Source organism: Winogradskyella sp. 266wxhm (assembly GCF_058964685.1).
Genome location: NZ_CM179559.1, coordinates 3915684 through 3957593 on the forward strand (window position 1 = coordinate 3915684; position 41910 = coordinate 3957593).

Below are 41910 nucleotides of genomic sequence, written 5' to 3' on the forward strand. Positions count from 1 at the left end.
ACGTAGATCAAAAGCAGTTTGTAAAAAAAGGTGAACAAATTGCAACTATAGGAAACTGTAATGGCGCATATTATGCACATCTTCATTTAGAAATTAGAGATGAGGTAGGTTTAGATATTGGTGGCGGTTATTCAACTAATACTGACGGTTATCTAGATCCTTCAGCTTTTATTGAAAAAAACAGATAGAAATTGGCAAAAATTATCCCATTCAAAGCAGTAAAACCTACAAGAGCCATGGTTGGTCTTGTGGCCTCACGTCCTTACCAAAGTTATACGCTGGAAGAACGTGAGTCTCGTATGGGCTATAATCCGTTTAGCTTTTTACATATTATAAACCCTGGTTATAAATACGATCAAGAAGTAACAGGAGAAGAACGTTACAAACTCGTCCGAAATAGATATCTGGAATTTAAGGAAGATGGTATTTTTGTTCAAGATGAAAAACCTTCGTTCTATGTGTATAAAATAGTTAATAGACATGGACAAGAATTCAATGGTATCATTGCTGCTACTAGTGCCGAAGATTATGAAAAAGACATTATAAAAAAACATGAAGATACCATTGCCAAACGGGAGCAAACTTTTAAAACCTATCTTCAAACCGTAGGTTTTAATGCTGAACCTGCTTTACTCACCTATCCAGATAATGCTGTAATTGCTTCAATTATTGAAGAAACTCAAAAAGGTTATGCTGAATTTGAGTTCACTATGACTTATAGAGATACCCATTACCTTTGGAAAGTTGATGATGAAGCTACCATAGCTATAATTCAAAAAGAATTTAAGGCTATGGAAACTATTTATATTGCGGACGGCCATCACAGGTCTTCATCGTCCTATTTACTTTATAAAGACGAAAAAGCGAAGAATCCAAACCATAATGGCAGTGAATCTTACAACTTCTTTATGTCTTATCTTATTCCTGAATCTGATTTAGTAATCTATGAATTTAATAGATTGGTTAAGGATTTAAATGGACTCACAAAAGAAGAATTCTTAATAAAGTTAGATGAATTCTACCGAATAGAGAACAGAGGAACGTTACCTTACCAACCATCAAAACCACATCATTTTAGTATGTATTTAGATGGTGAATTTTATTCCTTATATTTACGTAAAACACATTACAACTTTAAGACTGCGTTAGATCAATTAGATGCTCATCTGCTTTACAAAACCATTCTTCAACCTATTTTAGGTATTAACGATTTAAGAAACGATAGCAGAATTGAATACGTTAATGGTCGTCATGAAATGATTACCACAAAAAGTAGTGTTGATAGCGGAGCATTTTCCGTTGGATTCGGAATGTGTCCATCTAATGTAGAACAAATGAAACAAATCGCTGATGAAGGCTTAACAATGCCCCCAAAGAGCACTTACATTTTACCCAAATTACGAAGTGCCATCACGATTTACGAATATTGAAACTAATTTATTTCTGAAAAAGAAATAACAAAAGACCTAAGATTAATGAGTGTAAAAGATAATCTCAAACACATAAAATCTCAATTACCAGACCATGTTACTTTAGTTGCTGTTTCTAAAACCAAGCCTGTTTCTGAGCTTATGGAAGCCTATGATGCCGGACAACGTATTTTTGGTGAAAACAAAATCCAAGAAATGGCCGAAAAACATGAACAAATGCCTAAAGACATTCAATGGCACATGATTGGTCATGTACAAAGAAACAAGGTAAAATATATGGCTGAGTTTGTTAGCTTAATTCATGGTGTAGATAGTTTTAAGCTTTTAAAAGAAATTAACAAACAAGCCGAAAAGTACGATAGAGTTATCAATTGCTTGCTTCAAATAAAAATTGCTGAAGAGGATAGTAAATTTGGTATGTCTAAAAATGATGCCGCTTCTCTACTCCAATCTGATGAATTTGCAGCTTTAAAACACATAAAGATTGTTGGAGTTATGGGCATGGCAACATTTACTGATGATATGATGCAAATTATTAAAGAGTTTAATAATTTAAAATCTGCATTCGATAGCTTAAAAAGCTGGCAAACCGAAAACTGTCACTTAGAAACCGTTTCTATGGGAATGAGTGGTGACTACCAATGGGCTATTGAAAGCGGAAGTACCATGGTTAGAATAGGAAGCAGTATTTTTGGCCCTAGAAATTATCACTAAAATTAGTGTTTCAAAGCATTAACTTTTTTAATTTAGTACCTTATCTAAGCTTAGAGTTATATACGCAATACTAGACATAGAAACCACAGGTGGCAAGTACAACGAGGAAGGTATTACTGAGATTGCAATCTATAGATTTGACGGTCATAAGGTTACCGACCAATTTATTTCTTTAGTTAACCCTGAACGCGACATACAACCTTTCGTAGTTAATCTTACTGGCATCAATTCTAATATGCTTAGAAATGCACCAAAATTCTATGAAGTTGCAAAACGTATTGTAGAAATTACCGAAGATTGTATTCTTGTAGCTCATAATTCAGACTTTGATTATCGAATCCTTAAAACGGAATTTAAACGTCTTGGATTTCCCTTCAAAAGAAAAACACTTTGTACGGTAGAATTATCCAAACAGCTTATACCTGATATGGAATCTTACAGTTTAGGTAAATTAGCTAGAGCACTTGGCATTCCGGTAAGTGATAGACATAGAGCCAATGGCGATGCGCTTGCTACGGTAAAATTATTCAAAATGTTGTTGAATAAAGATACCGACAAATCCATAATTAAGAATGCCGTAAAAGTTGAGAAAAAATCTAAAATAGCTCCCAATCTTAGAGATATTATTAATGAACTGCCGAGCGAAACAGGAGTGTATTATATTCACGATGCTGATGGAAATATAATTTACATCGGAAAAAGTAACAACATTAAAAAACGCATTACGCAACACTTTACAAATACCAATTCAAAATCTAAAAAAATACAGCTTCAAGTCGCTTCTGTAACTTATGAAAAAACAGGCAGTGAATTAGTTGCCCTATTAAAAGAAAGTGAGGAAATAAAAACGAACAAACCAATACACAATCGAGCACTTAAACGTAGCAAGTTCACTCAGGGCCTTTATAGCTTTGTGGATTCTAAAGGTTATATCAATTTAAGAGTTTCTCAAATAAAAAAAGATGTGAAACCTATAACCACATTTACCAACAGACAAAGTGGTATTTCTTTTATGACACGAATGATTGAAACCTATGAACTCTGCTCAAAACTTTGTGGGTTAGAAAAAGGAGACTCAAGTTGTTTTAATTATGGCATCAAGGCTTGTCACGGAGCTTGTATAGAAGAAGAACATATTGAAACGTATAATAAACGAGTACTATCGGTAATTGAAACCAATTCTTATGATAACAAAGACATGATTCTCATTGATCGCGGAAGAGATATAGATGAAAAAAGTGTTATTTTAATTGAAGACGGCATTTTTAAAGGCATCGGCTTTTTTGACCTTAATCATCAAATAAACAATCGAGAAATTCTGTCGTCTTTAATCACACCAATGCAAAACAATAGAGACACACAGCATATTATTCAAAGTTACATGAGAAGGAATAAGCGATTGAAGGTTGTAGATTTAAAATAGCTTCTCTTTTTTACTTTTTGTATTTTTAAATATTGGAACAAGAAAATAAACATAACTGGCGCACCAGACTTCATGAAATAATTTATGAAGCAGATACTCCTGAAGGTAAGTTATTTGATGTTGTTCTTTTAATAGCAATATTAACAAGTATTGTTCTTGTGATGTTAGAAAGCATCAAACCATTTGATTTAAAGTATCACCAAGAAATAAATATAGCAGAATGGATTATCACCATCCTTTTTTCTATAGAATACATTGTTCGTATCATTTCCGTAAAAAAGCCTTTTAAGTATATTTTTAGTTTCTATGGTATTATAGATTTATTATCTACTGCACCTAAATATATTTCATTGTTTATAACAGGAACTCATGCGCTTATTGCCTTAAGAGCTTTAAGGTTATTACGTGTCTTTAGAATTTTGAAACTCGTAAGATATCTTGGTGCTTCAAACCATTTAGCTAATGCCATAAAAGCTAGCAGAGCTAAAATAGCAGTGTTCTTATTTGCAGTTCTTATTGCTTCTGTAATTTTCGGAACCATAATGTATATGGTTGAAGGTGAAGAAAACGGGTTTACAAATATCCCAAAAAGTGTGTATTGGTGTATTGTTACTATGACTACGGTTGGTTTTGGCGATATAGCCCCACAGACTGCTTTAGGACAATTTATAGCTGCTATAATTATGATTATTGGGTATGGTATTATTGCTGTACCAACAGGAATTGTTTCTGCAGAATATGCCAAAAACACCCCTCAAAAATTATTAGGCGAAGAGGTTAATAAAAAAAAACACCCCTAACAAAGTACGCTTAAACACACAATCTTGTAGTAATTGCCTAGAAGACAAACATCAAGATAACTCAGAGTTTTGCCACAAATGTGGTTATAAATTACATCATGACTAAAAGCAACTCTCTTATTTCTATTGTTGGGCCAACAGCTATTGGTAAGACAGCGCTTAGCATAAAATTGGCTCAACATTTCAATACAGAAATTATATCTTCAGACTCACGTCAATTTTATAAAGAAATGAATATTGGCACGGCAGTACCTTCAGAAGAAGAACTTAGTGCTGCTCCGCATCATTTCATTCAGAACAAATCCATTACAGACTATTATAATGTTGGTGATTTTGAACGCGATGCCATAGAAAAACTCAATCAATTATTTAAGGTTAATTCTAAAGTTGTTATGGTTGGTGGTTCTGGTCTTTATGTTAAAGCCGTTACAAAAGGATTAGATAACTTTCCTGAAGTGGATAGCAGCATTAGAGAACGTTTAAATGAGCGATTTAAAAATGAAGGTTTACAGCCTTTACAGGAAGAATTACAAACTCTAGATGTAGCATCATACAATTCTATAGCCATAGATAATCCTCAACGTGTTATTAGAGCTTTAGAAATATGTATGGGAACAGGAAAGCCTTATTCTACTTTTCTAACAAATCCTGAGAAAAATCGCAACTTCAGAACCATCTCCATTGGTTTAGATGCAGAGCGTTCCATAATTTATGATAGGATTAACCAACGTGTAGATATAATGATTGAAAATGGATTGCTAGACGAGGCTAAAAAGCTACTACCTTACAAAGACAATAATGCTTTAAACACTGTTGGTTACAAAGAATTATTTGAATATTTTGAAGGTAATTATACTCTAGATTTTGCGATTTCAGAAATTAAAAAGAATACCAGACGCTTTGCAAAAAGGCAGCTTACATGGTTTAGAAAAGACAGCTCTATTAAATGGTTTGATTATAAAACCAACATTAACGAAATTATTGAAAATATTGAAAATGAGATATAAAAAAATCCAGTTCAAAAGAACTGGATTTTTTATTTATAAAGTTTCAACTTTTCTTATTTGTTTACTACTAATCTAAAACCTTCACCGTGAATGTTCAAAATTTCAACATTTTCATCTGGTTTTAGATACTTACGTAATTTGGCAATATAAACATCCATACTACGAGACGTAAAATAGTTATCGTCTCTCCAAATCTTAGTCAATGCTAATTCTCTCGGCATTAAATCATTTTCGTGTAAAGCTAATAAACGTAACAATTCATTTTCTTTTGGTGATAACTTTGTTGGTTCACCTCCATCAAATTTTAAGAAACGAAGTTTTGAGTTTAAATCGAAACGACCGATTTTAAATTCAAATTGCTTGCTGTCAGCTATAGTGTCGGTAGCTTTACGTTGCATTATTGCCTTTATTTTCATGAGTAATACCTCACTATCAAAAGGTTTATTTAAATAATCGTCTGCACCAACTTTGTACCCTTTAAGTACATCTTCTTTCATAGCTTTAGCCGTTAAGAATATAATTGGAACATCTTCGTTTTTTTCTCTAATTTCTTTTGCCAAGGTGAAACCATCTTTATAAGGCATCATGACATCCAGTATACAAAGATCATAATCGTCTTTTTTGAACTTTTCAAAACCCTCCATTCCATTTTTGGCATGGACAACGTCGTAATCGTTCATCATTAAATAATCTTTTAAAACTGTTCCAAAATTTGGATCGTCTTCTACCAAAAGAATTTTCTTGTTTTGCTCTTCCATAGTTTTACTTTATGATATTAATGGCAACTTTATAATAAAAGTACTGCCTTTTCCTTTTTCACTTTCTACTGATATATGACCTTGATGGTCATCTATTATTTGTTTTACATAGGCTAAACCAAGCCCATGTCCTTTTACATTATGTACGTTCCCTGTGTGTTCTCTATAAAATTTTTCAAACACACGTTTGGCAACTTGTTTAGACATTCCGTTACCTTGATCTGAAATCTTCAAAATGATATTGTTACCTACATTTTCTGTATACACATCTATTTTTGGTACATCATCCGAATACTTCACGGCATTATCTAAAATATTCACTATTACATTAGTGAAATGTGATTCGTTTGCCAAAACTGATGACTTTGCAGCATTCAAATGCGTTTTTACATATCCTTTTCTATCTTCTACAATTAACTCAATATGGGTAATGGCATCTTCAACTAAGTCGTGTAACTTAAGACGCTCCTTACTAATGTTAAGCTCATTCTTCTCTAGCTTAGATATTCGTAATACATTTTCTACTTGAGCATGCATACGTTTATTTTCATCCTTTATCATTCCCAAATAACGCATCACTTTTTCTCGATCATTTATGATTTTAGGATTTCTAATAGAGTCTAATGCCAAATTTATTGTTGCTATTGGCGTTTTAAACTCGTGCGTCATATTGTTGATAAAATCTGTTTTTATCTGTGATATTTGTCGTTGTCTTATCAACTGATAAATAGCACTGACATAAGCTAAGATTATAATACCTGTAAAGATTATGGACAATACAATCATCCATAAAATAGAAGATATTAAATACTTTTTTCTTTCAGGAAAATCTACCCAAAGCTTATAACTGCTTTCGTTATTATTATCTAAAAAGATAGGTACTCCGTAAGCATTTAATTTCTCAAAGTTTTCAGTTTGTACTTTAGTAGCCAAATCATCATCGTATATCGCAAATTCAAAATCTAAAATCACACCTTCGCCCTGAAGTTCTCTTCTTAACAATGTTTCTATTTGTTCTGGTGTTACCCTTTTATAAATAGGAACATCTTTAAGGAAAGTATTAAAAGAGGTTTCCCACATTTGCTTTCTTAACTCAGGCATTGAAGAATAATCTCTGAGAATTTCTTGAGGTTCAATCCCAAGATTGCCATCAATTGTACTATTGTAGATTTCCGTTACACGCTCATTAGTATAATTACTAATTGTTATGCTGTCTGCATCAATTTCAAAGAACAAGGATGGTACTTTAAAGCGTTCTTCTAAAACCGTATTGCGGTGTACAATGGTTTTTTCGTTTAGTTCGTCTTCGGAAGTTATGTACAACTCTTGGATTAAAGTTGAGTCTAATGCTTCTTGACTAGAAAGGTATGGACGGATTTTTAAAATATAATCCCTAATTTCCATCTCCTTTATGTCTCTAGAGACAAAACTTAAAGCTCTTTTTACACTGAGTGTAAAATTCTTTTCCTCATTTTCTAAAGTATTATTAATAAAAAATGATTGTACAAAGATGATACCAACAAGTGATAAGCTCATTAATATTACCAACAAGACGAATAGCTTCTTACCCATCGCCCAAATTTAACATTTTAACATTTAGAATAAATTACCTTTAACCTTACATTAACATTAGAATTAGTGTTAATTCTCCTCTGTTTTCTCAAGAATTTGAAGGTGTATTTTATGAGCTTCTTGCTTTGCGGAACCTAAGTTGTTATTAGTGATAACAAAGTGAGATCTTTTAATTTTTTCTGAATCAGGCAATTGATTTTTAATTATGGCTTTAACTTTCTCTTTAGATGAATTATCTCTTTTCATCACCCTTTGGATTCTTAAATCTTCGTCTGCAACTACGGTTATGATGTAATTGTATTGATCCTCCAAGTTATTTTCAAAAATTACAGCAGCTTCTTTTATAATATAAGGAGCATTTTGTTTTTTCAACCAATTCTTAAAATGCGAAGCTACTTTTGGATGAACTATAGCATTCATTTTTGCCAATAATGCTTTATTATTAAATATTTTGGTTGCCAAATAAGACCTATTTAACTCGCCATTCTCATAGGCTTTTTCTCCAAAAAGTTCTGTGAGTTTTCTTTTAATAACCTTAGAGCTATTCATAAGCTCTTTAGCTTCCTTATCTGCAATATATACAGGAACTCCTAACGATTCAAAATACCTTAATATGGTGGTTTTTCCACTTCCAATACCACCAGTAAGACCAACTATAATCATATTACAATTTTATGAAGTCTATACGATTTTGTTTAATATTTGCTCTCTTGATAAATTCTGGTTTCTTTGTGACTTTAGGAACTAAATACGTTTGATTTTCTTCAACAGCCATAAAATCACATTCTACTATAAAATCACCTTTTCTTATAAGCTTATAGTTCTCTAAATCTACATAATAAGCCACTGTAACCGTTTTAGGAAAAAAGTTAATTTCTAAGTCTTTTGGCTTATTTACCAATGTCACTGGCACCTCTATTGTACCTTCTGTAAAACGTGTTACTTTAGCTTTCACCTCTACTATCTTAGGAAAAACTTCTATATTTTTATACTTAGAAACGTTTACCTCAACGTGTTCTGAAATATCCTTATTCACATCATTTAAGATCAGTTTTTTAGTTTTAATCTTATGAATTGAATCTACTTCATTTGCTGAACCTACAATCTTAATACTATCTATATTAGTAGAAAATTCACCTTTTATATCATATCCTACTGAATATTTAACGTCGCTTTCTAAAACTAAAGGTACTTTTTTAGATGCTAATTTGGAATAATATAAATTCAAAGTGTCTGGTGATAATGTTAGAAGATCGTAAGACTTACCAAGTTGTTCTTCAATTAGGAATTTATGACTTTGTACATCAAAAATAAAATGATCAGGTCTTGTGGTTACATCGGTTTTGGAATCTAAGACTATATCTTCGGTATTACTGAACAAAAATGACAACATAGAAAACCCTTTAGCTTTAACAAAGGCATCAATAATGTTTGTAGAATCTTTTTTTAGAACAATTTCATCCTGAGTATTCGCAATTTGTACCCTTAATTTAATGTTTTGGGTATAATCGTTTGAAAGCTTAGAAAAGATTAGAAAAATGAAAGCTACAAGAAAAAATATACTAAAGCGCTTAGCATTTTTTCTTTTTAAGTAAGATGATATATTAAACTTTCTATTAGAACTCATACTTATTTGAAAAATAGTTTTGGAAAAGCATGTTCTGGTTTCTTCTTTAATATAAGCAAGCTAATTGTAGATTTTAAAAATCCATAACCATACCCAAAAAACTGGATGCCTATTGCCAGAATAGATTGAAAAGCTACAATAATATTTTTAGACGAAATAAATGCCAATAGAAAAGCTACTAGGAAATATAATACATAAAAGTAAAGAAGTATAGGTATATTAAATAAAGTCAATACTAACGATAATACAAAACCTAAACTAAACAACGTTGGAAACCAATAAACCAAGCTCTTGGACTTTGGATGCCATTGATTAATTATTGGCCTTACGAGTCCAAATTTATTAACTTGTATATAAAATTTCTTCCATGAAATTCTTCTTTTATGGTAAACAAAAGCATTCTCAATCAGAACTGTTTTAAAACCCAATTTTTGCAATCTCAATGACAAATCAGGATCTTCACCTGGATGAATTTTCCCAAATCCACCAGAAGCTAAAAATGCTTTTTTGGAAATACCCATATTAAAACTACGTGGTTGAAAATCTTCAACCTGTTTCTTCCCGCCTCTTATACCGCCAGTTGTTATAAAAGAAGTCATAGCAAAATTTATAGCTTTCTGTAAGTTGGAAAATGAAGGGTGTGCGTTATCAGGACCACCAAAACAATCGTAATACGTATTTTCTAAAAAATCATTTACTTCTTTTAAATAGTTTGAAGGTAGAATAACATCTGAATCAAGAATTATAAAATACTCACCTTGTGCTCTCTGCATTCCATAATTTCTAGAATCACCTGGACCAGAATTGCTTTTATAATAATATGAGATATTCAATTGATCCTTAAAATCCTTTATAACCGATTCTGAAGTATCAGTAGAACCGTCTTCAACAATAACAATTTCATATTTAGGTGCTTCTTGAAGGAGAGTAAAACTCTCTAAAAGCTCCCTAATTTCTTGTGGTCTGTTATAAACAGGAATAATAAACGAAAAACTAATTTCCTTCATTTCACAAAGGTAAATAATCCTTTTTCACAATTTAAGAATTGTTGAAGCTTTTAATTTTGGATTATTAATACTTTACTATTCTGAAAGTTTGTTTTGAGATATCACCAAGCACTTCTAAAAAGTAAACTCCAGGTTTTAAAGAAGACATATCAATAGAAGATTCATTTTTAGAAAATTTAATCTCTTTAACTTTCTGACCTACAGTATTATAAATTAACACTTTTTCATAGGTTTTGTTTGAATTGATGAATAATTTTCCAGATGTTGGATTAGGATACAAATTTATATCATCTATAGCCTCTTCACTTAAAGACAATGTGGAGCCCTCAACAATATTTAACTGCTGATTTGCACCAACGTTATATATTATATCTTCAATACCACTTAACCATGTTACTTTTATATAATCAATTTGTATATTTCCTCCTAATCCAAAAAATTCTGTTGCAGAGTTTTGTGAAAGATAGCCTTCACCACACAAAGTATAACGATATTGCTTGTTTCCATTGATTGATATTTCAATAAAAGATCCTATACCATTTTTATTACTCGTTGTGCCTTCTAATTTTACTCTTAGCCAATTATTGGCATTTACTGTATTATTTTTCCAAAGTGTAATATTATTATGATTGATGTTATTTACAATAATTTCAGGAAATCCATCATTATCTACATCACCTATAGCATTAGAATAACTTATAGTAAAATCATTTGGTATTGAGGAGTTGTTTAAGTTAAAATTATAAATACCATCTTCACTGTAAAAACTCTTATAAAAAGCCGATGACAAATAACCTGGAATTGATCCATTATGCTCGCCACTAATAAATAAATCCTCATCAGTATCGTTATCTGCATCTAAAAAAACGGCACCCCAAGCTACACTATTGAACGTTGTACCCGTTTCAACAGCTACATTGGTAAAAGTTCCATCACCATTATTTTTTAAAAGCACATTTCCTGGTATATCATTTGAGACGTAAATATCTAACCAACCATCATTATTATAATCTGCGATAGTAGCAGACATTGCGTCTATAGCTATATTAGTTCCTGAAACAGCACTTACATCTGTAAATGTTCCATCTCCATTATTTTCATATAACGTATTAGTGTAATCTAATTTATCATTAATAACATAAATATCTTGGTAACCATCATTATTATAATCAATAAAAGCAGAGCAAAAAGATAAATAAAGTGTGGGGTCAAGATCTAAACCAGCTTCTAGATTAGCTATTGTAAATGTATTATCCCCATTGTTCTTATATAAAATATTAGGAATACTAGTATCTCTGTTGCTAACAAAAACATCTAAAAAACCATCGTTATTATAATCACCCCAAGAAGCTCCATAAGTAACTAGGGATTCTGTTAACATTCCTGACGAAGCTGTAATATCAAGCATGACCATGTTTCCTAAGTCTTCATACAATTTATTTCCAGTGGTATCACTGGTTATAAACAAGTCATTGTCACCATCATTATCAATATCTACCCAATTGATTTGCTTGTTCCTTGTGTTGTCGGTTATAATATTTATACTCTGTTCTATGTAATTACCATTAAAATTCTTAAAAAAACGAACATTATCGCCTTGGGCTGTTCCTATGGTAATATCATCCCAACCATCATTATCATAGTCAAAAAAACTAATACCACTGCCGTACAGAGAGTTACCACATAAAACCTCAATCCCTAATACACTTGCTTCATCACTAAAAACAACTTGTGCTGAGGTAAATTCATGTACTAAAAATAAGATTAGAAGAATAAAATAGTTTTTCATAAAAATATATTTCATACATGAGTTAAACCAATTAATTATTCTTAATTATAATTTAAGAATTTTGACTGTTTTGTTATCATAACTATTAATAGCTTTTATAAAATAAATGCCAGATTTAAAATTAGATAAATCAATATTATATCTATAATCTTGAGTGCTTGTTTTGAATACTTCTTTACCTAAAGTATTATAGATTATAATGGTTTCTATTATAGTCTTAGAATTTACATAAATTATATTCTTTACTGGATTAGGAAATATTAAAAAGTTTGTGTTAGAATAAGGGTCTAAAGAAAGTGTTGAAGCTTCTGTAATATTCAACTGTTGATTAGCACTAACATTATATAGAATATCTTCCACGCCACTCAACCACTTTACTTTTACATAGTCTACTTGTAAATCATTTCCTAGTCCAAAAATTTCTGTAGCAGAATTTTGAGATAAATAGCCTTCTCCACATAATGTATAGCGATATTGCTTTTCTCCATTTATCGAAATCTCAACTAAAGATCCAATACCATTTCTGTTACCAATTGTGCCTTCTAACTTTATCTTGAGCCAATTATTATTATTTTCTTGACTTATATTTTTCCATAAAGATATATTAGTATGATTGATATGATTAACAGCTATTTCTGAATACCCATCATTATCCAAATCTCCAATAGCATTAGAATAACTATTAGCAAAATCATTAGGAACAGAAGCATTATTTAATGAAAAAGTACCATCGTTATTGTTTATATAAAAAGCAGATGACAAATACTCTGGATTAGAACCATCAGTTTCACCACTTATATATAAATCTAGGTCCTTATCGTTATCTGCATCCAAAAAAACGGCGCCCCATCCTAAGCTATTAAAAGTTACTTGAGAACTTATTGCTACATCAGTAAAAGTTCCATCAGTATTATTGAGCAACAAAACACTATCGGTATCATCATTTGTAACGAAAATGTCTAACCATCCATCAGAGTTAATATCATCAATAGTAACCGACATAGCATCAATGCCTATTGCTGTACCTGTCAACGCTCCTACTTCTGTAAATGTATTATCACCATTATTTCTGTACATTAGATTAGGATAATTTTCCTTGTCATTTGACACATAAATATCTTGATCTCCATCATTATCATAATCAAAGAAAGCCGAGCAAAATGACATAAATCCATTACTTAATAATCCTACTTCAGTATTTACTATAGTAAAAGTATTGTCACCATTATTTTTATAAAGTATATTGGGAATGTTCTGGCTTCTTATACTCAGGAAAACATCAAGAAATCCATCATTATTATAATCTCCCCAAGAAGCTCCATAATAAGGAAAAATATCTGAAAGCATTCCACAGCTATCAGTAATGTTTTCCATGATCATGTTTCCCAAGTTTTCATATAGTTTCACACCTGATGTATCACTGGTAACAAACAAGTCATTGTCACCATCATTATCAATATCAACCCAATTAATCTGTTTGGTCTGTGAGTTATCATCTTCAATATTTAAACTATGTAAAACAAAATTGCCATTGATATTTTTATAAAAACGTATTGAATAACCTTGAGCAGACGCTATAGTAATATCATCCCAACCATCATTATCATAATCGAAAAAAGTAATACCATTTCCAAGAAATGTATTTCCACAAGGAGCATTTATTCCTAAGTTAGTTGCCAGATCATTAAAACTAACTTGAGATATAGAGATATTAACAAATAGAAATGATACTAATAAACATACATTACGAAATTTCATTGCTAATTACTTCTTTAGAAGAATTTAAGATACAAAAAAGCCGCTAAAATTTAGCGGCCTTTGTTTATAAAATCATAATCTATTCTGATTATAGCTTACTGTTTAATAACTCTAACTGTTTTTGTTGTATTAGCTATAGTTACTTGTACAAAATAAGTACCAGAATTTAATTGTGACATATCCAATTCACTGTCAATAGTATTTGGAGTAGCTCTTAATACTTCTTGACCTAACATGTTATACATTACGACATTATCAATGTTGTTTTGAGCATTTAATGTTAATGTATTTTTAACTGGGTTTGGATAATAAGTGAAACTAGAAGTACCACTGATATCACCTAATCCTAAAGTTGCACTGAAAGCAGACACCTGAAAGTTCATTACAGAATCACCACTATACTCCCATACTCTTACATAAACCGTTTGATCAGCTAGCCCATCTGTAGGTTCAATAACAACTTGACTGTATGCGCCATTTCCATCATCATCATCACATTCTAAAAGAACTAAAGAACCACATGAACCTGTATATACTGCCATACCTCCATCTCCTCCATTTCCTGTTGGATCAGAATCTGTTTCTATTGTTAAATTTCCATCAGAAGGTACTGTCACAGCATACCATACATCTCCTCCATTTCCTGTTGAATCAGTTGGATCGTATGAAGCACATCCAGGTAAAGGCATCTCCCCAGAATCTGTTGCTCCTGCATTTGTTTGTCCTGCAATAGGATTTTCACCAAAAGTTGAGCCTGGAGTAATTACAGAAGCATTTACACAATCATTATTTGCTGGTGGACATGTGTAAGAAATTAATGCTAAACTATAATCACATGCAGAATCTGAATGCTCAACTGTCAAAGTAATGCTTGATCCACTTGTAAATGGACCTACTTGTGTAATACCTGTACCTGAAATTGGATAAGTATTGGTACCATCAGTAATCTGTGTAGCATCACCTACTGTAGTAATATCTACATCTACATAAAATTGTGTATTAGAACAATCCGCAGATATTGTTGAAGAATCTACAACAGCAGAAGTACATACTAACGGAGTTCTTACCTTGAAATTATCTACATAAAAATTCATATCACCTCCAGAGTTATCATCTTCTAAAGCATAGATAGCAAATTGAACTGTTGAACTCGTTATCGCAGCAATATCTATCGTTAAGTTGTCACCTGTATTTGATGGTGAATTAGAGTCATCCCATGTGTAAATAGGTGTCCATGTCGCACCACCATCTATTGATTGCATTACATATACAGCATCACCAGTATTTATAGTTTGTGCTGCAGTACCTGTGTAAGCAGTAAGTGCAACATCCATATTCAATTCATATCCTCCAGCAGATAAATCAAATGTTGGTGTAATTAACCAATCATCACCTCCTGTAGAATAAATATTAAATCTTGCACTACCAGTGGTTCCATCATTAGCGAAACCATCAGCTGTCCATCCAGCACTTCCATAAGCTGTTGGTCCTGTAATAGGCCCTGTAGCTTCCTCCCAACAAGGATTTAGAAAAGTTGTAAAATCCTCTGTGTAATCAGGCACAAAAACGTCACAAGGTGTTGTAAAGCTGAAAGGTCCAGCCCAAGCACTTAAATCTCCTCCAGTACAATCTGCCTGTACGTAATACTGATAATCTGTTGTTGGAGTTAACCCTGTTTTAGTAAATCCACTAACTACACCTGTATCTGTTGGTGTTCCTGTTGGTGTTTCTCCATCTAAAACTACTTCTACATTATATGATGAAGCTGATCCATTTTCAGTCCAACTTAAATCAGCTTGATAAGGCATAATATTAGATGCTGTTAAATCAGAAGGCTCTATACAACTTGGAATAGGCTCCCAGTTAAAATCGTCAATATAAGTATAATCATAAGTTGCTTGCGGTGCCATTTTAAATGCTATATAAGCATCACTACCCGTATACGTATCAAAGTTTACTGAATACTCTGTTGCTGTTGAAGATAGAGTTACAGATTGAAACTCTGTAAATGTTGTAGCATCTGTAGGGTCAGTTATAGTTCCAACAATAATATCATTACTATCATTATCTCTACCTGAGAACCTAACTCTATTTTGAGTAAAATCGTCACTAAACATTGGAGTTACCAATATCAATTCAGCATCAAGATCACCTGAGTTATAAAAACGAATTGAGTTTGGTTCTGAAACATCATTTGTTGTACTTGTAGTTACATTAGCATAACTAGATGTTGTATTTTCTATTTTAGACCAACAGTCCGGTAAATTCGGTGTTGAAGGAGTGTCAAAATTCTCATAATAAGAAGCTGTGAAAGGATCACAAACTGTACTAAAAGCATATGGACCTACCCATGCACTTAAATCAGTACCGCATATAGCTTGGACGTAGTATTCATAATCATTATTAGCTGTAAGACCTGAATAATCATAAGAGTTTGAAACTCCTGTTTCAGTAGCTGTCATCGTTTGATTGCCACCTGCTGTTATATCTACAAGCTCTATATTATACGTTGTTGCTGAACCGTTTTCTGTCCAACTTAGTATAGCAGAGTTATTTGTAACATTTGAAGCCATTAAGTCTGATGGATCAAAACATGAAGGAGCATCATCAAAAGAAATATTATCTATAGACATATCACTAGTATAATCTGCACCTTTAGTTCCTCTAAATATTATTTGAATGGTTTGTCCTGAGTAAGCAGATAAATCAACGATTTCAGTTTCAAAAGGATCATTTTCGGATGTTTGCTGTTGTCCAACAAGTGATAACAACACAGTTTCTGTTCCACCTACATTAACAATAATTTCTAAAGTTCCCATATCAGCTCCATACATATGATAATCAAAGTATAGTGCAGGTACCGTTAATGCACTTAAATCTACTAAAGGTGACCATACATCAATTGCATCTCCTGTAGAACCACTTGTAGCTTCAGTAAACAAATAATTACCGTCACTTACACCTGAAGCAGGACCTGTTGATCCTGAAGAGGTATCTGTTGTAGCAGCTACTTCCCATACATATCCAGAAATACTAGTCGCACTCCAACAATTTTCATTAGATAAACCAGCTGTAGAAACAGTAAATGTTTCAAAATCTTCAGCATAAGGCGCTACAATTGCCGCACAAAGTGTGTAAAATGTGTATGGACCTTCCCATGCACTGTAACCATCTGCATCACAATTAGATCTAATATAAATATCGTATGCTGTGTCTTCAGTTAAACCTGAAAAACTATATGATTCATCTGTAGGATTAGCTGTAGCTGCTTGTAATTCCTCACTATTTCCTGGGGTAAATCCAAGAGCACCAAGCTCTAACTCATAACCTAAAGTGCCATTTGGTTCGTCTAACCATGTAAAATCTGCTGTAGAAGTGGTTATACCACTCACAGCAGCATTAGTAGGAGGATAACATGAAATTAAAGTTGTAAATGAAAATGGCCCTATCCAATCCGACAAATCACCACCACAAATAGCCTGAACATAGAATTCATAATCATTATCGGAAACAAGTCCCGAATAAGTATATGGATTTGAAACTCCAGATTGTGTTGCTGTCATAGTTTGTGTTCCGCCTCCTGTTATATCAACTAACTCTATGTTATAAGTTGTTGCTGTCCCTGTTTCAGTCCAGCTAAGATCAGCTGAATAGGCCATAATATTAGCTACATCTAATGTAGAAGGATTAGAACATGCAGGTGGTTGAGCTATACTAAAAGTGTCAATATAAAGTTCATCTTCCCAATCACCCTTATATTTAAAAGCTATGTAAACTGTTTGACCAACATATGAACTTAAATCTTGGATGTATTCAGTCCATTCATCTTCTGATGCATTAGCCAATAAATCATATAAAAGTGTATAATCCCCTGGGTTAGTAATAGGATCTGAACCTGTAGTTGATATCCAAACCCCATTTTCTTCACCATAAGTTGGTGTAAAATTGTGACGGTACCAAAATCGAAGCTCATCACCACTAACAACAGTATAACTAGGAGAAATCATCCAATCCTCAAAACTAGCAGATAAATTATCGTCATTATGATAAAAGGAAGCTGCACCATCTTGAAATTGTGCTGTTGTTTGAATCCATCCTATACCGGATGCATCTTCATTATAGAAACTCCAGCCTGTTGGAGGGTCCGTTTCAAAATCTTCAGATAGCTGTGCACTAGATTGCCAATAAAAAGCTACTAATGCAAAAAGCATCAATGTAATTTTTTTCATAAGAATTAATTAAAAGTTAGTAATTCTTTAAAAATATGTTAATTCTATAGAAAGGTTAGAACCTTTAACAAGCAAATCGTTAAAACGACAAATACATCGATGAAAAAAATGCACACTAATTATACTTTTTGTTTATGAAATAATACTCTATTAATATTTGAGCTATTCAAATTTTCTTGTGTAGTAATTTTACAGATATATCACAAAAAAAAAGCCGCTAAAAATTAGCGGCCTTTGTTTATAAAATCATAATCTATTCTGATTATAGTTTACTGTTTAATAACTCTAACTGTTTTTGTTGTATTAGCTATAGTTACTTGTACAAAATAAGTACCAGAATTTAATTGTGACATATCCAATTCACTGTCAATAGTATTTGGAGTAGCTCTTAATACTTCTTGACCTAGCATGTTATACATTACAACATTATCAATGTTGTTTTGAGCATTTAATGTTAATGTATTTTTAACTGGGTTTGGATAATAAGTGAAACTAGAAGTACCACTGATATCACCTAATCCTAAAGTTGCACTGAAAGCAGACACCTGAAAGTTCATTACAGAATCACCACTATACTCCCATACTCTTACATAAACCGTTTGATCAGCTAGCCCATCTGTAGGTTCAATAACAACTTGACTGTATGCGCCATTTCCATCATCATCATCACATTCTAAAAGAACTAAAGAACCACATGAACCTGTATATACTGCCATACCTCCATCTCCTCCATTTCCTGTTGGATCAGAATCTGTTTCTATTGTTAAATTTCCATCAGAAGGTACTGTCACAGCATACCATACATCTCCTCCATTTCCTGTTGAATCAGTTGGATCGTATGAAGCACATCCAGGTAAAGGCATCTCCCCAGAATCTGTTGCTCCTGCATTTGTTTGTCCTGCAATAGGATTTTCACCAAAAGTTGAGCCTGGAGTAATTACAGAAGCATTTACACAATCATTATTTGCTGGTGGACATGTGTAAGAAATTAATGCTAAACTATAATCACATGCAGAATCTGAATGCTCAACTGTCAAAGTAATGCTTGATCCACTTGTAAATGGACCTACTTGTGTAATACCTGTACCTGAAATTGGATAAGTATTGGTACCATCAGTAATCTGTGTAGCATCACCTACTGTAGTAATATCTACGTCTACATAAAATTGTGTATTAGAACAATCCGCAGATACTGTTGAAGAATCTACAACTGCTACAGTACATGCTAACGGAGTTCTAACAATAAATTCATCTATAAAGAAATCATAATCCTCATCATCATCTACCGTTCCATCTGTTGCCCAAACAGCAAACATAACCGTACCTGTATAAGCACTTAAATCGAAAGTTTCAACATCTCCAGTATGAGATGGATAATTTGACTGGTTATAAGTTATAAGGTTTACCCAAGTTGCTCCACCATCTTCTGAAATCAAAACCTGAACTTCATCATCACTACCCATTCCGTTAAGTTCTGGCGGGTTAGAGTTCGCAAAATCTGTAAGAGAAACTGAATATACTAGTTCATAGCCTCCACCAGATAAATCAAATAGAGGAGATATTAGCCAATCTTCTGTATCATTATAATACAAATTAATTCGAGCAGAATTGTTTGTTGTACCTATGTGTGAGAATGCAGTGTGTCCCCAATATCCAATTCCAAAATCAGAAGGACCAGTTGTTGGGTTACCTTCACTTGCTTCTCTCCAACATGAAGCAGGAACAGCAACATCAAAACTTTCTAAATAATCTGGTGTAAATGCAGCACAAAGGGTTGTAAAAGCATAAGGTCCTTGCCAATCACTAAATCCATTGATATCACAATTTGAACGAATATAAAATTCATAACCTGTTTCTGGTGTAAGAGCAATAGTCGAAGCAAATGATCCAACACCTTGTCCTACCATACCTCCATCAATAGAAGTCCCAGTTCCTACTGCAAAACCAACACTACCTAATTCTACTTCATAACCTAATGAAGCACCTGCTTCATCAGTCCAAGTTAATTCTGCAAAAGTGTCCATTAGAGCTCCTATAGATATATCAGAAGGTTGTAAACAAGAAGGGCAAGAACCTACTAAATTATCAGAAACTAACAAATCAGCCGGACCATTATGTACAGGATCTGATGATAAGCCTGCTGAAAAAACAGAAGTCCCAGTTGCATCAAAAATCTCATAACTACATTCACTTGCATAATCAGGGCTTCCAGAAGTAGCTGCAGGATTAAATGCTGTTGTTATAACTTGACCAGGTTGTACCGAAAAGGTGTATGTTTCTGTATCAGTTGCGACACCTATATCATCCAAAACAACTACACCATCTACTAATACATCCATATTAGAGACACCATTCCAACCGTCTCCCCAATCATCAGTTAGCGTTATTGTATAATCACATGGTGGACAATATCCTGTTATATTATCACTAGCTAGTAAATCTGCCGGTCCATTATGTACAGGGTCAGATGACAAGCCTGCAGAAAAAACAGAAACGCCAGAAGCATCAAAAATTTCATAGCTACATTCACTTGCATAATCAGGACTTCCAGAAGTAGCTGCAGGATTGAAAGCAGTTGTAATAACCTGACCAGGCAAGACAGAAAATGTATAGGTTTCAGTATCAGCTGCGACACCTATATCGTCCAACACTACAACACCATCTACCAATACATCCATGCTAGAGACGCCATTCCAACCGTCTCCCCAATCATCAGTTAAAGTAATTGAATAATCACATTGAGCATTTACTGTAAAACAAGTAAAGAGTGTGAAAATTCCAATAAATAAAAATGTAATTTTTTTCATCAAGAATTAATTTTAAGTTAGTAATACTGTTAAAAGTATATTAAAATTGAATAAACAAAAGGTTATTAAATTGTAAATCGATAAAAAACAAAAAAAATCGTTGTATACTATTTTAAGTAACCCTAACTCAAAATATCTAATTTTTGATTAGCTTTTGGGAATAGCTAATACCTTTAGAAAAAACTTTAATAAAATAAAATCCTGAGGTTAAAAAATTCAGATTTAACTCTAAACTCTTAGAAGAATTGCTTTGTGTTAAGATTTTTTTACCTGATAAATCATAAATTTCAATAAAATCAATAATATACCGAGAGGTTAAAAATAATCTATCTTGAAATGGATTTGGTAATAGATCAATTTTATTCATGATGTTATCTTCAATTCCTAGATTATCTCCTTCTATTATTAACACCTGTTGATTAGGTTGAATATTGTAAACTACATCTTCAACTCCACTAAGCCATTTAACTTTTATATAGTCTATATTTTCAGCATTACCAACACCAAAAAACTCTTTTGATGAATTTTGTGCAAGATAACTTTCACCCAACATAACATATCTATACTGTTTGTTATTATTTATTGAAATCTCAATCAAGGTACCAACTGCGTCCTTATTACTTTGAGTACTCTTCAGTTCTACAACTAAATAATTATTGGTATTATTAGTCTGGTTCTTCCATAAAAAAGGTAATGCATTACTATTATTAACAAGTATATCAACCTTACCATCGTTATCGATATCGCCTATAGCACTTGCAAAGCTAGCTTTATCATTATTTAAGAACCCTATATTATCTGGTGAGGTAAATGTTTCGTCTGATTGATTTTCATAAAAAGCATAAGAAGGATATCCATCTGAAACAGTGTAAGAGCAACTTACATACAAATCTAAATCACCGTCATTTTCTGCATCAAAGAAGCTGGATCCCCAAGAGAAACTATCTAGCTGTGTTCCTGAACTTACCGATATGTCTGAGAAAGTTTCATCTCCATTGTTCTTTAACAATACACTTCCTGCTGAGGGTGTACTGAAATTATTTGGTGTATTAGTTATGTATATATCTAAATAACCATCATTGTTAAAATCCTCAACTGTAACAGACATAGCATCTAAAACTAAATCAGTACCAGAAGATAAACTTATATCTGTAAACGTTCCATCTCCATTATTTTTATAAAGTATATTGGGAAAAAACTTATCATTAGCTACATATAAGTCCTGCCAACCATCATTGTTTATATCAATAAATCCTGCACACAAAGTTAGTGCCGGTGTATTACTTAAACCTATTTGATCAGTTACGTTAGTAAAAGTACCATTACAATTATTTTTAAATAAATAATTGGTAATTGTTGTACCTGAAGTTCTATTTGACAAGTATAAATCCAAACAGCCATCATTATCAATATCACCAAAGGAAACTCCATAAGTAAATAAATTATCTAGTGGTAGACCCGCGCTCAATGTAACATCTATAAAACCGTTAGATGTATTTTCATATAATCTATTGCCATTAGTGTCACTAGCAATAAATAGATCTTTATCATTATCATTATCGTAATCAACCCATAAAACAGATCTTGTAGGATAATTAATAGCAGGGCTTAACAAGTTCTGTTCAACAAAAAAACCTTGATAATTTTTATAAAATCTTAGAGGTTCACCTGAACCAGAAGTTAAGGTTATATCGTCCCATCCATCGTTGTCGTAATCAGCAAAACTTAATCCATTTCCAAGGGTAAAAAAACCGGTAGTTTGATTTATCCCATAAAAACTTGAAACATCTTCAAAAAAAATTTGTCCCATAATAAGCCTTGGTAGTACAAATAAAAGTAAGAATAGTAGTTTTTGCTTCATACCTCAAAATTAAAAAAAGCAATATAAAAAAAGCCATTATACTTTTGCATAATGGCTTTATATTAATTTTACAAAAGGTTCTATTCCTTTTCTACAAAAGCTTCCATAACAGCATCGCTTACTCCCATATTGCTAAAACCTCCATCGTTGTAAAGATTTTGGAGCGTAACTCTTCTAGTTAAATCACTAAATAATGTTACAGTATAATTAGCACAGTCCATAGCTGTTGCGTTACCAAGTGGTGACATTTTATCTGCATAAGCTAAGAAGCCATCAAAACCTTTTACACCACTACCAGCAGTAGTTGGTGTTGGTGATTGCGAAATAGTATTCACTCTTACCTTTTTATCTCTTCCAAAGAAATAACCAAAACTGCGCGCTATACTTTCTAAATAAGCTTTATTATCTGCCATATCATTATAATCTGGAAATACACGTTGCGCAGCCATATAGGTTAAAGCCACAATACTTCCCCATTCGTTCATAGCATCAGCTTTGTATAACGTTTGCATTACCTTATGAAAAGACATCGCAGAAACATCTGTTCCTTTTTGTGTCCATGCATAATTTTGATCTGTGTAATGTTTTCCTTTTCTAACATTTATTGACATACCTATTGAATGCAATACAAAATCAATTTTACCACCTAAAATCTCCATAGATTTTTCTATTAGATTTTGTAAATCTTCTTCTGATGTTGCATCTGCAGGAATTATTTGAGAACCTGTTTTTTCTGCCAAAGCATTTATTTGTCCCATTCTCATAGCTACTGGTGCGTTTGTTAATACAAACTCTCCTCCTTCTTCATGTACGCGCTCTGCAGTTTTCCAAGCAATAGAGTTTTCATCTAATGCTCCGAATATAATTCCCTTTTTTCCTTTAAGTAAATTATGCATAATTGTATTTTTTAGTCAGTTGTTAAAATAAATAGTTGGTAAATATAATACTAATTCAATAATTGTTTGGCATGTGCCATAGCAGATTCCGTAACATTAAGACCGCCCAACATTTGAGCGATTTCAACTATACGCTCATCTTCACTAAGTTTTTTAAGCTGAGTAAGTGTAACGTCTTCTTTATCTGTTTTAAAGACTTTAAAATGAGAATCTCCTTTAGCTGCAATTTGAGGTAAATGTGTAATGGCGAAAACTTGCATTCTTTGACTCATCTTCTTCATGATAGCTCCCATTTTGTTAGATATTTCACCAGAAACTCCTGTGTCTATCTCATCAAACATAATAGTTGGTAACTGAATATAATCTGCTAAAATAGATTTTATTGCCAGCATAATACGCGATAACTCACCGCCAGAAGCCGCTTTCTTTAACTCGTTGAAGTTAGAACCTTTATTTGCCATGAATAAAAATTGAATAGCATCCTTTCCGTTTGGTGTAAAATGATTCAATTCTTCAAGATCTATTTTGAATTTAGCATTTGGCATACCTAAGTCCGAAAGAATAGCTTCTAACTTTGAGACTAACAAAGGAATTGTTTGCTTTCTATTAGCTCTTATTTCAGATGCTTTTTGGTTTAATTCTGCTTCAAGCTTGGCTATCTTCTTTTCTAAATCGGCAATATTATCGTCTAAACTCTCAGTGTCGTCAATTTTGTTTTGTAATTCGGTTTTTATGGCAATTAAATCGTCTATTTCGGAAACTGAATGTTTTTGAAATAGATTATTTACTATACGAAGCTGTTCGCTTAATCTTTCTAGTTCTCTTGGGTCTGAAGATAATTTTTCTTCAAGATTATCGAGCTCAACTAATATATCATCTAGTTCTATGTTAATACTAGACAAACGCTCTCTCAAAGCTTCGTAAGATTTTCCAAAACTCGAAATCCTTGTTAGCTCTTGCTTTGCTGCATTTAACTGATCTACTACTCCAACATCTTCAGTATTCAATATAGATTTTGCAATACTTAGCTTCTCGCCTATAATTTCAACATTATTAAGCTCTTCGTATTGTTCTTCAAGTTCTTCAAGCTTGATGGATTCTAGTTGAATTTCATTTAGCTCTTTAAACAAGAATAAATTATAATCGTGCTCTTTTATCAATTCAGTTTTTGATACCTGAAGTTTTTCTAAAGATTTCTGAAGAGATTTATAATCTTTTAATATACCTGAATAAGCTTCAATTACAATTTGGTTTTTGGCCAAAGCATCAATTACCTTAAATTGATAATCATCTTCTGTAACTTGCATAGTTTGATGTTGCGAGTGCACATCAATAAGATAATCGCTCAATATCGCAAGGTTATCTAAGGTTACAGGTGTATCATTTATAAATGCTCTGGATTTTCCTGATGGCAAAATTTCACGTCTGATAATAGTATTCACTTCGTAATCTAAGTCCAAAGATTTAAAAAGTGATTTTAGATCGTAATTAGCAACATCAAAAACGGTTTCTATGATACATTTTTCATCAGAATTTTTCACCTGACTTAAATCTGCACGCTTTCCTAACACTAAAGCAAGACCTCCCAATAGAATGGATTTACCTGCTCCTGTTTCACCAGTAATGATTGTAAGTCCGTTTTCAAACTTAACCTCTAATTCATCAATAAGGGCGTAGTTTTTTATGTAGAGTGATGTTAGCAAATGTTGATAGATTAATTAGTACAAAAATAGATATTATGGAATACTGAAACAAGTTCGACTTTAGTATTTCTATGCCTTAAAACAAAAAGCAGAATTGCTTTAGTATTTAATATTTCTCCACTTTTGAGAATGCATTGGAGCAATCCTATTGAGTATGTCCATAGCATCTCTAATATTTACACTTGGACCACCAGAAAAAACATCCATAATTTCGTTTGCCTTAGCATCAAAAAAGACACGCATAAGGTACGAATTTGGACGTTTTCCATGTACTTTTTGAAGTTCTTTAATCGAAGCTACTATTTGCTCCTTTCCTTTTCTAGTATCTTCATTCATAATATCCAAACCTTGAATATGGTAAGAATACATTGCTGAACGCATTTCACTGAATGTAGGCGACATTAAATTATCTATAAGAGCAAAACGTGATTGTAAACCATCTTCGAGCTTCCAACCTTGTCCGTTTAATTGTTGAGAGTAATTCGCAATAACTTGTGCCTGCTTAAAATACTCATCACCGCCATTAAGTTCGAAGGAATCAGCATCCATTCCAAGAATCATATATACATGAAATGATAACACAGAAATTAAGTTAGATTCAAATTGCGTTGGATTGTAGACTAAATTCTGAAATTCGAGATATTGAAAGTTGAAATCTTTATCATTATAATTATATACAGGCGAACTGTAAGTAGACTTAAAAATAGGTCTTGATGAAGAGACTTGAAGCGAAGCCGAAAAGTAATCATTGTCATAACTAGTGACATTGATTACCATACTACAATTAATACGTTCTTGCTGGCTAAAAGATTTATTGGTCCATTTAGTATTATTGATGAATTCGTTTAATTGCTTCTCTAAATTTTTGAAAACAACATTATTGTCATTTCCTGTTTGTTGCGCAATAACATTTACTGTACAGTTTAACTCTTGTGAAAATACCACAGAATTTATCAATAAACCTAATAAAACTAATATGTTACGCATCTAATTGTTTTAAAATTTGTTGCATTAAATCTTTAGCTACTTCAGCCTTAGACTTTAATTCGTTTTCAATAACTTCGTTAGAAGAGGTTATAAATGTAACCTTATTTGTAGAGACACCAAAACCAGCTCCTTTATCTTGTAAAGAATTCAAGACAATTAAATCTAGATTTTTAGATTGTAATTTGCCTTTAGCATTTTCTAATTCGTTATTAGTTTCTAAAGCAAAACCAACTAAAACCTGATTCTGTTTAACTTCTCCTAAAGATTTTAAAATATCTTTTGTCTTTTCTAACTCAATACTAAACGTTGATTCCTTCTTTTTTATTTTCTGAGAAGCTACTGTTTTTGGTCTGTAATCTGCCACAGCTGCTGAGAGTATAGCAACATCAACATTTTTGAAATGCTGATGCACCTCATCATACATCTCTTGAGCACTGACAACAGGTTTAACATCTATCAAACTATGCTTTGTAGTTTGGTGTGTTGGGCCAGTTACTAAAATAACTTTTGCACCAAGATTAGCTGCGGCATTTGCTATTTCAAAACCCATTTTCCCGCTAGAATGATTCCCTATAAAACGAACAGGATCTATAGCTTCGTAAGTTGGGCCAGCTGTAATTAAAATCGTTTTACCTCTTAATGGTAATTGATTAAGAATGTCTTTTTCTATAAAAGACACAATATCCTCTGGTTCTGCCATACGGCCTTCTCCTATCAATCCACTAGCCAATTCTCCTTTTCCAGCAGGAATCATTTTGTTACCATAAGATATAAGTTTATCAAACGATGACTTGGTAGATTCATGTTTATACATGTCCAAATCCATTGCTGGTGCAAAATAAACAGGGCATTTTGCAGAAAGATATGTTGCTAAAAGAATGTTATCGCAAACACCATTTGCCATTTTGGCCATAGTATTTGCCGTAGCTGGTGCAATAATGAATACATCTGCCCATAATCCCAATTCAACATGGTTATTCCAAACCGCATCATCATTTTCATCATCAACAAAAGATGAATGCACTGGGTTTTTAGAAAGTGTAGAAAGTGTAAGTGGAGTTATAAAATCTTTAGAAGCAGGCGTCATAACTACTTTAACGTTAGCGCCTGCTTTTATGAATAATCTTACTAAACTAGCAGATTTATATGCGGCAATACCTGCGGTAATGCCTAATAAAATGTTTTTGTCCTTTAGAATAGACATCTAAGGTTTATTGCTGAGAATCCTCAGTATTTCTGTGATAAATCTTATCATCTAACCACTCCTTTACTGCTAAAGCGTGTGGCTTAGGTAACTTTTCGTAAAATTTAGAAACTTCGATTTGCTCTTTGTTTTCAAAAATTTCCTCAAGACTATCATTGTAAGTAGCAAACTCTTCAAGCTTGTCTATTAACTCACGTCTGATATCTGTGTTTATTTGTTCTGCACGCTTAGCAATAACTGAAATAGCTTCATAAATATTGTTTGTTGGTGCATCGATTTCATTTCTATTGTAAGTTATAGAACTTACTGGCGCATCTGTCTTTTTTAAATCCATCGTTTATTAAGATTAACTTTTAGTCGTAATTGTATTTAACTCTTGTTGTAATTGTTGGTATTTTAAAGTCGCATCTTCCATCATTTCTGAATTAGGATATACCTTCTTAAAAGTATTATAGTAGCCTATAGCTTCGTTTAAACGTTCTTGCTTTAAATAGTCTACACTCAATACAGCTAAATTGTAGGCTGCATCAAGTCTGTAGTACATAGCCTCACCTCTAAGAGATGTACCAGGAAATTCCAACAAGAAATTATTAAAAGATTTTATTGAAGCTTTATAGTCTCTAATCTGATCGTATTGTTTAGCTATTTCGAAAGCCTTTTTTTCAAGTTTAAAGTCTAATTCCTTAACTATTGTGTTAGCCTCTGATAAATACTCCGAGTTTGGATAAGCATTAATAAAAAGTTGCAGTTTTTCAATAGCCTCAACAGTTTCCTTTTGCTCTTTTGAATACACTGGCGAATTAAAATAGTAGCCTTTTGCCGATAAAAAAGCAGCTTCTTCAGCTTTTTCGCTATCAGGATAAATGTCTGTAAACTTATCGAAATGGTAACTAGCTATATAATAATCACCTAATTTGTAAGAACACATAGCATGCATGTAGGTTAACTTCTCAGCTTGTGGCTTTCCTCTATAGCTTGCCAAAATCTGATCTAACAACTTAAATGCTTTATTGTATTTCCCTGCATCAAAAAGCTCAGTTCCCATCTTATATTTTTCTGCAATATCATCAGACTTCAATGCCTTTTGAAAATCGCTACAAGAAATAAATAGAATACTGAGTGAGAGTATGTAAAATGCTTTCTTCATAAATTTTAAATAGGATGCAAAACTACGCATTATTAACGGATTTTAAAAACAAAAATTATACGCTAAAATAAGTGTTGATTTATGTGATAAATCGAGTTTATGGAAAGTTTAACTTTTACCCAAAACTTTTAGCTCTTCAGCAATCTTGTGTTTTAAACCGTCTGTAGCTTCTACTAAAGGCAAACGCACATGCGATTTTGATATATCTAAACCATCTAAAACAGCCTTGATTCCTGATGGATTATTCTCCGAAAATATTAATCCTGTAATTGGCATTAGCTTAAAATGAATATCATAAGCTTCCTTTGCTTTCTTAGCTATTCCTAAACGAATCATTTCAGAAAACTCTTTAGGTAAAGCCTGACCAATCACAGAAATAACACCAGATCCACCAGCCAATGCTACTCCAAGAGCTAAGTCATCATCACCAGATAAAATTAAAAAATCATCAGGTTTAGTTCTCAATAGTTCGTAATACTGCTGAACATTGTTACCAGCTTCTTTTACCGCTATTATATTTTCAAAATCTTTAGCTAGCCTAATTGTTGTTTCAGGCAACATATTAGATGATGTTCTTCCTGGCACATTATAAAGTATAATTGGTTTTGGTGATGCTTCAGAAATTGCTTTAAAATGTTGATAAATGCCTTCTTGTGTTGGTTTACTATAATATGGAGAAACAGATAAAATTGCATCAATTGTAGACAAATCTGTAGATTTAATTTCGTCTATCACATTTGCTGTATTATTTCCACCTATACCCAAAACTAATGGTACTCTACCATTATTAACTTTAGATATAAAGCTGATAAGCTCCTTTTTTTCTTCTTTGGTAACGGTAACACTCTCTCCTGTAGTACCACTTATCACTAAATATTCTGTACCGTTTTCAATATTATATTCAACCAGTCTTTCTAAAGCATCAAAATCAATGCTTAAATCTTCTTTAAAAGGTGTAATTAATGCCACACCTGTTCCTATGAATTTGGTCATTTATAGTTTTTTTAAAATGTTTAAATATTTTTTTAATTCTTGTTTAAAAATGTTGATATCCTTCAGCACAACATCAATTATTAAATCGTAAAGTCGTTCATCATAATTAGAAATGCCTACTTTAAATTTAGCTTTTGAAGCTGCAGTCATATAGTCTAAAAGCAACGTCTCGTTTTTAAAATAGCAAATTAAAAGATCGTAAGGTTCGTTTAAAAAATCTTCTAAATCCTGATTGTTTACTTTCCCCTTCCAACCAAAATCTTTTGGACTATAGTGAGTGTTCCACTTGTTATGATCTAGCTTATCGTCTAACGTAAAGGCTACGATATTATTTTTTGGAGAATTTAATCCCAATTCTTTAAAATACACTCTAAAGACCTCAAATTCATGAAACTCGCTAGCGTTAAGCAATACCGCAACTGTATTCACTTTATCATTGTTTACACTAGCTTTACGTTCTGCCAACAAATTGTTGACATATTTTTGAATTGATTTTTCTTTAAATGCTTTTAAAATCATCTATCTTTAGCCTTTGTGCAAAAATAACAAAAGCACCAACACTTTTTACAAACTATTTTTAAGTTATTAAATGACTCGTAAATATATTCTGAATTTATTTTTATTGCTATTGATTTTTTCATGCAATGAAGATTTAAGCCTCTCAAAAATAAAAGGGGAACGTCTCGAAATCAATGACAGTATAACTGCTGATAAAACAATTGAGGATTTTGTAAAACCATACCGAGAAAGTGTCAACAGAGATCTTGACAGCACACTCGCCTATTCTCCTGAAACCTACACAAAAAAAGACGGCGAATTTAATACTGCAATTGGTAATTTAATGGCAGATGCCGTTTACGAAGAAAGCAACCCTGTTTTTAATAAACGAACTGGAAAAAACATTGATCTGGTTATCTTAAACCACGGAGGTATTAGATCCATTATTTCAAAAGGAAATATTACAGCAAGAACCGCTTATGAAGTTATGCCTTTTGACAATTCGGTTGTAGTTGTTGCTCTAAAAGGCACACAGGTACTTGAACTTGTAGACTACTTATCTAAAGTAAAACGCGCACATCCTGTTTCTAAACAAGTGCAACTTACGCTTAATAATGATTTTAGTGTTAAATCTGCTTTTATTAATGGAGAACCTATTGAAGAAGAAAGAACATACTACATAGCTACGAATGATTATTTGTATAACGGAGGTGATAGAATGACATTTTTCCACCCTAATGATAGCTTATATGTATTAGACTATAAAATAAGAAATGTACTAATTGATTATTTCAAAAAGAAAGATACTTTGAACCCTAAGAAAGATAATCGATTTATTAAACTAGAAGATTAACACCATGAAAAGAAGACATTTTATACAAAAATCTACAGCTGCAACTGCTCTTGCAACTATTGGCGGATTAGGTCTACAATCTTTTAGTTCACCAAAAACAAAAAAAATCACCATACTCCATACTAATGATGTCCATAGTCATATTGACCCTTTTGGACCTGAAGATGGCAGAAATGCCAATAAAGGTGGTGTTGCTAGGAGAGCTACTTTGGTAAATTCTATCCGAAAAAAAAACCCAAATACGCTTCTACTAGATGCGGGTGATATTTTTCAAGGCACACCTTACTTCAACTATTATGGAGGAGAATTAGAGTTTAAACTTATGAGTATGCTAAATTATGATTTAGCAACTATAGGTAATCACGATTTTGATAATAGTATTGACGGTCTTTATGCGCAACTACCGCATGCTAAATTTGAGTTTGTTTCAGCAAATTATGATTTTTCAAATACCGTTATGGACACACATGTGAAACCTTATAAGATTTTCACTAAAGACGGTATTAAAATTGGAATTTTTGGTTTAGGAATTCAACTCGATGGATTGGTAGATAAAAGAATGTATAAAGAGACTGTTTATAATGATCCGATTGAAGTTGCTCAAGATATGTCTCGTATTTTAAAAGAAGAACAAAAATGTGATTTGGTAATTTGTTTATCGCATATTGGGTATTACTATGATAAGTTTCCTGAGCGTGTTAGTGATCTTAATTTAGCGAAAGCTACAAAAGATATTGATCTTATCATAGGTGGACATACACACACGTTTTTACCAAAACCTACTATAGAAAAAAATAGTGCTGGAAAAAATGTTCTTATTAATCAAGTTGGGTGCTATGGACTTTATCTAGGCAAAATTGACTTTTATTTTGAACCAGGAAAAGACGTTAAAGCTGAAGGAGCATCTATAATTGTGTAGTTCAAGCCTCTAACTCATCAACATATTCTGGCTCTGGACCTGTAAACTCCAATTGCGATTGTAAGTAGAAGAAAATAAAAGCAACAACAAGAAATAAAGAGTACACAAAACTTAGGTTGTTATTATTTTCTAAAATGTAATAGTAAGCTAACTGTATCATTTCAGAAAAGAAAATAAAGATTGATCCTAATAAAAGCAGCATCGATTTATTGTCATTTCTATACATATAATTAATAAGCGCTGCCGATAACAATGTCATTATAACTGCATTGTACGTAAACTCTAAAGCATATTGATATACTGTCAACTCATTTTCAGCGGCAGCAGTTACTAATGTTACACAGAAAACGTCTAGTACTACCAAAACAATTATTGGTATGGGAAGTTTAGAGAAAACAGTCCGTACATTCAAATCTTTCAACAATTTTACTATCAAAGTAGTATAAGAAAGAATGTAAAATATATTAGTACTGTAATAATAAATATCTATACCATGCCATTCATTTAATGGAAAATGATAAGATATAAAATTGAATAAATCGCCTATCGTAAAAAGTAACAAAAACCAAAAAAAGTATTTTGTTCTTTTTTCCGACCATCCATAATATAATGTGGTCAGCAAAATAAGCATTAGTGTACTTATGGCGGCTCCCTTTGTTTCGAGTGCAAAAGCTTGAAGCAAGATAAAAACACCACCTAAAAGTAACAGTATTACTTTTAAGATTCTAGTTGTAGTCATTAATTAATCCCTTATTAATGACCCAAATATAAGAACACAAACAAAATAAACGACAGAAAATCCTATTTTATCGACAAAATGTAAAATATTGTAAGTTTTTACTTTAATAATTCTAAAAACTCACTCTCTGAGAGTATTGTAACCCCTAAATTTTCTGCTTTTGTACGTTTACTAGGCCCCATTTTATCACCAGCAACTAAATAATTGGTCTTAGATGAAATAGAAGAAGGTACTTTTGCACCGTTGTCTTCAATGAGTTTTTTTAATTCATTTCGAGATATAGATTCAAATACTCCAGTGACCACAAACTTCTTCCCTAAAAGCTTATCTGATTGCACATTAAAATATTTCAAAAATTCAATCCTTAATGAAACTGCTTTTTCTTTATCTCTATCAAATATATGTGTATCTAATTGTTTACTATGTCTTTTATTTCTGTCTATAACTTTATAGTCATCTTTCAAAATTTCATCAATGTTTTTAACCTCTAGTAACAAATTAGAAAAAACACTACCACAAACATGAGCATCTTCAAGAGCGTTATGGTAATTGTTTTGTACTATACCATAATACTGACTTATTGTACTTAATCTGTAATTTTGGAGATTTAAAATTTTTCTACTGAGTCTTAGTGTACAATAACATTTAAAATTTGGCATTTCTATATTATATCTATTAAGACAGAATTCTAAAACTGATAAATCAAAACTAGAATTGTGAGCAATGAGTATTCTATTATCAAAAAAATGCTCTATTTCTTTCCAAACTAGATCAAAAGTTTTTTCCTTTTTAACATCATTTAAAGTTATACCATGTATTCTTGTAGTAAAAGGGTTGAATTTTTCAACCATGGGATTTATTAAAGTATAATATTCATTGATGACCTTACCTTCTTTAAACTCAACTATGCCTATGGAACAAGGGTTCTTTCCTATAGCTGTTTCAAAGTCAAAAGAAATATAATGCTCAATCATTTAATAAATTAAAAAATTCTTGTTCACTAATCATTCTAATGTTTTCTTTTTCAGCTTTCATTTTCTTTGATGGCCCCATATTTTCTCCTACAATTAAATAAGAGGTATTCTTAGAAAGTGACCCTAAATTTTTACCTCCATTATCCTCAATTATTTTTTTTAACTGATTTCTATCAACCTGAAATTTACCTGAAACAACAAAATTAAGTCCTTCTAATTTTTTTGAAGTCAATTTCTTTTCCTCCATCTGAAAGGACAAACCAGCTTCTCTTAGCCTATTTATATTCTTTATATTCTTTTCATCTTTAAAAAAAGACTTGATACTATTACCAACACTCTCGCCAATATCTCGTATGGAAATTAGATCCTCTAAATTAGCATTAATCAAATTATTTAAAGATAAGTAATTTTCAGCCAGAGTTTTAGCATTAACCTCACCAACATCTTTAATTCCTAAAGCAAAAAGAACTTTATAAAAGGGTTTATTTTTCGATTTTTCAATTGCTGCCAATATATTTTTTGCTGTCGTTTGCTGAATTCCAACACGGTTTCTATCACTTATTTTTGTTACAAACTCATCAAGTTTACTATCATCATCAACCAAACCAGTAATTGAACTCCCTAATAATTCATCTATGTAATTCAAATTTTGAAAATCAAAATTGAATAAATTGTTAGGATATAAGTCAAATTTTAAATCGATTAATTTATTCAGTGAAACATAACCTTCAAATTGAAGGTAATTATTCAAATCAATAGTATAAAACCTTTCATTCAACAAGTCTAAAAACTTATTAACCTTTCGTTCATTGACGTTATTTGGAAAATTGTTTAATTGAAATAAATCTTCTAATTTGGTAATTTGATTACTTAAAAGTGAAGATTCTTTCTTGGTAAGATTTCCCCAACCATGACTTAAACCAAAAATAGCTTTATCAAGAGAAACTTGTAACTGACCATCTTTCTTTAAACCAGCTTCATCATTTTCAAGCCACATTCTTAAACCATTTATCTCGTTAAATTTTAAATAATATAAATCAGAGTAGTTTTTAATTTTATTATGATGATATAGTAATTCGATTATCCCTTTACCCATACCCTCTATATCCATAGCTTTTCTTGAAACAAAATGTTCAATCCTACCTATTATTTGAGGTTTACAACCAACCTTATTAGGGCAATAGTGTTTTGCTTCACCTTCTAGACGAATCAATTCTGTTTCACATTCTGGGCAATGTGTTATATAATTTGTTGGTGCGGAATTCTCTGGTCTTTTAGTGAGGTCGACAGCTATGATTTTTGGGATGATTTCACCACCTTTTTCAACAAAGACTTCATCTCCTACTCTAACGTCTAGTTTTTCAATCTGATCGGCATTATGTAAAGACGCACGTTTTACAATAGTTCCTGCCAATTCCACAGGTTCTAGATTCGCAACTGGAGTTATAGCGCCTGTTCTACCTACTTGATAGGTGATTTCATTTAAACGTGTAGATACCTGCTCTGCCTTAAACTTATATGCCATTGCCCAACGTGGAGCTTTAGCGGTATAACCAAGTTCATCTTGCTGATAAAAACTATTCACCTTTACTACTACTCCATCAATCTCGTAAGGTAATTCGTGTCTATGTTCGTCCCAATAACTAATATAGTCTAAAACCTCATCTATAGAATTGACTAATTTGGCTTCTTTGGGTACTTTAAATCCCCAAGCTCTAGCTTTTTCTAAACCTTCAAATTGTGTAGAAATATTTAAATTGTTCCCTTTAATACTATACAGCAAACATTCTAAAGGTCGCTTAGCCACCTCAGCACTATCTTGAAGTTTTAAACTTCCTGAGGCCGTATTTCTTGGATTTCTGTATGGTTCTTCGTCATTAGCAATACGCTCTTTATTCATTTTCATGAAGCCTTCTATCGGAAGGATAATCTCGCCTCTAATATCGAAACGCTCCGGAAAATCACCTTTAAGATGAAGTGGCACTGTTCTTATGGTTTTTACATTAGTGGTTACTTCATCTCCTTGAACTCCGTCTCCACGAGTCACAGCTCTGATTAATTTACCATTTTCGTAAGTAAGATTCATGGAAGCTCCATCATACTTTAATTCACAAGTATATTGTAGGTCTCCATCAACTATCTTTTTGATACGTTTTTCCCAATCGAGTAAATCTTCTTTGGAATAGGAATTATCCAAAGAATACATTCTAAAATCGTGAACTACCGTATTGAAATTCTTTGTTATAGTACCACCAACACGTTGCGTAGGAGAATTAGCATCGAAAAATTCGGGATGCGCATCTTCTAGTGCTTGAAGTTCTTTTAGTTTTATATCGAACTCGTAATCACTAATTGTAGGATTATCGAGTATGTAGTAATTATAATTGTGTTGACGAAGTTCGTCTCTTAAGGATTGTATTTTTTCTTTAATATCCATTTATTTATAAACCTTCTTTATTCAACCATTTAGGAGCTGGCAACGGTTTGTAATTATTCATTTTATTGAGTAAACCATCAATAGTATCATCCACAACTACAGCATCTAAATTTTCCTGTTTTAAAAAACCTCTATTCACCATAACCTTACATTGTTCTAAAAGCGGATCATAATAACCGTTGATGTTCAAAATGCCTATTGGCTTTGTATGCAAGCCGAGTTGACCCCAAGTAGTGATTTCAAAAAATTCGTCCATAGTACCAAAACCACCTGGAATAATTATAAATCCATCACTTTTTTCATACATAATGATTTTTCTATCATGCATGTTCTCTGTGGTTATTAATTCAGTAAGCTCAGTATGAACAATTTCTTTGGTTTTAAGAAACGTCGGAATAACACCAATGGTTTTACCTCCATTCTCAATAAGACTTTCAGCGACCTTACCCATTATACCAATCTTTGCAGCACCATACACTAATGTGATCTGTCTTTCCGCTAAAGTCTTTCCTAGTTTGAATGCGGTATTGATTATATCTTTATCATTTCCTTCGCTACTTCCGCAAAAAACTGATATACTATTCATAGTTATATTGTAGTGATAATATAGATTTGACTTATTGAAGTTCCTGCTTACACTTCGACAAGCTCAGTGTGACACTCAGGAATATAATTAATTTTACTTTTTAGTTCCTTTAAGCATTCTATCGTTACCAAAAATGTCTTTTCGTAATTCTACATTTTTTAAATTAACATCCTTTAAAAGTTGCTCTGTTTCTCGTCCAAGATACTGGTTAATTTCAAAATAGAGTGAACCATTTGGCTTCAACTTATCAACAGCAAAATTGGTAATTGCTTTATAAAAAATTAGTGGATTATCATCTTCTACAAACAATGCCAAATGTGGCTCGTTGTCTAAAACATTTGGTTTTATTTCTTGCTTTTCTAATTCCCTAACATATGGTGGATTTGATACGATAATGTCAAAAAGCCCATTCTGTTTCTGCGAGATATCTTTCTCAAAAGAAAAGAAGATCTCATTTACCAAATTGAGCGCGTTACCTCTTATAAACCGAATGTCTACATTGTTATGTTCTGCATTTTCTTTAGCAATCTTCAATGCAGACTCAGACACATCTAAAGCATAAACATTACCGTTAGTCAAATGTTTTGCTAGTGAAATTGCAATACAACCTGATCCTGTTCCTATATCTAGAATATTAATTTCTTCATCAATGTTTCGACTTTGCTCAACGTGAGATTTTATAATCCAATCCACAAGCTCTTCTGTTTCTGGTCTTGGGATTAACACGTTGTTATTCACTTTAAACTGTAATCCGTAGAATTCAGTTTCACCTAAGATATATTGAATAGGTTGTTGATTTTTCAAACGTTCCAAAACTTTGAAAAAAGTATCAACTTCAGACTTCATTATGGTAGTATTAGGCTCTAAAGCCAATTTAACCCTAGAAATATCTAGATAGTGCTCTGTTAACAAAAAGAAGAAGCTCTGCACTTCATCCTTTCCGTAAATATCATCAAGTTCTTGATGAAAAATATGTTTTAATTCAATTAGTTTCATTTACAAATCCTTTAGCATCCATTCTGTACAGGAATAGTGCCCTGTATTACCAAGCGGTTGATCTAAACTTTTGAAGCCTACTTTGTGATATAATTTTCTAGCTTCTGTCATATAAGGCAAAGTTTCAAGATAACATTGCTCAAAGCCTTCTGATTTTGCAAAATCGAGACAGGTTTTCATCATCAAGCTACCAAGCCCCTTTCCTCTGGCTTCAGACATAAAATACATCTTTTGCAATTCACAAACGTTACCATCATAACTTTCTAATGATGCAATACCAGCACCTCCTAAAATGTTACCATCCTTTTCTACAACAAAATATCTCTTTTTAGGTTTGCTGTAAGTTTCTGTCATGCAATCTAAAGCCGCATCTTCATAGGCAGTGCCAACTTTTGGTGCTCCATACTCTATTAAAACTGCTCTAATAGCCTTAGCTATTTTAGCATCATCTTGCACTTGTATCTCGCGAATGACAAAGTTATTATTGCTCACTTTATTTGTTATTTTTACATCCTGAAATTCGGGATGAAGATACACGAAAAATATATAAATCGTTGTTTGCAAATTGCTAAAAATGGATTAGGTACTACGCGACCAAACCCTATGGTTGGTGCTGTTATTGTCTACAATAAAAAAATCATTGGAGAAGGTTTTACCAGTCCTTACGGACAAGCCCATGCCGAAGTTAATGCTATCAATTCTGTAAAAGACAAAAGCTTATTATCCAAAAGCACAATTTACGTCACTTTAGAGCCGTGCAGCCATTATGGTAAAACACCTCCTTGCAGCGATTTAATTATTGAGAACAAAATTCCAAATGTGGTTATTGGTTGTATCGATGATAATCCTGAAGTAGCTGGAAAAGGCATTCAAAAATTAAGAGATGCTGGGTGCAGTGTCATTGTTGGAGTTCTTGAAAAAGATTGCAAAAAACATTTGAAACGTTTTTTCAGTTTTCACAATAAGAAACGACCATATATTATTTTAAAATGGGCAGAAACCAAAGATGGATTTATCGCTCCGCAAACAAAAGATGAACAAAAACCTGTTTGGATTACCAATATTTATTCTAGACAATTAGTACATAAATGGCGCGCTGAAGAACAAGCTATTTTAGTTGGCACCAATACTGTTATTGAAGACAACCCAAGCTTAACTGTTAGAGATTGGTGTGGAAACAATCCTTCTAGAATCGTGCTAGACCGTAATTCTAAGTTAGACACTTCTTTTTCTGTTTTTAACACACAAGCAGAAACCATAACAATTACCGAAAAAGATATTGATTTTGAAAAGCCAATAGCGTATCAAATCGGGAGTTTTCTTCATTCAAATTCCATAAACTCTGTAATTATTGAAGGTGGTTCTAAAACACTTCAAACGTTTATAGAAGAAGATATTTGGGACGAAGCTAGGGTGTTTATCGGTAATTCAGAATTTAAATCTGGGATTAAAGCACCTGATTTTGAAGGGAATTTGATTTCTGAGACTAAAATAAAAAAAGATACATTAAGAATTTACACCAATGATTAACACATTAATATTCGATTTTGGAGATGTCTTTATCAATTTAGACAAAAAAGGCGCAATGCAAAATGCCTTGACGCTTTTTCAATTGGAAGAATTTGATGACGACATGATTCAAACCAATATTCAATATGAAATTGGCAGAATTTCAACAAATGAGTTTATTGCTTTTTATTCTAATAAGTTTCCTAACTTGAGTGAAAAGCAAATCATTGATGCATGGAACTTCATTATTAAAGATTTTCCAAAATACCGATTAGACTTTTTAAAAGCTTTATCCAAAGAAAAGAAATATAAACTCATATTATTGAGTAATACCAACCATATGCATATCGATTATGTGAAATCTCAAGTTGATTTCTTTGATGAGTTCAAAAACTGTTTTGATATTTTTTATTTATCACAAGAAATCCATTTAAGAAAGCCCAATGCAGATATCTATGAGTTTGTATTGTCTGAGAACAACCTAAATCCTCAAGAATGCTTTTTTGTAGATGACACAAAAGAAAATACTGATACCGCCAACAAGCTTGGTATCAATGTTTGGAATATTGACGAAACTAAAGAAGATGTAATTAATCTTTTCGAAATTAATAAGCACATATTCTAGTCTATGTATTTATTACTAAGTATACTTTGTTCCACACTTATTTTTGTGGTTTTTAAAACCATAAATAAATACAACATTAGCACGCTACAAGTTATTGTACTCAACTATTTTGTTGCTTGCGCTATAGGCTTATTCTCTTTTGAAGAAAAAATAACACCAGTAAATTCCATAAAATCCGATTGGTTTTTAGGAGCACTATTTTTAGGTTTCTTATTTATAAGCATCTTTTTTGTTATGGCAAAAACGGCACAGAACAATGGAGTTTCAGTAGCTTCAGTGGCTTCAAAAATGAGTGTTGTTTTACCTATAATTTTTGGTATTTATGTTTATCATGAAAGTACTGGTCTACAAAAAATACTCGGTATTGTTTTAGCTTTAGTAGCTGTTTACCTCACTTCGGTAAAGTCTTCTTCAAACGTAAACTTTAAAAAGAATCTATTGTTACCTATTATTCTCTTTTTTGGTTCTGGTACAATAGACACCACAATAAAATATATTGAAACTACTTACGTACCAGAAAAAAGTATTCCGCTTTTTTCTGCTTCAATATTTGGCATAGCAGCAATTTTAGGTATAATTATTTTAGTTATAAAACGTGAATTCGACATTACTTTGAAAGCTATTTTGGGCGGCCTTACACTTGGCATAATTAACTATGGTTCTATTTACTTTCTTTTAAAAGCATTAGATCATGAACTATTTGAAAGCTCCACACTATTTACCGTAAATAATGTTGGTGTAGTAATGTTATCTACATTAACAGGCTTAATTTTCTTTAAAGAGCATCTTTCAAAAACCAATTGGGCTGGTATTCTACTTGCTGTAATCTCAATAATTTTAGTGACTTTAAATTAAATGATGGACGACATATACAAAACCATAACCAAATCAGCTGAAGGAGAATTATTTAAAGATAAAGGTAGTAAGTTTTATAGCTATGTATTTCCTATTACTAATGAAGACCAAGCTAAAAATCATATCGAAACCTTAAAAAAGCAACATCATAATGCAAGACACTGGTGTTATGCTTATCAAATAGGTATTGAGGACATACAATACAGAGCCAATGATGATGGAGAGCCCAACAATTCTGCTGGAATGCCTATCTACGGACAAATACAGTCTTTTGAAGTCACAAATGTGCTAGTAGTTGTTGTTCGTTATTTTGGTGGAACTAAGCTTGGTGTTGGTGGTTTAATCAATGCCTATAAAACGAGTGCTCAATTAGCACTTGAAGCAGCTAAGATTGTTGAAAAAACCATCAATAAAAATTTCACTTTAAAATTTGAATATAAAAACATGAGTAAAGTGATGCGATTATTGAAAGAAAATGACGTTGAAATCATCAATCAAAAATTAGAACTTAACTGTTTGTTGGAAATATCTGTCAGAAAAAACAACAGCTCTAATGTGTTTGAACTTTTTAGTGAATTTTACGGAGTAAAAATCACTGAATTATAACGAATAATCTTGCAGTTTATCTAAAAGATATTTTGGGCATCTTGTTGGCCTGTTTCTCTCTTTATCAATAAATGCTAAAACAGTACTCCCAGTCGCCAGTAAAACGCCTGATTCCGTGGTTAATTCATAATAAAATTCAATAGATGCTGTAGGCATCTTCTTAAGCATAGTTTTTACTTTAAGAACATCATCGTAACGTGCTGAATTTTTGTAATTTATGTTTAACGAAACAACTGGCAACATAATACCATCAGCCTCCATCCCACTGTAGCTCAAGCCAAACTCTCGTAACCACTCTGTTCTACCGACTTCAAAGTAGACTGCGTAATTGGCATGGTACACCACACCCATCTGATCTGTTTCACCATAACGCACCCTTATTTTTGTCTCATTAAAATTCATTTTTATAACTTGGTTTAAGAAAAATTTTGTAGATTTAAAGATGTTTTAAACATGGGGAAAAATTTCTAAATATTCAATGATATTTGATTTTTTTTTTAAGAATTTTGTTCACATATTTGTCCTGTTCAAAACAACAAGAGAATCCCTATTCTCTTTTTTTTTGCTAATCTAACTAACACAGAAAAATTTAACTTAGAGC

At 32.3% G+C, this 41910-nt stretch carries 35 protein-coding genes and 3 pseudogenes (1 of these 38 cut by a window edge); 12 read left to right on the forward strand and 26 right to left on the reverse strand.

The genetic code is table 11. The annotated features are described in order from the left end of the window. The 6 genes and pseudogenes from AC2H4K_RS17690 to miaA all read left to right on the forward strand — a co-directional run. Positions 1-188, forward strand: partial view of a M23 family metallopeptidase gene (locus AC2H4K_RS17690; protein WP_281141020.1) — the 3' end only. 448 nt of this gene lie to the left of the window's left edge; only the last 188 of its 636 coding nucleotides appear in the window; the start codon falls outside the window, past its left edge; its stop codon occupies positions 186-188. A 3-nt stretch (positions 189-191) separates the two neighbouring features. After that, positions 192-1430: a DUF1015 domain-containing protein gene (locus tag AC2H4K_RS17695; protein ID WP_281141021.1), complete on the forward strand. Its 1239-nt coding sequence runs from the start codon at positions 192-194 to the stop codon at positions 1428-1430. 45 nt (positions 1431-1475) lie between these two features. Continuing rightward, positions 1476-2144: a YggS family pyridoxal phosphate-dependent enzyme gene (locus AC2H4K_RS17700; protein WP_281141022.1), complete on the forward strand. Its 669-nt coding sequence runs from the start codon at positions 1476-1478 to the stop codon at positions 2142-2144. A gap of 58 nt (positions 2145-2202) precedes the next feature. Continuing rightward, positions 2203-3567: an exonuclease domain-containing protein gene (locus tag AC2H4K_RS17705; RefSeq protein ID WP_281141072.1), complete on the forward strand. Its 1365-nt coding sequence runs from the start codon at positions 2203-2205 to the stop codon at positions 3565-3567. Between the two features lie 32 nt (positions 3568-3599). Then, positions 3600-4473, forward strand: a pseudogene (locus AC2H4K_RS17710) (ion transporter). Then, positions 4466-5374 carry a tRNA (adenosine(37)-N6)-dimethylallyltransferase MiaA gene (gene miaA / locus AC2H4K_RS17715; RefSeq protein ID WP_493742656.1) on the forward strand — a complete coding sequence of 303 codons (909 nt, stop codon included), beginning with the start codon at positions 4466-4468 and terminating at the stop codon, positions 5372-5374. The pseudogene AC2H4K_RS17710 and the gene miaA overlap by 8 nt, the downstream one beginning before the upstream one ends. 53 nt (positions 5375-5427) lie before the next feature. On the opposite strand, the gene AC2H4K_RS17720 is transcribed toward miaA, so the two are convergent. From AC2H4K_RS17720 to AC2H4K_RS17805, 18 genes are all read right to left on the reverse strand, one after another. Further along, positions 5428-6132 (reverse strand): response regulator transcription factor, encoded by a 705-nt coding sequence (locus AC2H4K_RS17720; RefSeq protein WP_281141025.1) that lies wholly within the window; start codon positions 6130-6132, stop codon positions 5428-5430. Between the two features lie 9 nt (positions 6133-6141). Then, on the reverse strand, positions 6142-7668 hold the full coding sequence (locus AC2H4K_RS17725; protein ID WP_281141026.1) for a sensor histidine kinase: 1527 nt from the start codon (positions 7666-7668) through the stop codon (positions 6142-6144). Positions 7669-7773: 105 nt separating this feature from the next. Beyond that, on the reverse strand, positions 7774-8367 hold the full coding sequence (gene coaE / locus AC2H4K_RS17730) for a dephospho-CoA kinase (protein ID WP_281141027.1): 594 nt from the start codon (positions 8365-8367) through the stop codon (positions 7774-7776). Between the two features lies 1 nt (position 8368). Further along, a complete protein-coding gene (locus AC2H4K_RS17735) occupies positions 8369-9331 on the reverse strand; it encodes a YbbR-like domain-containing protein (RefSeq protein ID WP_281141028.1) in 963 nt (320 codons plus the stop codon). A gap of 2 nt (positions 9332-9333) precedes the next feature. Beyond that, entirely contained in the window at positions 9334-10338 is a 1005-nt protein-coding gene (locus tag AC2H4K_RS17740) for a glycosyltransferase family 2 protein (RefSeq protein WP_281141029.1), read from the reverse strand. A 64-nt stretch (positions 10339-10402) separates the two neighbouring features. Continuing rightward, on the reverse strand, positions 10403-12127 hold the full coding sequence (locus AC2H4K_RS17745; protein WP_281141030.1) for an FG-GAP-like repeat-containing protein: 1725 nt from the start codon (positions 12125-12127) through the stop codon (positions 10403-10405). Positions 12128-12172: 45 nt separating this feature from the next. After that, positions 12173-13885, reverse strand: coding sequence for an FG-GAP-like repeat-containing protein (locus tag AC2H4K_RS17750; protein WP_281141031.1), 1713 nt, complete (start codon positions 13883-13885; stop codon positions 12173-12175). A gap of 95 nt (positions 13886-13980) precedes the next feature. After that, the gene (locus tag AC2H4K_RS17755) at positions 13981-18114 is read right to left on the reverse strand and encodes a T9SS-dependent choice-of-anchor J family protein (protein WP_281141032.1); all 4134 of its coding nucleotides are present in this window, start codon (positions 18112-18114) and stop codon (positions 13981-13983) included. A gap of 269 nt (positions 18115-18383) precedes the next feature. Beyond that, positions 18384-20921, reverse strand: a complete 2538-nt coding sequence (locus AC2H4K_RS17760) for a T9SS type A sorting domain-containing protein (protein WP_493742657.1) — start codon at positions 20919-20921, stop codon at positions 18384-18386. A 136-nt stretch (positions 20922-21057) separates the two neighbouring features. Beyond that, positions 21058-22782 carry an FG-GAP-like repeat-containing protein gene (locus AC2H4K_RS17765; RefSeq protein ID WP_281141034.1) on the reverse strand — a complete coding sequence of 575 codons (1725 nt, stop codon included), beginning with the start codon at positions 22780-22782 and terminating at the stop codon, positions 21058-21060. Positions 22783-22862: 80 nt separating this feature from the next. Next, the gene (locus tag AC2H4K_RS17770) at positions 22863-23681 is read right to left on the reverse strand and encodes an enoyl-ACP reductase FabI (RefSeq protein WP_281141073.1); all 819 of its coding nucleotides are present in this window, start codon (positions 23679-23681) and stop codon (positions 22863-22865) included. A gap of 47 nt (positions 23682-23728) precedes the next feature. Then, on the reverse strand, positions 23729-25381 hold the full coding sequence (recN, locus tag AC2H4K_RS17775; RefSeq protein ID WP_493742658.1) for a DNA repair protein RecN: 1653 nt from the start codon (positions 25379-25381) through the stop codon (positions 23729-23731). Between the two features lie 99 nt (positions 25382-25480). Further along, on the reverse strand, positions 25481-26368 hold the full coding sequence (gene porD / locus AC2H4K_RS17780; RefSeq protein WP_281141036.1) for a type IX secretion system protein PorD: 888 nt from the start codon (positions 26366-26368) through the stop codon (positions 25481-25483). Further along, positions 26361-27572: a bifunctional phosphopantothenoylcysteine decarboxylase/phosphopantothenate--cysteine ligase CoaBC gene (gene coaBC, locus AC2H4K_RS17785; protein ID WP_493742659.1), complete on the reverse strand. Its 1212-nt coding sequence runs from the start codon at positions 27570-27572 to the stop codon at positions 26361-26363. Before coaBC ends, porD begins: the two co-directional genes overlap by 8 nt. Positions 27573-27579: 7 nt before the next feature. After that, positions 27580-27906, reverse strand: coding sequence for a DNA-directed RNA polymerase subunit omega (locus AC2H4K_RS17790; RefSeq protein WP_281141038.1), 327 nt, complete (start codon positions 27904-27906; stop codon positions 27580-27582). Between the two features lie 12 nt (positions 27907-27918). Then, complete coding sequence (locus AC2H4K_RS17795) at positions 27919-28719, reverse strand: outer membrane protein assembly factor BamD (RefSeq protein WP_281141039.1); 801 nt, start codon at positions 28717-28719, stop codon at positions 27919-27921. Positions 28720-28827: 108 nt separating this feature from the next. After that, positions 28828-29712 (reverse strand): 4-hydroxy-tetrahydrodipicolinate synthase, encoded by an 885-nt coding sequence (dapA, locus tag AC2H4K_RS17800; RefSeq protein WP_281141040.1) that lies wholly within the window; start codon positions 29710-29712, stop codon positions 28828-28830. Next, on the reverse strand, positions 29713-30231 hold the full coding sequence (locus AC2H4K_RS17805) for a DUF6913 domain-containing protein (RefSeq protein ID WP_281141041.1): 519 nt from the start codon (positions 30229-30231) through the stop codon (positions 29713-29715). It lies immediately after the preceding gene. A gap of 70 nt (positions 30232-30301) precedes the next feature. Here AC2H4K_RS17805 and AC2H4K_RS17810 point away from each other — a divergent pair, with 70 nt between their 5' ends. Continuing rightward, entirely contained in the window at positions 30302-31063 is a 762-nt protein-coding gene (locus tag AC2H4K_RS17810; protein ID WP_281141042.1) for a 5'-nucleotidase C-terminal domain-containing protein, read from the forward strand. 4 nt (positions 31064-31067) lie between these two features. After that, positions 31068-31982 (forward strand): bifunctional metallophosphatase/5'-nucleotidase, encoded by a 915-nt coding sequence (locus AC2H4K_RS17815; RefSeq protein WP_281141043.1) that lies wholly within the window; start codon positions 31068-31070, stop codon positions 31980-31982. 1 nt (position 31983) lies between these two features. On the opposite strand, the gene AC2H4K_RS17820 is transcribed toward AC2H4K_RS17815, so the two are convergent. The 7 genes and pseudogenes from AC2H4K_RS17820 to AC2H4K_RS17850 all read right to left on the reverse strand — a co-directional run bounded on the left by AC2H4K_RS17820 (position 31984) and on the right by AC2H4K_RS17850 (position 38206). After that, positions 31984-32721 (reverse strand): hypothetical protein, encoded by a 738-nt coding sequence (locus AC2H4K_RS17820; RefSeq protein WP_281141044.1) that lies wholly within the window; start codon positions 32719-32721, stop codon positions 31984-31986. Between the two features lie 98 nt (positions 32722-32819). Continuing rightward, a pseudogene (locus AC2H4K_RS17825) lies at positions 32820-33056 on the reverse strand (BRCT domain-containing protein); the annotation flags it as partial. A gap of 174 nt (positions 33057-33230) precedes the next feature. After that, positions 33231-33695, reverse strand: a pseudogene (locus tag AC2H4K_RS17830) (exonuclease domain-containing protein); the annotation flags it as partial. After that, a complete protein-coding gene (gene ligA, locus AC2H4K_RS17835) occupies positions 33688-36132 on the reverse strand; it encodes an NAD-dependent DNA ligase LigA (RefSeq protein ID WP_281141045.1) in 2445 nt (814 codons plus the stop codon). The gene ligA and the pseudogene AC2H4K_RS17830, both read right to left, overlap by 8 nt. A gap of 4 nt (positions 36133-36136) precedes the next feature. Then, entirely contained in the window at positions 36137-36718 is a 582-nt protein-coding gene (locus AC2H4K_RS17840; protein ID WP_281141046.1) for an LOG family protein, read from the reverse strand. A 93-nt stretch (positions 36719-36811) separates the two neighbouring features. Beyond that, positions 36812-37714, reverse strand: coding sequence for a peptide chain release factor N(5)-glutamine methyltransferase (prmC, locus tag AC2H4K_RS17845; protein ID WP_281141047.1), 903 nt, complete (start codon positions 37712-37714; stop codon positions 36812-36814). Next, positions 37715-38206 carry a GNAT family N-acetyltransferase gene (locus AC2H4K_RS17850; protein WP_281141048.1) on the reverse strand — a complete coding sequence of 164 codons (492 nt, stop codon included), beginning with the start codon at positions 38204-38206 and terminating at the stop codon, positions 37715-37717. It abuts the gene before it with no gap. Positions 38207-38239: 33 nt separating this feature from the next. On the opposite strand from AC2H4K_RS17850, the gene ribD reads away from it, so the two are divergent. From ribD to AC2H4K_RS17870, 4 genes are read left to right on the forward strand one after another with little or no spacing between them, the layout of a single operon-like run. Beyond that, positions 38240-39244 (forward strand): bifunctional diaminohydroxyphosphoribosylaminopyrimidine deaminase/5-amino-6-(5-phosphoribosylamino)uracil reductase RibD, encoded by a 1005-nt coding sequence (gene ribD / locus AC2H4K_RS17855; RefSeq protein ID WP_281141049.1) that lies wholly within the window; start codon positions 38240-38242, stop codon positions 39242-39244. Further along, the gene (locus AC2H4K_RS17860; RefSeq protein ID WP_281141050.1) at positions 39237-39848 is read left to right on the forward strand and encodes an HAD family hydrolase; all 612 of its coding nucleotides are present in this window, start codon (positions 39237-39239) and stop codon (positions 39846-39848) included. Before ribD ends, AC2H4K_RS17860 begins: the two co-directional genes overlap by 8 nt. Before the next feature lie 3 nt (positions 39849-39851). Beyond that, positions 39852-40703: an EamA family transporter gene (locus AC2H4K_RS17865; protein ID WP_281141051.1), complete on the forward strand. Its 852-nt coding sequence runs from the start codon at positions 39852-39854 to the stop codon at positions 40701-40703. A gap of 3 nt (positions 40704-40706) precedes the next feature. Further along, positions 40707-41309, forward strand: a complete 603-nt coding sequence (locus AC2H4K_RS17870; protein ID WP_281141074.1) for a YigZ family protein — start codon at positions 40707-40709, stop codon at positions 41307-41309. Here the strand turns inward: AC2H4K_RS17870 and AC2H4K_RS17875 are convergent. Continuing rightward, positions 41304-41711, reverse strand: a complete 408-nt coding sequence (locus tag AC2H4K_RS17875; RefSeq protein WP_281141052.1) for an acyl-CoA thioesterase — start codon at positions 41709-41711, stop codon at positions 41304-41306. The genes AC2H4K_RS17870 and AC2H4K_RS17875 overlap by 6 nt on opposite strands. Positions 41712-41910 lie beyond the last annotated feature (199 nt).

Coding starts and splice junctions, on each gene's coding strand:
- AC2H4K_RS17700 (WP_281141022.1), top strand. CDS start 1,476: ATGAGTGTAAAAGATAATCTCAAACACATAAAATCTCAATTACCAGAC.
- miaA (WP_493742656.1), top strand. CDS start 4,466: ATGACTAAAAGCAACTCTCTTATTTCTATTGTTGGGCCAACAGCTATT.
- AC2H4K_RS17720 (WP_281141025.1), bottom strand. CDS start 6,132: ATGGAAGAGCAAAACAAGAAAATTCTTTTGGTAGAAGACGATCCAAAT.
- AC2H4K_RS17725 (WP_281141026.1), bottom strand. CDS start 7,668: ATGAGCTTATCACTTGTTGGTATCATCTTTGTACAATCATTTTTTATT.
- coaE (WP_281141027.1), bottom strand. CDS start 8,367: ATGATTATAGTTGGTCTTACTGGTGGTATTGGAAGTGGAAAAACCACC.
- AC2H4K_RS17735 (WP_281141028.1), bottom strand. CDS start 9,331: ATGAGTTCTAATAGAAAGTTTAATATATCATCTTACTTAAAAAGAAAA.
- AC2H4K_RS17740 (WP_281141029.1), bottom strand. CDS start 10,338: ATGAAGGAAATTAGTTTTTCGTTTATTATTCCTGTTTATAACAGACCA.
- AC2H4K_RS17745 (WP_281141030.1), bottom strand. CDS start 12,127: ATGAAAAACTATTTTATTCTTCTAATCTTATTTTTAGTACATGAATTT.
- AC2H4K_RS17750 (WP_281141031.1), bottom strand. CDS start 13,885: ATGAAATTTCGTAATGTATGTTTATTAGTATCATTTCTATTTGTTAAT.
- AC2H4K_RS17755 (WP_281141032.1), bottom strand. CDS start 18,114: ATGAAAAAAATTACATTGATGCTTTTTGCATTAGTAGCTTTTTATTGG.
- AC2H4K_RS17760 (WP_493742657.1), bottom strand. CDS start 20,921: ATGAAAAAAATTACATTTTTATTTATTGGAATTTTCACACTCTTTACT.
- AC2H4K_RS17765 (WP_281141034.1), bottom strand. CDS start 22,782: ATGAAGCAAAAACTACTATTCTTACTTTTATTTGTACTACCAAGGCTT.
- porD (WP_281141036.1), bottom strand. CDS start 26,368: ATGCGTAACATATTAGTTTTATTAGGTTTATTGATAAATTCTGTGGTA.
- coaBC (WP_493742659.1), bottom strand. CDS start 27,572: ATGTCTATTCTAAAGGACAAAAACATTTTATTAGGCATTACCGCAGGT.
- AC2H4K_RS17790 (WP_281141038.1), bottom strand. CDS start 27,906: ATGGATTTAAAAAAGACAGATGCGCCAGTAAGTTCTATAACTTACAAT.
- AC2H4K_RS17795 (WP_281141039.1), bottom strand. CDS start 28,719: ATGAAGAAAGCATTTTACATACTCTCACTCAGTATTCTATTTATTTCT.
- dapA (WP_281141040.1), bottom strand. CDS start 29,712: ATGACCAAATTCATAGGAACAGGTGTGGCATTAATTACACCTTTTAAA.
- AC2H4K_RS17805 (WP_281141041.1), bottom strand. CDS start 30,231: ATGATTTTAAAAGCATTTAAAGAAAAATCAATTCAAAAATATGTCAAC.
- AC2H4K_RS17810 (WP_281141042.1), top strand. CDS start 30,302: ATGACTCGTAAATATATTCTGAATTTATTTTTATTGCTATTGATTTTT.
- AC2H4K_RS17815 (WP_281141043.1), top strand. CDS start 31,068: ATGAAAAGAAGACATTTTATACAAAAATCTACAGCTGCAACTGCTCTT.
- AC2H4K_RS17820 (WP_281141044.1), bottom strand. CDS start 32,721: ATGACTACAACTAGAATCTTAAAAGTAATACTGTTACTTTTAGGTGGT.
- ligA (WP_281141045.1), bottom strand. CDS start 36,132: ATGGATATTAAAGAAAAAATACAATCCTTAAGAGACGAACTTCGTCAA.
- AC2H4K_RS17840 (WP_281141046.1), bottom strand. CDS start 36,718: ATGAATAGTATATCAGTTTTTTGCGGAAGTAGCGAAGGAAATGATAAA.
- prmC (WP_281141047.1), bottom strand. CDS start 37,714: ATGAAACTAATTGAATTAAAACATATTTTTCATCAAGAACTTGATGAT.
- ribD (WP_281141049.1), top strand. CDS start 38,240: ATGAAGATACACGAAAAATATATAAATCGTTGTTTGCAAATTGCTAAA.
- AC2H4K_RS17860 (WP_281141050.1), top strand. CDS start 39,237: ATGATTAACACATTAATATTCGATTTTGGAGATGTCTTTATCAATTTA.
- AC2H4K_RS17865 (WP_281141051.1), top strand. CDS start 39,852: ATGTATTTATTACTAAGTATACTTTGTTCCACACTTATTTTTGTGGTT.
- AC2H4K_RS17870 (WP_281141074.1), top strand. CDS start 40,707: ATGGACGACATATACAAAACCATAACCAAATCAGCTGAAGGAGAATTA.
- AC2H4K_RS17875 (WP_281141052.1), bottom strand. CDS start 41,711: ATGAATTTTAATGAGACAAAAATAAGGGTGCGTTATGGTGAAACAGAT.